This is a genomic window from Natrinema sp. SYSU A 869 (assembly GCF_019879105.1).
Classification (GTDB): Archaea; Halobacteriota; Halobacteria; order Halobacteriales; family Natrialbaceae; genus Natrinema.
The window spans coordinates 2,836,276-2,893,762 of the sequence record NZ_CP082249.1 but is presented as its reverse complement, the minus strand read 5'-3'; the positions used below and the strand labels follow the sequence as shown (position 1 = coordinate 2,893,762).

Here is a 57,487-nt window from a genome sequence, read left to right as displayed (position 1 = left end):
GACGACCGATACGCAGATCCAGCCTAATGGGGTGGACCTCACCGCCGACATCGTCTTCGAGCAGCTGGAACCGGGCCGCATCGGCCGGGACAGCAAACAGATCGGCGACCGAGTCGCCCGTCCGCTTGAGGAACTCGAGCAGAAAGAACCCGATACCTACTATCTACCGGAGGGTGCCTACGTCGTCCGCTATGGCGAACAGATCGAGATCCCGGAGGGCCACATTGGCTTCGTTTATCCGCGTTCGTCGCTCATGCGCAACTCCTGTATGCTCAATACGGCAGTGTGGGACGCGGGCTATGAGGGACGGGGCGAGGGACTGTTGCAGGTCCACCATGATATCGAACTCGAGCGCGGGGCCCGAATCGCCCAGTTGGTCTTCGCTGAAGCCAACCACGAGGACGTCTACGACGGGAGCTACCAGAGCGAAAACCTCGAGTGAGAGCCCGCTGCGTTCGTCACGCCGGGACCGAGTACCGGTTCGCATACCGTTTTGCCGTTCGCTCGTCTCCCCTCGAGTGAGACACCGATGATGGCAACCACCCACGTGTTCACCGGGCTGGCGGTCGTCGCACCGATCGTATACGTCCGTCCCGAGTTCGCGACCGCACTCGCGATGGGTGCGATTCTCGGCGGGCTCGTTCCCGATTTCGACCTCGTTCTCGCACACCGGCAGACCCTTCACTTTCCCGTCGCGGGGCTCGCAGTCGCCGTCCCCGCAATCGTCGCCGCGGCCGTCGCCCCCTCGGCACTCACGCTTGCGGTGGCCGCGTTCGCCGTCACGGCCTGGCTCCACGCCGCGAGCGATGCGATCGGCGGCGGCCCCGAGATGGACCCGTGGAACGAACGCACCGAGCGTGCGGTCTACGATCACGTTCGCGGGCGGTGGATTCGTCCCCGACGGTGGATCCGCTACGATGGCGCTCCCGAGGACGCCGTCCTCGGAATCGCGTTCGCGAGTTCGGCACTACTCGTCTTCGACGGCTGGCTCACCGTCGTGATTGTCGGCGGGGTCGCCGTCTCGCTAGTCTATACGCTCTACCGGCGTCGGCTGGTCGCGTGGACGCCCGACTGGCTCGAGTGACGAGGACGAGCAGGGCGCGCTCGAGTGACCGGCGGACGCGATCCCGATATCGCGCGTGATAGCGTATCGGCTATGGCAGCGTATCGCACGTGACAGCAATACGGACTGTCCCGTGGCCGAAAGTCGGAACGCTGATACGCCCCCTGACCGAGCGACCCCGTATGGTCGACGTGCTCGCCGCCAGAACGGCGCACCTGCTCTTTGCTGCTCTCTGGGCTGGCAGTGTCTGTTTCGTCGCCGCTGTCATCGTCCCGCTCGCACGCGATGGCGCGTTCAACACGACCCACCCGCTCGAGGTCATTTCGGGAAAACTGACGACAGTCTCGCGGGTGAGTTCGCTCGTTCTCTTTCTCTCGGGGAGCCATCTGGCGGGGACCGTTTACACGACCAAGACGCTCTTCGGATCGACCGACGGCCGGCTGGTGCTCTTGATGGTCGCGCTATGGCTGGTCCTGACCGCACTCGTCGAAATCGGTGCGAAGCGACTTGAGGCCGGACTCACCGGAAAGAAGATCCGCGAACCGGCCCGCAATGCACTGCCAGTATTCCGGGCGGCGGCCATCGCCGCGATCGCCTTACTGGTGGTCGCAGGTCTGCTCTCGGCCAACGTCGCTCGCTTGCTTTAGTGGACAGTAGTCACCAACGACGGCGATATCGGACGGCGGTATCCGCCCCTCGTTTTTGCCCCGACACCGCGAAAACGGAGATTCTTGCGAAAGATACTTAGTCAGTTACTGTAACGTACTCGCTAATGATCAGGGGGAAAGACATGGCCCTGTCGCTCCTCGCGGTGGGGACGGCTGCTGTGGCTGGCTACGTCCTGCGTTCAGAGCGGTCAGCGACCCGCACGTCACGATCGAAGGCAGACCTCGGCGCACGGGTCGTCGGTCCCGAAGACATCCCGGACGATGCGACCGTCGTCGACGCGTCCGCGCAACGACTCGGCGAGATTCCCGGTGCACGACGGGCACTCGACAGGGCAATCCGTAACGGTGCGCGAGAGGAATGGGAACACATTACTCTCGAGCGCGACGGCGCCTGGTCCGTCGTCGACCGGATCCGGCAAACGCTGCCCTATTACGATGCCGACGACAGCGAGTACAACGGCGTCTACGTCCAGTACAACGATCGAATCGTCGTACTCGATGCAATCGGCTGGGCTCGCCTCGAGGAACCGATCGCGTAGGTGTCCCTCCCGATGGCTGTCTGCTCCATTCTCTCACGCCATAACATTAATCACCATCGGCTACCTCCGTTGGCCCCACTGTGACCCGAGCCGGGCAGCGCGTCGTCTTCGTCGGGGACGACTCGACACCGCTCGACGCCCTTGAGGCCGCGTTCGACGTGGTCGTTCCGGAGGAGCGAGCAGCGGTCATCGACTGCCTCGAATCGACCGCTATCGGCTGCATCGTCGTCGACGGGACCGGCACCGATCGCGTCGCGACCGTCGCTGTGGCGGCTGACGCTGCCCCATCGGTGCCGGTCGTGTACACGACGGCGACGCCCGACGGTGCCGCCGCGGCCGCGGCGACGCGTGCGGGGGCAACGGAGTACGTCATCCGAACGACTGAGGAGACGCTCGTCGAGCGCGTCGCGGCCGTCTCGACTACTTCCAACTCCGCGAGCGCAGAGACGACGGAGAGCACGGCGTCCGCCAATCGACCCGACAGGGAGACGATCGAAGCGGGTACTCGGACCGAACGGAACGTCGGGGAGAGGCGCGACGGACTCGACCCCGACCGTGAGTCCCCGATCGGGATTGACCCAAGCGGAGACGGGCCGAACGGTCGGGTGAGCCGAACCGAGCGCGATGCGATCCTCGACCGGATCCACGCGATCGTTTCCGACGACGGTCCGTTCGATGCGCGCCTCGAGGCGCTCCTGTCGATCGGTCGCACCGCGCTCGGCGTCGAGTACGGAACGCTCTCGCGGATCGACGGCAACCGTTATACCTTCAAATACGTCTCGGGCGTCGACGACCACATCACGAGCGGGGAGACGTTCCCCCTGTCGGAGGCCTACTGCCAGCGAATCGTCGACTCCGGTGAGTCGCTCGGATTTACCGCCGTCACGGACCAGCGCCCGGAATTGACCGACCGCGGTGCCTTTCGAGAGTACGGCATCACCTGTTTTCTGGGCGTCCCGGTCACCGTCGACGGCGACCTGTGGGGGACGCTTTGCTTTTTCGCCCGCTCGGATCGCTCCGTGTCGTTCTCCGAGTGGGAACGGACGATCGTCGAACTGCTGGCGAACTGGATCGGCCACGAACTCGAGGATCAGTCGCGACAACGCGAACTCGAGCGCGTGCGGACCGCTCGCGAGCGGACCCTCGAGCGACTCGACGACGCCGTCCTCACCGTCGACGAGGACTGGCGGCTGACATCGGTACACGGCTGGGCCGAGGAACTGCTCGGCGACGACGGGGCCGTGGGAACCTCGCTCTGGACGGCACTCCCCGACGCGATCGGCTCGGCGCTCGAGACGGAGTATCGATGTGCGATGGCCGAGGAGACGCCGGCCACCCTCGAGGAATACGTCCCCTCGATAGAGCGATGGCTGCAACTCCAGCTCTCTCCCTCCGAGACCGAGCTTTCGGTGTCCGTCACCGACGTGACCGACCGCCACGAGCGAGAGATCGAACTGCAACGCTATGAGACAATCGTCGAGACGATCGACGATGGCGTCCTCGTGATCGATTCCGACCGGCGATTCGTCCACGTCAACGATGCCTTCGCCGACCTCGTCGGTGCCGACCGAGAGCGACTCGTCGGCATGCACCTGTCGAGCCTCGTCGCCGAAGCGGGCCGCGGCGATTGGATCAGCACCGCCATGTCCCTGGCGACGGACGGTTCGAGCCGTGAGACGTTCGAAGCCGACCTCCAGCGAGTCGATGGCGGGACCGTCCCGATCGAGGCGAACGTGACGCCGTTGGAGTCGACCGATCCGGACGACATCGCGTTCGTGTCTGTCGTTCGCGACGTCACCGACCAGCAACGTCGGGCGGACGTCGTCACCGAATTACTCGAGACGACGCGAGCCCTGTTTTCCTGTGAAACACAGGCGGATGTCGCCGAGATCGTTGTCGATGCCGCCGAGCGCGTCCTCGGCTTCGAAATCGGTACCGTCCGGCTCTACGATCCGGAGACGGAGGATCTTGTCTTGACGGCCGCCTCCGACGCCGTCGGCGAACTGTTCGACGAGCGAAAGCGGGTCGGGATCCACGAGAGCGAGATGGGCGAAGCGTTCCGCACCGCCGACCCGATCATCTTCGAGGACGTACAGCGCAGCTCACTGTTCGAGTACGAGCTGATTCACGGTGCGATGTGTATTCCGATCGGCGACCACGGCCTCCTCAACGTTGGCTCGCCGGTCAGCGGTGCCTTCGATGACCATCACATCCAACTCGCACAGCTACTGACCGCCAGCGCGGCCGCCGCACTCGAGCGGGCCGACCGCGGCGAAGAGCTGTTGCGCCACGAACAGGTCCTCGAGACCGTCGAGGGGATGGTGTACGCGGTCGACGACGACGCTCGCCTGACACTGGTGACCGACCCGCTGGCCGAGCGGCTGGGATACGACCGCGAGGCGCTCATCGGCGAGCCCGTCTCGCGCATCTTCACCGACGAATCGTACGATCGCGCAGTCGAACACGTCGAGAATCTCCTCGCGGATCCCCAGCGCGACAGCGATGCCTTCGAGGCCACCTACACCACCGCCGACGGCGAGCAGTTCCCGGTCGAGATCGAGTATTCGCTGTTACCCCGCAGCGAGGACGACATCGCGTCCGAGACGTTCCAGGGGACCGTCAGCGTCGTCAGGGATATCACCCAGCGCAAGGAGCGCGAACAGTACTTGCAGGTTCTCAACCGCGTCCTCCGGCACAACCTGCGGAACGATCTCACTGTCGTTATCGGCTACGCCGAACTCCTCCGCGAACGGCTCGACGATCCGGAGCTTGCGGCCGCCGCGGACACGCTTCGAGAGACCGCGACCGATCTCGCAGGCACCAGTGAGAAGACCCGCGCCATCCAGCACGCGCTCGACCGAGACAGCGACCTCCAGCCTGTCGACGTCGCTGCGACCGCCGAGGAGGCCGTCACCGAGACAGAGACCGAGGACGCGACCGTTTCCGTCTCAACGGACGGCGACTGTTGGGCCTGGGCCGACTCCGGACTACGGCTCGTCATCGAGAACCTCCTCGAGAACGCGATTCAATACGGGGGATCGACACCGATCGTCGACGTGTCGGTCTCGCGTGACGGCGAGCGAGTCGAACTCGCTGTCGCCGATGACGGCCCTGGCATCCCGCCAGCGGAAACCGCCGTCGTCACCGGCGAGACCGACATCACACAGCTCACTCACAGCAGCGGCCTCGGACTCTGGCTGGTCCGCTGGATGGTCGACAGCTACGGCGGCTCCATCTCGTTCGCGACGTCGGCCCTCGGCGGGAGCCGGATCGAGATCGGCCTCGAGGCCGCGCCGTCGCCGTCGACCGATGCGGAGTAACGCGGTTCCGCTCGAGCGCTCGTCGACGGACGCGCTCCCTGTCGACTACCCCAGTCGGATCCGCATTCCTGACTTCTTCTGTCGAACCCGCGTTCCCGACTTCTTCTGTCAAATTCGTGGTCGGTGGCGACGATCGCGGCCGCCGTGGAACCGCAATCACTACCACACCGGCCGGCCGACCCCTAGTCATGCAACTGGGCCTGATCGGACTCGGACGGATGGGACAGATCGTCGTCGATCGCACGCTCGCAGCCGGCCACGACGTGGTCGCCTTTGACCTGGACGAGGAAGCCGTCGCGACGGCAGCCGACGCCGGTGCCGAGCCCGCTGCGTCGATCGACGATCTCGTCGACCGACTGGGAGCGGACAAGCGCATCTGGCTGATGGTCCCTGCCGGCGAAGCGGTCGACGTCACCCTCGAGGAACTCGAGAGCCACCTCGATGATGACGATATCGTCGTCGACGGCGGTAACTCCGCCTTCGAGGATTCCGTCCGCCGCGCCGAGTCCTGTCCCGCGGCCTATCTCGACTGCGGCACGTCCGGCGGCCCCGCCGGTGCCGAGTTGGGCTTCTCGCTGATGGTCGGCGGCCCCCAGTGGGCCTACGACGAACTCGAACCGGTCTTCGACGCTGTCGCGACCGGCCCCGACGGCCATGAGCGGATGGGACCCGCCGGCTCGGGACACTACGTCAAGATGATCCACAACGGTGTCGAGTACGCCCTGATGCAGACCTACGGCGAGGGCTTCGAGTTGCTCCACGAGGGCCGGTACGACCTCGACCTCGAGAACGTGGCCTCCGTCTGGAACAACGGCGCGGTGATCCGCTCGTGGCTGCTTGAGTTGTGCGAAGAGGCCTTCCGCGAGGAGGGGAACGATCTGGGCGACGTCGCGGATCGCATTGAAGGCGGTTCGACGGGGACTTGGACCGTTCAGGAAGCCCTCGAGCAGGAGGTCCCGCTGCCGCTGATCTACACGGCGCTCTCCGAGCGGTTCGGATCACGGGCCGACGACGGCCGGTTCTCGCGGCGACTCGCGAACCGGCTCCGGTACGGCTTCGGGCGTCACGAGGTCCCACGCCGCGAGTAGTCGTTCGATCACGAGCGGTCGTCCGATCGCGAACGATACCGTAACACGTATATCTGACTTCGGAATACTCGCTGGCAGTCGCTTCCACTCGACCGACTAGTTCGGCGTACTAAATCGTTCTTTTCTCCGAGAACGGCTGGATGAAATATTGGGACATGTTCTTTACTCTTGGTCCCGCAGCAGGAGTATGAATTCGCTTGAGTCGATATCAGTGTCCGTCGCGGCCGACGACCAGCTCAGCATGGCCATCATCGATCTCGTCGCTCAGACCTCCGATACCGATCCGGTCGAGTTACAGCCGTTGTACGACGTGATTGATCCCGACCTTCTCGACTCGCTTCCGGGCGAGACCGGCTTTACCGGTCTCGAGTTTTCCTATCAGGGCTATACCGTAACAGTCGCGGACGCGAGCGAAGGCATTGAGGTCACGCTCGAAGAAACGGGACGTTCAGCCGACGGATCGACGAACGGACTCATCGATTCGTCGCTGTAAGGTGTTTCGGGACCCGGTCTAGTATATAGCGGGGGACGGGAAATCGATCCGTCGTCGAGGGCGCTTCGGTTTCTCGAGGGTGGATCAGTCAGTGGTCTCGTCTGGACCACGCTATCACGGCCTGACCATGCCAGCGACAGCCTCATTTGACAGACACACACCACCGTTGCAAGTGAAGCGCCGTCACGCAGGGTTGGGCTGAGTGGCCCGCCTCAAGGACCCGTGCCGTCGCGACTTGGGGCCACCCTATCGAGCTGAAATTCTATTGAGCTAAAACTACTAGAGTCGTCCTTGCGTCGTCACGAAACGTATCCTCGAGTCGTCCTCGAATCTGTGCAAAACGTGTCACCGCTTTAGATGAAATCGTGGACTGTTCTCTTTCGGTCCCCTACTAGACTAGCCTTCACATGAAACAGTGGTGTGTGTGGGTTCACTTGCATCAGATGAAAAAGTGGTTTTAAATACCGCTTGTCGCTTGATATGGACATGCCTCGGTTCGAGCGGAAGCAGAACATCTTCCACAACAAGGACGCACTGGGGGAGTCGTATCAGCCCGAACAGATCGAAGAGCGGGACGAAGAGATCGAGGCGTACATGGACGCGCTCCAGCCGATCATCGACGGCTGGGAGCCGAACAACATCTTTCTCTACGGCAACACGGGCGTCGGCAAGACCGCCGTCACCGACTATCTCCTCGACGTCCTGCAGGAAGACGCCACCGAGTACGACGATATCGACCTCTCGGTACTGGGGGTCAACTGTAAGACGCTCAACTCGTCATATCAGGTTGCGGTCGAACTCGTCAATACGCTCCGTCCCGCGGGCGCTGAGATCAGCACGACCGGCTACCCCCAACAGACCGTCTTCAAGAAGCTCTACAGCGAACTCGAGGCGCTGGACGGCACAGTCGTCATCGTTCTCGACGAAATCGATTCCATCGGCGACCGCGACGAGTTGCTGTACGAACTGCCCCGCGCCCGCTCGAACGGCTATCTCGAGGCGACGAAGGTCGGCCTCATCGGCATCAGCAACGACTTCAAGTTCCGCGAACAGCTCGATCCCCGCGTCCAGGACACGCTCTGCGAACGCGAACTGCAGTTTCCCCCCTACGAGGCGTCCGAACTGACCAACATCCTCGAGTCTCGAGCCGAGGTCGCGATCACCGAGGGCGGCTGCGACAGCGGCGTCCTGAACCTCTGTGCAGCACTGGCCGCGCGCGACAGCGGGAGCGCCCGGCAAGCACTGGATCTCCTCCGGTTGGCCGGCGAAGTGGCGGAGAACAACGACGACGACGCGATTCGGGAAAGCCACGTCGAACAGGCACGGTCGAAACTCGAGCAGGAGCGAGTCGAAGAGGGGATGCGAGAACTGACTACGCACGGTCGGCTCGCGTTGCTGGCGGTCGTCTCGAAAGCCGCCAAGGAGTCGACACCCTGCCGAACGCGGGAGCTGTATCAGGAATACGAAGCGCTCTGTGAGTCCTCGGGAACCGACTCGCTGGCTCAGCGATCGGTCCACAATCACCTCTCCGATCTGCGGATGCTCGGCATCCTTTCGGCGAAGGAAAACCGAAGCGGCTCTCGTGGGAACTACTACAGCTACGAACTCGACGTTCCCTTCTCGAGCGCCGTCGATGCGATGGCCGACGTGCTCTACCTCGACGAGGAGATCGAAACGATTCGCGACATCGCTCGAATGAACAGCGTCGTCTAAGACCGTCTGTCAGCAGCGTTGGCTCGGAAGACCGACAGCACTGGCATGGTCTCCGTCCGCACCACACCACCGTTGCAAGTAAATCTCGAGCGACACGACGCCGGATTTCCGTTTCACTTGTATCGGTGGTGTGTCATGGCGTCACATTTCCAGATGGATGGCTCCCATCGATCCTCATCTCGCAGCTAGCGACTAATTTCACGCGAAGCGGTGGTGTCTCGGGTAGCCGCCCGTACTCTCGCAATCGGGCTATTAGACTAGGATAATCTCGCCTGTTCACATGTAGTGGTGGTGTCTCTGGGTCACGGTCTCGAGCGAATCATCCGACGGAACCCCCTGTACAGATGCAACTGTGTGTGTCTCCGTCCCGAGTCATTCCCGTGTCTCCGTCCCGATTCGTCCCCGTTCCGGTTCACTTGAAGCAGTGGTGTGTCAGCGGTCGAACCGCCGTTGAAAAGACCGCACCGACTCCGATTGCCTTGGAGCGGACAAATGCCGCGCCGTCGGCGCTACGTGTCCTCGTCCGGCTCGTAGTCGTCGTAGATGCGGTCCATCCGGGCAGCCATCACGAAATCGGCCTTGTGGAGGCCATCGATCTTGTGCGTCCACATTTCGATCGTTACCTCGCCCCACTCAAGCTGGATATCCGGATGGTGCCACTCTTTCTCCGCTAACTCGCCTACCTCGTACGTGAACTCGAGGGCGTCACGGAAGTCCGCGAACGTGTAGGTGCCCTCGAGATGGTGGTCGTCGACGACCGTCCACACGTCGTCGCGAATCTCCTCGCGGTAGTCGGCGTACTCATCCGGCTCGAGCGGTTTGTCCTCGCTCGTACAGGCCTCACACTCCTGATCGGCGAGCGCTGTGTCGGACATGAATGACACTCCAACCGCGAACGAAGTGAAGATTTGGGTGAAAGATTGTGTGATCTCGAGCCAGCCGTGCTTCTGCCACTCGTTTATACCTGCGTCCGCACAACGTCAACAATAGCGACTATCATCGATGGGAGGGGACAAACGCAATATCGCGGTTCGGTTTTTCGGCGGTGCGGGGAACTACACGAACGTCCTCGAGCAACTCTGCACGTACGTTCTCACCGAAAATCCGACCGAAGCGGCGGTTTTCGAGTGGGTCAAATCAAACACGCGAGCGACGAGCGACGACGGCATTCGCAATCGGCTCGCCTTTCTCGAGTCAATCGGCCTGCTCGAGCTCGATCCGGATCGCGTTCGACTCACCCAGCAGGGGATGGCGTGGCTCTCAGAGACGGATCCGGCAGTACTCTACGAACTGCTCTCGAGTACCGTTCGTGGCTTTGAGACGACACTCGAGGCGCTGCTCGATGGACCGAAGACGGACGCTGAACTGGGCGATGCGATCGGAGCCGATCATCCCGAGTTCGACTGGAACGACGCGTCCGGACCCGCCCAACACAGGGGCTGGCTACAGAGTCTCGGCTACGTCAAGCGATCCGACGGCGTGAATTCGTTGACGGACAGCGGCCGGGACTTGGCACAGCGACGGTCGTCAGACTCTCCAACCCTCGAGCAGGACGAGTTCTACGCCCAGATCGACCTCGAGGACGCGTTTGACACCAATTTTGGCTCGTATATCAAGGGCATCAGTCCGCGAACGGACGACGATGGGGAGCTGGCGTACATCATCGTGAAGGCTCGCGAGGGCGGCCCCTACGGCGACGAAATCGACGGTGATCGCTTTACTTACATCGGGGAGGGGGTCCCCGAAAAGGGCGACCAGCAGTTGACCGGTGCCAACGGTGCGCTCCTCGAGCAGGCCGACCGATCGACTGCCCCGGTGTACTTCTTCTATCAGCCGGCGGACAGCGACGAACTTCGGTATGAAGGGCTGGTCGACATCGTCGACGCCGAGTACGTCTCGCGGGACGGGCGGATGGTCTATCAGTTCACGATGGACCGCCTCGAGATCGAGCCGGCCGAGTTCGAGGCGCTCTCGGCGTCGGTGTCTGAGGTGGTCGCGGACGACGAGGACGATGAACCGGCCCTTACCGACGATGCGGAGGAGTTCACCGAGGTCCAGCGACGGGTTCGCTCGAGCGCGTTCCCGAAGGAAGTCGCATCCGCCTACGACGGCCGGTGTGCGATCTGTGGGAATTCGCGCGAATCGCCGGACGGCACGATTGACATCGAGGCGGCCCACATCTACCCAAAGCGGGAAAACGGCCGCGACAACGTTCGAAACGGCCTCGCCCTCTGTCGGCTTCATCACTGGGCGTTCGACACCGGCTGGCTCGCGGTGTCCGACGACTATCGGATTCTGATCGCCGACCGGCCCGACCTCGAGGGCTACGAGGAGTTCGCGGCCCTCGAGAACGAACCGCTCACACTGCCAGAAGACGAGGATCGCCGACCACATGCGACGTTTCTCGCCGCGCATCGGGAACGGAACGGGTTCGAATCGCCGTAATCGGTCGTCACTCGCAGACGACTCGAGGCCGGTAATTTCGACCGAAGCACCGTGATAGGGCCCGCATCTCTCGGTGGGAAGCCGATTCAGAGGAGTTAAGTATTAACCGAAGGTAATTTCCGTATTAAGAGGTAGTAAAAGTTTGCTTCAAAACACAGAACCGAGGCGGAAACCCGGTGACTGGATGCAATTGCCGTCCGACGAGCGCATCCTCGAAGTGCTCTACACGTCGAATCTCATCCTCTCGCCTGCCGTTGTCGGGAAGAATATCGAAACCACTCGAGTACATATCAATCGGCGGCTCTCCGTGCTCGTCGACTACGGAGTAGTCCATCGCGTCGAACGCGGCTACTACAAGATTACCGAGTCAGGAGTCGAGTATCTCGAGGGCGAACTCGATGCGGGCGAACTCGAAGCGGACGGCGAGTAACGAACACTCCGGTCTTTTTCGTTTGGTCGCAGTCACACTCGGAACACGGTCGCTGATTTGCCATCCCCCTACTATCAGATGGGACTGAAGGGAAATCGTCAGCGCTGGCAGAGATCGAGGTGAATCAGACCGGCTCTCGAAGCGCCCAGACGTCCTCGAGGGGCTCGAGCCGACTCGGCTCCGCGCCACGTTCAGTAAGAATCCCGGTGTGGTACAGCATCGCCTTCAGCTGGAATACTGTCGGCGAATGATAGACGGAGCCGTCCTCGAGCGTCGAAGGCCGAAGCTCACCGTCCGTGGTAAGTACACGACTCCGGACGCCATCGGTCCCCCGAACGAACAACTCGACGGTGAACGACGGATGCAACTCGTGCAGGTACACCACAACGTCCACGAGCGACGGCTCCGCGATCCCGTCCTCGTACATGCACTGGAGTTCGCGGACGAGCAACTCGGTCGCCTCGTAGTCGAACAGCACGCGTCGAGCTAATTGCCCCCATGCCGGCGCGAGATCAACGAATCGTTTCACCGACCGGTACCAGTTCTCGAATTCCTCGAGAGCTGCCTCGACGGTCCCGTAGCGCGCCGTTGCAAACCGGACGACTTCCTCGCCGAGCGAGGTCAGGTCAACACCCTCGACACCGACGCCGTCGTCGATCAATCCCAGGAATTCAGCACCTTGTCGAGCGCTATCGACGGCGCTCACCACCTTATACTCCGACAGCAGCGCCTCGGTGTCGCCGGCTGCGTAGTGTGCCAGCGGATAGCCGAGGTAGTTCTTGGGATGGTTCAGACCGAACGACGCGTCCGCGACCCCCTGTGCACTGGCCTGAAACCGGAGCGCCGTTGCCTCGGTCGTCGTCCGATTGCCGACGACGCGAGGCACCTCGAGCGGGTCCACGCTCCCCGCGGAATCCACACCGAGTACGCCGACGTTCAGCTCCCGCGCGAGCGTCCGGTCGGTCTCGGAGATTGCGGCCACCGGCGCGGCGAGATAGGCCGCGTTCACCTCGTGGAGCCGATCGTAGGCTTGGAGGATCCCGCGTTGGGTATCGACACCGCCGCTGGTCTCTCCCTTCGCCTCGATGGCGATCAACGGCGGCTCGTCCCCGAGGCGCTCGACGGCGAGGAGGTCGGACTCGAGGGTGCGGACCCCGACGAGGTCGGGGTACCCGCCGCCGATCTGGACGTGGTTGAACGGTGCTAAACAGTCACGAACGGCCGCGTCGACGGGCTGGCCGGGGAGCCACTCCTCCATCGAGAACTGGGTATCGGCCACCGCGTACGCGGTCGACTCGTCATCCGCGGGAAAGAGTCGCCGCTTCGTGTGGGCCAGCACCTGCGGTTCCGAAAGCGTCCGGGCCGCGCTACTCATGGCTCAGCATTAGCCACTGGTCTCAATAATGTTCTGGCGACAGGTCGCCGAACCGAATCAATCTTCGCCGACAGTGAACGCGCCCGACTCGAGTTCGTTCGTAATGCCGGCGACGACGGCTCCCGCCCCGAGCAGGGCGAGAACGATTCCTCCGACCCACGGCGCTGATCCGTACTCGACGAACGCGACGAGCCAGCAAGCGGCGACGAGGACGATGCCGCCGGCAACGATCAGTTGCACGAACCGCTCCATAGGAATCGCTTCGCCGCCCTGACCAAAGTATTCCGCCACTCGAGGGAAGTCAACTGCCCCCAGCGCCTCGAGCCAAGCGTTTGTATCTCGAGCCCGTTCGCCTAGATATGACCGACGCGATACTTGTCTACGACGACGACTGCGGCTTCTGTACGTGGTGGGCAGAGTACTTCGACGAGCGGACGGACCTCCGCATCGTCGGCTTCAGCGACCTCACCGACGACATGCTCGAGCGACTCCCCGAGGAGTACGAGGACTGCTCGCATCTGGTGACCGACGACGGTGTCTACTCCTGTGGGGCCTCGATCGAGGAGGCGTTCGTCCGCACGGACATCGCCAAGCCGGCAGGGGAGGCGGTCGAGTTCCTCCGCCAATTCGAGGACTACGAGCGGTTCCGCGAGCGCTCCTATCGGTGGGTCGCCGACAACCGCGATCGCTGGGGGACGTATCTCTCGAAGACGCCGCCGGCACGCCAGAAATCCGACGACGGGTGACCGAACCAACGACCTCACGAACATCGCCACCGACCGGAACTGATCACCGAAATCGCGGCTGGCGGACCTGCAACTCCTCGAGCGAGACCGGCTTCACGTACGTCCCAACGCGCTCGCGAGCCCACCAGCGGCCGCTCTCGGCTCGCTCCTCCGGCGTCGTGTACCGATAGCGGTACCGAATTGCGCGGACGCGTGACGGCGGCTCGCCGTCGAACGGGTCGTCGGCGAGCAAGGCGAGCGTCTCGTCGTCGGCCTCGAGGAGCTTCGCCAGGAACCGGAGGAACCACGGGCTCCGGCGTGGGCTGGGCGACATCGCGGCGAACCATAGCTGCCAGTCGAGCCGGAGGTGGTAGGGCGCGACTTGTGGCGGCCGCCGCTCGAGGTCCGTCGGCTTCCCCTTGAATCGGTACGGCTGCCACTCGGTCGTCCCCGAAATCTCCTCGTCGGTCGTCCCCTCGATGACGACCTCGTACCGATCCCGCGTTATCGACCCGAACGCGCCGTAGGTGTTGACCAGATTGAGCGGATCGAACGACGTATTCATGAGCTGTCGTTCAGAGAGCATGTTTCGCACCGGCTGGACGCTCAGAACGATGACGAGCACGGCCAGAAGGACCACCAGGACCCCGAGGTACAGCGGCGTCGGCGCGGTGGTGGGCGCGGAAATCGGGAGTACGGCCGCCAGCGTCCCGTCGCTGAACGTCGGAATCGCGAGTACGATCGTGATCGCGTTCAGCCAGGCGAAGTTCCCGGTGACCAGCAGCCAGCCCTGAAAGCCGATCGTCGCGACACCTGCCAGCGCCGACAGCGGCTGGGGCGCGAAGTAGCAAAAGGGCACCAGCAACTCGACGACGTGATTCCCGAAGGTCTCGACGCGATGAAACCGAGCCGGCAGATGATGGGCGAACCAGCTTACGGGGTTCGGGATCGGTTGGGTCTCGTAGTGGTAGTCCATGCAGGTCAGATCGCGCCAGCAGTCGTCGCCGCGGAGCTTGATCAGCCCGGCACCGAACATGTTGCGAAAGAGCACCCACTGGAGGAGTAAGATGACCACGAACGGCGGTGCGACCGACCCAGCCCCGAGAAAGATCGCGAGGAACCCGGTCTCACAGAGCATCGACTCCCAGCCGTAGCCGTAGAACGTCTGCCCGGCGTTCACGAAGGAGAGGTACAGCGCCCACAGCATTGCCCACAGAACCATCGAAACGGGCGTCGCAGCTCCCGCTGGCAGCCAGTACGGCACCCCGATCAGCGCCAGCCCCGACAGCACGACGCCGCTCCAGGCCGCGACCCCGATCGCCCGATCCGTCGGGACGAAATAGAAGAGGCTCGGCCGATCACGGAACGAGACCCCCTCGACGTACCACTCGAGGGGCAACAACCCGTCTTCGCCGGCCAGCGGCCGGAACTGGGTGGCCGCGACGAGAAAGGCGAGCAAGTACAACAGTGCGAGCCCCCGCTGGAAGACGACGCGGACGAGCCAGTAGCCCTCCCCCTGCCACATGTCCGACCGTAACTCCGCGAACGGGCAAAGAACTGACGCGTGCAGGGATGCACATCCGCTCGAGCGCCGCTACTCCGTTCGCCACCCTCATCAGGAGTCGCCGTACCGATATCGCAACACGCCGCCGGCGACCGCGATGACGAGGCCCGCCGAGGCGAGGAGTCCCAGACCTGGCACGTACGAGCCGGTGAGATCGTAGAGCGTCCCGATCAGCACCGGGCCGAGGAATCCTCCAATCTCGCCGACGGCGAAGATGAACCCGACCGCGGTGCCAGTCAACCGCGCGCCGATCCCCTCGAGTTCCGGCGGAATTGCCCGGATGAGCGGCGAGAGCCCGCCGAACCCGAACCCGGTGACGACGACGCTCCCGAGCAGCAAGAGACCGAGCCCGCTCGAGAGGACGCCGGTGATGCCGAGTCCCGCTACGAGCCCACAGACCATCAGGGCGGTGCGCCGAACCCCCAGCCGATCGGCGACTGCGGGGACCGTCAACACGCCGACGACATTGGCCGCGACGAGCAGGCTCGTCGTCCGTCCGGCCCGGTCCGGCGAGTAGCCCCGGGACTCGAGCAGCGTCGGGAGCCACCCCTGCATGCCGTGGGCGATTAGCAGATACATCGTCCCGACGACGACCACGAGCTGCAGCTCGCGGTGGGTAAGGACGAGGGTGAGATCGCGTCGAATAGCCGCGAGCGAGAGCGACGAGTCCGCCGCGTTCGCGCCGTTGGCCGCGCGATTGCGGGCGTCGATCCCCAATCGGCGGGCGACGACGAACCAGCACAGGCCATACGCGATCGCGACGACGCCGCTCCAGAAGAACAGGGCGCGCCAGCCGCCGAGCAGTGGGCCCAGAACTGGCCGACCGACGGCAAAGGCGCTCGCCGTCCCCGCCGACGCCCCGACGAGGTAGATAGAGGACGGAAAGCCGGTCTCGTCGGGCGGGAACAACACCGAGACGAGTTTGGGAAGCCCAAACGTGATCGCCGTCGCGCCGACGCCGATCAACAGCGTCGCCGCGAGCAAGGAGGGAAAGCCGGCCGCGAAGCTGCGAGCGACCTGAGCGACGCCGTAGATCAACACGCCGGCCGCGAGGCTCCGTCCTGGACCGACGCGATCGACGACCATCCCAGTGAACAGTGCGATCGGGATGTAGGTCAACGGGACCGCCCCCGCGACCACGCCGGCCTGGGTGCCCGAGAGCCCGAGTTCGTCGATGATCGTCGAGAGATACGCGGGCAGCGAGAACCAGATGAACATCAAGCAGGTGTAGCCCAGCGTCCCGGCAACGACGGCAGCGTACGCGCGACGGCGACGCATCCGATCACTCATCTGCCCGTGAATGGGTGACGCCGGCCCGAGTAGTTTGCTGTAGCGGGACGACTCCTCGGAGCCGGCGTCGCCCCCGGCCTCACCACTTTCCGTCCGCGCAGCGTCTGTCACCCCATGACGCCCGCCGAGCGTGCCTTCCTCGAGCGAGCCCGTGTCGCCGCGTTAGCGACAGTCGACACCGAGGGACGACCTCACGCGGTACCGATCTGTTTCGCGCTGCTCGAGCCCGTGGATCAGTCGGAGCGGCCGGAGTCGACGGACGACGCCGTCGATGCGACCGAAGTCCAAAGCGGCGGTCCCGACGACGAAAGCGACGGGATCAGACTCGTCTCGGCGATCGACGAAAAGCCGAAATCGACCGCTGACCTCCAGCGCGTGCGGAATATTCGGGCGAACCCGCGGGTGACGCTGCTCGTCGACCGCTACCGCGAGGACTGGTCGCGTCTCGCGTGGGTTCAGGTCCGCGGACGGGCACGGATCCTCGAGCCCGACGCATCGATTCACACCGACGCCGTGAGCGCACTGGAGTCAAAGTACGAACAGTACACGAACCACGACCTCGACGAGCGCCTGATCGTTTCAATCGAGATCGGTCGGACCGTTTCCTGGGGCGCGCTCGAGGACGGATGAGAGAGTGCGGACGCGATTTGCCGATCACTCCGCGACGAGCGATCGCTCAGCGTTCCCGACGATGAGGAGGGTCCCCGCTACGACGGCGACGGTCGTCACCAGCGGGTTCACGATACCGAGCACGGCAGCGGGGATGGCGATCGCGTTGTAGACGAACGCGAGTCCGAGATTCTGCCGTATTCGACTGCGTGCAGCCCTCGACAGGGCGAACGCCCGTTCGACCGCGGCGAGATCGTCGTCGACGATCGCGACGTCGGCCGCGTCGGCGGCGAGCGCCGTCCCGCTACCCAGCGAGATTCCCAGATCGGCCGCGGCGAGCGCGGGCGCGTCGTTCGTCCCGTCGCCGACCATCGCCACGCGGTCGTCGGTCTTCATCCGCTCGACCGTCGCCGTCTTTCCGTCCGGCGAGACGCCGGCGAAGACGTGGTCAACGCCCGGATGGCGATCGAAGACATCGGCCGCCGTCCCGTCGTCGCCGGTCAGGACCACGACGTCGACCCCGTCCTCGTCCAGGGCCGCGATCGTCTCGTCCCACGCCTCGCGGGGCTCATCGCCGACGATCACGACCCCTTCGGCGGTCCCATCTCGGCCGACGACGATCGGGAGCCGACCGGCCTCTCGTGCGTGATCGATCCGTGCCTCGAGGTCGGACTCGAGCGTCCACCCCCGATCCCGGAAGAGGTCGGGGTGGCCGACCAGTACCGTCCGGTCGTCCACGGTTCCCTCGACGCCGGTCGCATGGGTGTGGAACTCCCGGACGGTCAGTTCGCCGGATGCGGTCGAGCCGCCGTCAGCGCGAGCCGTCCCGTCGTCATCTTCGAACGCGCCTCCATTGCTCCCGAACGCGTCGGCGATCGCTGCCGCTGCCGGGTGGGCCGCTCGCTGCTCGAGGGCGGCGGCGGCCGCGAGCAGGTCGTCGGGGGCGTCGGCCTCGCGGACGGTCATTTCGCCGGTCGTGAGTGTGCCGGTCTTGTCGAAGACGACGACGTCGACCGCGCGGAGGCGTTCGAAGACCGTCTCATCGAAGACCACGATGCCGCGCTCGAGGGCTTCCTGAAGGCTCGCGGCGACGGAGTACGGCGTCGCGAAGCCGAGCGCCCACGGGCTGGCGACCATGAGCGTCATGAGGGCGGCCAGCGAGGCGGTCAGCCCGCTCGCGCCGGCGAGGAGGGAACCCACGCCGACGACGACTGCGGCGGCGAGGACGATCGGGACGAGGGTCGCGGCGAACTCGTCGGCTCGCCGCGTGACGCCGTGGTCAGCGCTCTGGACGTTCCAGACGACCCGCGTGAGCCGCTCGATGCTGCTGGTCGTCCGCTCGCCGACGTCGACCACCGCCGCGTCAGTGGTGACGACCGAGCCGCCGACCACGTCGTCTCCCGCCGCTTTCGTGACCGGGAGCGACTCCCCCGTCACGACGGCTTCGTCGACAGTACACTCGCCCTCGGACAGCGTCCCGTCCACGGGGATGCGCTCGCCCTCCCGGACGAGCACGCGGTCGCCCGACTCGAGGTCGGCAACGGGGAGTTCCGTCGTCGAGCCGTCTCCGGCGTAGAGCCGGGCGGTGTCGACCTGCGAGACGGTGAGGTCGGTCAGTCGGTCCGTCGCGCGGCGCTTGACCGTCGCCTCGTAGTAGGTCGCGCCCATCACGACCGAGGCCACGACGATCGTCAGATCGAAGTAGAGATCGTTGCGCCCGAGCCCGGAGACGAGGATGCTGAAGACGTACGCGCTGAGTATTGTGAAGACTGCAAGCAGGTCTGTCGTGGGCCGCCGGAGTTTCAGGCTGACGTACGCGCCCCGCAAGAGCGGACCGCCGGTCAGGTAGATGATCGCGCCCGTCAGAATGAGAAACAGGGGCAGATACAGCGGCCCGCTGAAGCCGGTAAAGGCGCCCTCGAAGTGCTCGATCGCGCCCCAGTCGGTAAACGAGGTCAGAAACATCGGGTAGAGGACGGCCACGAACGGCAACAGGAGGAACGAACCGAAGACGACGCCGACGACGTATCGCATCTCGAGCATATCGTCCGACCGGCGCTTTCGGAGTCCGGACATCTCGCGCGAGCGCTGGGTTCCGCCCGTCTCGTCGTCAGCGGTCGCGTCGTCCCGGAGATAGGCCGTGTAGCCGAGCGTACTCAGCGCGTTCTCGAGCGCGTCGGTCGAGATTCGATCGGGATCGTGATCGACCCGGATCGTCTCCGTGACGTAACTCGCCTCAGCGTCGTCCACGCCGTCGCGGCCCTCGGCGACGGCCTCGAGGAAGGCCTCGCAGGTCGCGGAGTGCATGCCGTCGACCCGGAAGAACGTGCGGACGGTCCCGTCCGGTCGTTCGTCGTCTGCGGTCGCGGTCGGTCGCGGATCAGCCGGCCGGTCAACGGACCGTAAGGGGGGGTCGCTATCCTCGGCGGAGCCGTCGCTGTCGTCGCTCGTCACACCGTCGTTTGTCCCGAACTCGGCTGCGACGTCTCGACAGCCGGTCGAACAGAACTCGTCCGACGGCGACTCGCCGTCGGGCTCCGGGAGCAGCGTCCCGCACAGCCGACAGCGGCCGTCCCGATCGCCCTCCGCGCGTCGATCGCTCACAGTGGTAGCTGTGGGTTCGACGGCCATAACAGTGACCGATCGCACCGCTCGCCGAGCCGTCCGCGCTGCCGGCGATTCGCATCGTCCGACAGCGTCATGTCGTGTCTAGATCGAGTCGCGAGAACGTCCAGGAGTCGATCGAACTCGACTCGAGTGCGAGTCCGTCCTCGAGATCGCGAGCGAGGAGGGTTCGGGACGTTGGTCGAATCAGCGCCGACAGCGGCAGCCGCGTGTCCGGATAGAACCGGAACCGCAACGGTGACGGCACCGTCTCCCCGAACGCCTCGACGTAGCTTCGGTCCGCGGACGCCTCGAGGGCCGTCGCGAGCAGGCGCTCGAGCGCCGCCGATTCCGCGTCAATCGCCCGCGGGAGCGCGTCGACGATCCGCGCGTGATCGCCAACGTTCGAGACGACGAGCGCGGCGACCGGGTCGCCGTCCCGTCGGGCGACGGAGGCCCGATACGTGTGGATGGGATTGTCGAACCGCCAGCGGTAGAACGCCGCGCTCCGGTCGGTGTGAATCGCAGCGGGAATCGACCGCTGGTAGACCGCTTCGAGCGTGTCCGCCGGCGGCGTTTCGTAGCGCTCGAGCTCGAGATCCGAGTCCGAATCGACGAACAGTCTGTCACCGGCCCGCTGTGAGGTCGCGATGGCGTCCTCGAGCGTGTTCGCGACTGCGGCGGTCGGACCGCCATCGCTCGCCCGCCGGTCGCCGGTGCCAGCCATCGACTTACTATCGCCTCGGTCCTCGAGCGCGGTGACGGGGTTCTGGGGCCGGTAATAGGCTGGTACCGTCCCGACCTCGCGCCAGCCGTGTGCGAGATTGCCGGGCTTCGAGTTCTCGTTCGGGAAGTTGAAGAAAAACGACGGTGCGCCGTCGGTGTAGCGCTCGACGGCGCGTTCGTTCATCCGGTTGAAGAGTCCTCGCTCGCGGTGGTCCCGATGGACCATCGTATCGCAGGGCTGAAACGCGGTTCGGACAGTCTCGCCGATTCGCATCTGCTGGGCAAAAAACGACCGGAAGCCGACGGGGTCGCCGTCGGCCGTCGCCACGAGGATCGGGATGTGGTCGACAAACGGATTCTCGCGGAACTTCCAGCGGAACCACGCCGGGCTTCTGTCGTGGCCGAACACCGTTTCGTACAGCGACAGGAACGCCTCTCGATCGTCGGGCTCGAACGCGCGGACGGAGTATCGCGTCGCCGTTCGTGTTGGTGTACTCATGATCGAGGTCGTTCACGCCCGTCTGCGGGGTAAACGTGAGATGCCCCGCTGTGCGGTCGTGACGGATGGATATCCGCCCCGGAACGGAAAGGCGATTGGCCTTGAATACGCCGATCCGATAGGTCCGCGAAGTAGTCCGTGTCACCGACTGTCCGCTGGCTGGATCAGGCGTACTGACTCCAAGACCACGGTCTCGAGGATCATCGACGCGATCGATGTTCCGGACCTGCTCGAGACTCGAGATCTAGGTACAGTGACGACATACCGTCACCACCCTCTCAGCGTCGTTCGACGACGGTCCCGTCCTCGCCGACCGCAACCACTCGCTCTCCGTCGATATCCATCGAAACGGCGATGAGCGATTCCGGTGCCTGCGTGTCGACCTGTTCCCAGTCAGCCGCGAGCGTTCGCTCGTAGATCACGCCGTCCGCGTCGCAGGCGATCGTCTCGCCCTCGCGACGGGTGATCCCACAGACCGCCTCGTCGCCGACCCGCTCCGGTGTCCACGTCGAGCCGCCGTAGCGGTGGACGATGCCGTCGTCCGCGCTCACCAGGCAGTCGCCCTGTCCCAGCGTCGCGAGGTTCTCGAGTGTACCGCCGGCTCCCTCGAGGCCGACACGATCGAACGATTCCCCGCCGTCGGTCGTCTCGAAGACGCTGTCGTTCGTATCACAGCAGTAGCCGACCGACGGCTCCGCGAGCGCGATCGCGCTTAGACTCGAGCCGCTACCGGGTTTGATTGGTCCGTCCCACGAGATTGCGCCGTCGCGATAGCGGCCGCGGAGAACGGCCCCGGAGCCGTTGATCAAGAGGACCGTCTCGTCACCACTCTCACCGCCGACGGCGACCCCCATCCAGTTGTCAGTGATATCCGCAGGGGCCGTGTAATCCGTGTGGAGCCCCGTCTCGGCCTCGAGTCGTCCCACCGAACCACTATCGCCCGCGACCCAGATCGCGTCGCCGCCGTCGGTCGCGTCGACGCCAGTGAGTTCGTCTCCCTCGGCGGCCGGCCCGTCTTCGAGGGCGATCGACCACGCGTCGGTTCCGGCACCGTCGGCGGCCGCTCCGGTGAGAACCAGTCCGTTCTCGCCGACTGCGTAGACCGCGCCGGCTGCGGTCACGCAGACATCTCGGAGTGTCGCGTCGGTGGGGACATCGACGAGCCGCCAGTCGAGCGCGCGGTCGGCGTCGCTCTCCCGACCGCGTTCGACCGCTCGATCGGCCCCGATCGCGTCGTTGCCGCCGGGTTCGACGTCGTGGTCCTCACTGTACACTGCAGCATCACCGCTGTCCGGTGTCCTCTTGGTCTCGGAATCGGCTCCACTGTCGGCGTGCTCGAGCGATGTGGTCGTCGCCGCTTCCGATTTCGTCTCTCGGTCGTCTGCTGGATCGTCCGCCTCGCGGTCGACAGCGGCCGTCTGATCGGACTGGTCTCCTGCTCCCCCGCGGAAATACAGCACGAGCGGCGGCACGACGTAGGAGGCGAGCGCGAGGACGATGAACCCGCGGTGGAAGATCGTCAGCGTCCCGAACGCCGTCAGGCCGGCCGTTGCGACCGCGTGAATCCACGTCTTCGTATAGCTGCGAAAGAACGAGACGAATCCGTTACCGGAGCGTGCGTCGGGGGTGGCCATTGGTCAATTCCCGCGGCTCGCGTTCACCTATCGGCGTGGTCAGCAAAAACGTGCTGCAGGCACGCTGGCGACGATGTGCGATGACCGATACTGCGCTCTGTGCGTCCCTTAGAACCCGTGTCGCTCGTCGATCAACACGAGTTGGGTGCGGTCGTCGACCCGTTCGTGCTCGAGGGAGACGAGCTTGCCGACGACGCTTCCCTGCCCGTACGCCTCTTCGGCGCGGGCGTCCTCGAGCGGGTAGGCATACTCACGGATCCGCTCGACGGCGCTCGACCAGTTGCCGACGATCTTGTTCGTGCTGCCAACCAGTACGAGCGACTCTGCACCGAATGCCCATGCGCCGACGGCGTTGCCGAGCGCGTTGGCCCCGAGCAACTCGCCACTCTCGGCGATCGCGTTGACGCTGTCGACGAAGACGTCGGCGGTAACCGCCTCGCGTCGCGCCCGGAACCGCTCCTCGTCGTCGTCGATCTCCCCGATCCGGTTGCCGAGGTAGTCGAACCCGTCCGCTGCCTCGAGGTCGTCGGTGAAGCCGATCTCCTCGAGCGTCGTCGAGTGACCGTCCATCACTTCGGCTCCGTCGGGAATCTGATCACGGAGATACTCGCGTGCGGCCTCACCGTCGTCGACGACGTGGACCTCGATATTCCGTTCTTCGATGTTCGAGACGGCTTCGTCGATCGTTTCCTCGTCCGGATCCTGATCGAAGCGAGAGTCGTCGATCTCGAGGTCGCCCGCGAAGTCGTCCTTCGTATAGTAATCGTTACTCATCGCTGTACCCGTGATTCGATGCCGTCGGGAATCAACGTGGAGCAAGCGAATACCGGTGACACCGTTCCGTGGGTCGCTCCGGCCGGGTACACGCCGGCGGTCGGCGTTCGATTACTCCGGCTGCCGGGGCTGGCGAGGCGGCGTTATCACTCTCGTGAGCGGGTACTCAGCGAGACGGTGAGGACGCCGTTGTTATAGACGGCCTCGTGATCGTCACCGAAGACGAGGTCGTCTGGAAGCGGCCGAACGGCTCGTTCGGCGACGTGGTCACCCAGATCGACGATGACTCGAAGGTGACGCGGGCCGGCTTCAACCGTCACATCATCGATACCCGTAGGAGCGATGTCGACAGCGGCCCGAAACCGGTTGAGCGGTCCCTCGTAGACAAACTGCGTCGGAAAGGGAAACGACGCCGCGTCGGACGACGGAGTGGCGGACATGCGACGACGTTCCGACGACGGACAGAAGCCTCCCGGGGTGGACAGTTGGACGCTTGATATGCCTGCACATCGTCTCTCGAACAACGGTTGATACAGAGCGATAGCGCATACCTCCGTCTTTAGGCGCGGGAGGAGGTCAATGGATATCTGCAGGTCTGAGATGACGAGACAGACCGAACTGACTACCGCGCTACCGGAAGCTGCCGAGACCGATCGACAGATTCGTCCGACAGTCCGACACCGATTTCAAATTTCATGTATTAAATCAATGGTGGTATACATAACCGATAGAAATTAACAGCTATGAGTTATAAACTTAGCATCGAGCGAGCACTCAGTTACGGGTTCGATCGAATCACGACACGCGGCGGAGCGATTCTCCTCGCCGTATACGTCCTGTTCCAACTCGTGACGCAGGTAAGCGTCCAATCGTTCTTCTCGGGTCTGTTCACTGAATTGTTCCCCGACGAGGAGTTCTCACAGACCTATCCTCTCGCCGTCGATCTTCCGATCTCCATCGGTGGCGGACTGACCGCCCTTCTCATGCTCGTCGGTAGCGTGCTCGGCGTCGTGACGATACGGGCGCTGTATTCGGATATCAACGACGTTCCGACGGCCGACCATACCCGCCGACTCGTCCGAACCGCCGGCGTGCTGGTCGTCGTCACTGTCATCACCTTCTTCGCGGTGCTGATCGGGTCTGTCTTCCTCCTCTTCCCCGGAATCTTCCTCGCAGTCTGCCTCGTGTTCGCCCCCATCGCCGTCGTCATCGAGGACGCCGGCGTCATCGAGTCACTCGAGCGAAGTTGGGAACTCACGTCTGAGAATCGAATTCGCCTCTTCATTCTCGGGGCCGTTATCGGCGTCGGCAGCGGTCTGGTTAGTCTCGTATTCACTGTCGTCGGCGTGGCTCCCATCGTCGGCAATCTGGTGACCGCGATCACGTCCGGCGTTTTCACCCTATTCGGCGCCGCCGTTCTCGTCGGTGCGTATCGACAACTCGCCGGTGAGCGGGAGACAGTCAGTACGTCCGAATGGTAGCGGGACTCTGATCAACGCGATCACCGCCGGCGACTGTGCTGGGGCCTCCGCCGCACTCTCGGGACCGTCTCAGAGGTAGCCGAGATCCGCCAATCGCTCTTTCGTCCCGTCGCGCATCTCGACTTCGCCCGACGCGCTCGCCTCGGTGAACGGTTCGAAGCGCTCCTCGAGTCGCCGTCGTAACGCCCGGACCCGCTCGGGCTTCTCGTCACTGATATCGGTGTGCTCGAGCGGATCGGTTCGGACGCGGTGGAGCCGCTCGAAGCCGTCGTCGCCGCGGACGTACTTGTACTCGGTTGTACGGACTGCCCGCAGCCGGCGATCGAACTCCCGAACACGATCCGGAATCTCGCCGAACCTAGTCTCGAGGCGCTCGATCGAGGGCTGGGGGGCGACGTACTCGGCGAAGACGGCATCGCGGTCTTGGGCATCCGACTCGGGGTGAAGTGATCTGCTCGACCACTGCTCACGTAGCTCGGGATCGTCGATTCCGGCCGTCTCGAGCAGCGTGGCGGGGATATCGAGGAGTTGCACAAGGTCGTGGCGTCGCCCGCCGCCAGTGAAGGAGCCGCCGTGACAGACCAGCGGGACGTTGAGCAGCGTGTCGTAGAGGTTGTACTGGTGCCCGAAGAAGCCGTGTTCGCCGATGTGCTCGCCGTGGTCGCCACAAACGACAAACAGGGTGTCTTCCCACTCGCCTGCGTCCTCGAGGGCGGTTCGGAGCTTGCCGACCTGGTGGTCGACGTAGGCGAGTTCGGCCCGATAGAGCCCCCGGAGCAGGGCGAACTCGTGATCGGAGATGTCGTAGTCGTTACAGTCGTAGGCGCGAGGATCCTGCCTGATCGCGGTCGCCTCTTCGTAACTGGCCCCCTCGGGGAGGAATCGTTCGGCGTACTCCGCGGGCGGATCGTACTGGACGTGGGGTTCGATGAAGTTACAGAACAGGAAAAAGGGCCGGTCGTCGTCCCGGTCCGCGAGCCAGTCGGCGATCCAGTCCGTCGACCGGTCGGAGCCGTCGTCGCCGGCCGGCTGTAGCAGTTCGCTGTAGAGGATGTTGGCGGCGTTGACGAACGGGTTCCCGTCAAGGATTCGGTCCCGGGTCGCGCCGAGTTTCTCCCGGAGATCCTCGCCGCGGACAACCGCGCCCATGTCGGCGTCGGACTGGATGTACTGCCAGCCCTTGCGGAGGTCCTCGAAGCCGCGGTCGAACCCGAACTCCTCGGTGATCCAGGTGTTGTTCGAGACGCCGATCGTCTCGAATCCTGCGTCGGCGAAGGCCTCGGGCATGGTTCGCAGATCGTCGTCGAGATAGGTATGACCGCCGTGCGTGCCGTGTTCAGAGGGATAGGTCCCGGTGAAAAACGACGCGTGAGAGGGGAGCGTCCAGGGCGCGGTCGCGAACGCGTTCTCGAAAGCGGTCCCCTCTTCGGCGAGGCGCGTCAGCGTCGGTGTCGGGCGTGCGCCAACGGAATCACCGCTCGAGCCTGGTCGATCCCCCGGAGCCGATTGGATTCCGATGGGATCGGCCGTTGGTGCGTTTCGATCGGCCGGAAACGACTGCATCCCGACGCTTTTCGCCCGCGCCGTATCGAGAACTATGAAAACGACATTCCGCACAGCACAATGTGACTCGTCGTCACGTCCGTTCGAGTCCGACATGGATACGCTACTTCCACGGTAAGCAGGGAAGGTCGTCCGCCCGGAGTATGCAGGGCTACAATATCGGCTACCGGCTGATTTCCGGTCGGATACGCCCGAGTACGGCAATATCCGATATCGATCCGGGAGCCACAGCAGCCTGACACCGATGGAGTCGGGTATTCATCTGCCAGTCTCACTTTCATCCGACCGGACCACGTACGGTCCACGAGCGGACGCTGGTGGCCCGACAGGTGACGCGAGAACGGCCCAGATCGGCCGTCGGCAGACGGCCACTAGCACCGTTGCTCGGAGGCCTTCCGATGACTGCACACCATGATGACGATGCGACGACGGATGTCTCGATGGACGACTTCACCAACCTCGAGGAGATCGAGGATCTCGAGGAGCTAGATGCACCGGCCGGCCGACTTGCGTCGGCAGTGTCCGATGCGACCGCGAGCGGGATGCTACCGCTGATCGGCGGCGGACTCTTGCTCGCGGCCGCGATCCGCTCGATGGCCGCGGACCGGCCGCAGGCGATTCCGCTCGGCATCGCCGGCAGCGGGCTGGTCGGGTTCGGGCTCCACAAGCGGCGCTCGAACGGCGAGTCCGGGACGGAGAACGGCGTCCCGGAGGTCGAGGATGGCACCGAGAGGAAGGACACGTCCGATCAGGCCAGCGCCGCCGCCACGCGCGTCGATTCCGGCCGGGAATCCGAGATCGGCTCCGACGGTGAGATCTCGGATGAACGGGGAATCGACGACGTAGATGCGTCTGGCTCGCAGATCGAGTTCACTGACGAGCCGGACGGCGACGAATCCCAGTCTAGACCGGATCTCGGAGACGAAGAAGCGGACCCCCGGCGCGAGACTGACACCGACGACGTGGCGGTCGACGTCTCCGACTCGGCGATGGCCGACGAGACCGGCGAGGCCACGGGGCCGGACCCGACACAGGCCCAGCCGACCCAGACCGCGGACACGGAACCCGAGGCGGGCCCCGCGGAGGACGCCTCCGAGATGAAGGTCGAGCCGTCGGACGAGGACGAGTCCGAATCGGAGGCGGACGAGGAAGACGCCCCGGAGGACGACGATTCGGCGGCGAACGATCAGTGAAGGCCCCCTTCCGTTGCCGCGACCGTCTTTCCAGCGCGGCTCCCCGGCCCACTCTCGAGTGATACCCCTCGAGTCGGCGATGACTCGGAACGGCGACGAGCGGCCACGCTCGCTCAGATACCGCTCCCGCGCTCGGAGTGATAGAACACGGGGACAGTGACGAACGCGGCGACGACGAACCCGAGGACGCCGCTTCCGGCAAGCAACAAGACGGGCCAGTAGTAGCCCGAAAGGGCGACGAGCGACGCGATCCCGGTTGCGACGGCGACGGCTCTCGCGGTGAGCGCGCGACTCGTTCGAATCGGGCCGTGTCCCTCGTCCAGCCCTTGAGCGAGGGCGACGAACTGCCAGCCGGCGAACCCGCCAATCGACGCGCCGAACAGGAGGACGGCGTCGGAGTCGACGGCACTCGTCACGAGCGCGACGGCCGCGAGGGCGACGGCCAGTCCGAATCCGAGCGTGCCCCGACGGGAGGGATACCGATTCAGGAGCCCCCATGTGAGGAGGAGAAAGACCAGTCCGACGCCGACGCCGACGACGACATCGACGAGGTAGTGCACGCCGAGACCGACCCGAGAGAAACAGACGGCTGTCACCATCCCGGCGGCTCCGAGATATCGACGCCGGCGCGTGCTGACGGAGCCGTACTCGGCCAGGCTCAGGTAGACGATCGTCGTCAGCAGGGCGTGACCGCTCGGAAACCCGTAGCCGGTCGCCGTCGCAGTGGCCTCGTACAGCGGGTGGACCGCCTTCGGGAGCACCCCAGCCTCCACGAGCACGCGTTCCGGCCGCGGCAGCGCGAAGACATGTTTCAGCGCCGTGATGAGCGAGAGGCCGGCCAGTAACAGCCCGAAGACGGCGGCGATCTGCTCCCGGTTGTCGGTCTCCAGCCAGTAGAGCGTCCCGACGAGTGCTCCGAGAAACCATACGTCGCCGAGTTGAGTTACCAGTCCGAGCACGACGACGATCCACTCGGGGGCGACCTCGCGGAACGTGTCGAACCAGCCGATCCCTCGAGACATACTCACGCTACGTGCGACGATCCATATAAGCGATTCCGCTCGGCCGGACGGCCGGCTCTGAGGCCGACCCCGGATGCGGCTCCCGATCGATATTGTTCACTCTCCGCGGAGAGTCACGCGAACGCGGGAAAACCCTCATTTTCGCGTCACCTGTAGGCTATCGAGACGCGCCATCGGTCGGCGTGCGAGGGGACCCAAATGAGTGAGACATCGGAGCCCGAGCGCGAGCGCATCGACCCGGAGTACGACCACCAGCGCAAGGAGGGCGTCGACGAGGCCGCACTTGAGACCCTGCTCTCAGAGTACGCGATCGGTCGGGACGACCACAAGAACGCGCCCGCCTTCGTGATCCGGCCGGACGACGTGCAGGCGGTGGTTCGCCTACTGCGTGATGAGGCAGGGTTCGACCACCTCTCGTGTATCACCCCCCAGCAGTACGAGGACCGCTACGAGTCGATCATCCACATGACGAAGTACGATCGGCGGACCCATGAGGTGACGCTGATCGTCCCACTGCCGACGGGGGCACCCGTCTGTGAGTCTGCCGAACCCGTCTTCCGGACGGCCGACTGGCACGAGCGGGAGGCCTTCGATCTCGTCGGGATCGAGTACGCGGATCATCCCCACCTCACGCGAATTCTCCTCCCCGAGTCGTGGCAGGGACACCCGCTCGCACTCGACTACGATCAGGACAAACCGCAGGTCATCAGCTACACCGAACACGCGAACCCGCTTGCGGCGGACCACCGCGTCACCGAGTCGGACACGATGATGCTCAATATCGGGCCACACCACCCGGCGACCCACGGCGTCCTCCACCTCGAGACGGTGCTCGACGGCGAGTCGGTCGTGGACGTCGAACCCGACATCGGCTACTTGCACCGCTGCGAGGAGCAGATGTGCCAGAACGGCACCTACCGCCACCAGATCATCCCGTATTCGAATCGCTGGGACTACACGGCGAACCTCCCCAACGAGTGGGCGGTCGCCCGCGTGATTGAGGATATCGCCGACATCGAGGTCCCCGAGTACGCCCAGATCCTGCGGACGATGTCGACCGAGTTCGGCCGGATGCTCGGCCACTTCCTCGCGGTCTCGACGTTCGCCTTAGACGTCTACGGCGACTTCACGGCTATCTTCCAGTACGGCATGCGCGACCGCGAGGTCGTCCAGGACATCTTGGAGGACCTCACGGGCCAGCGGATGATGTTCTACTACTTCCGGCTCGGCGGCGTCTGCTGGGATCTGCCCGAACCTCGCACGGAGTTCATCGAGAAGTGCCGGGACTTCCTCGACGAGCTCCCCGCCAAGGTCGACGAGTATCACGACCTGCTGACCGGTAACGAAATCTTCCAGGTTCGAACGATCGACACCGGCGTTCTCGAGCCCGAAGTCGCCAAGGACTACGGCTGTACCGGCCCTGTCGCCCGCGCCTCCGGCATCGACTACGACCTCCGGCGGGACGACCCCTACGGCTACTACGACAACCTCGAGTGGGACGTTGTCACCGAGGACAGTTGCGACAATCACGCACGCGTGCTCGTCCGCCTCCGTGAGGTCGAGGAGTCCGCGAAGATCATCGAGCAGTGTCTCGACTTGCTCGAGGACTGGCCCGAAGACGAGCGAACCGTCCAGAGCAACGTCCCGCGGACGCTCAAGCCGGACGCGGGGACCGAAACCTACCGCGCCGTCGAGAGCGCGAAGGGCGAACTCGGAATCTACATCCGCGCGGACGGTTCGAACTCGCCAGCCCGATTCAAGATCCGCAGCCCGTGTTTCCACAACCTCTCCGCGCTGCCGGAGATGTCCGAGGGCGAGTACGTCGCGGACCTGATCGCGTCGCTTGGCAGTCTCGACATCGTGCTCGGGAGCGTCGACCGCTGAACGGAGATAGTCGACCTATTCGGCGCTGCTACTTTCCTCGAGGTACTCGAGACAGTGGGTACGAGCGGCGAGGATGTGTTCGGCCGTCTCGCCCGATACCTCGTCCGCGAGCCCCTCGAGTTTCTCGGCGACCTCGGCTATCCGGTCGGCCTTCGGCCCGGGTTCGGTCTGGGTCAGGTGTCCCTCCTGCTCTTCGAACACTCCCGCGGTGATCGAGTTCAGTTGCGATTTGACCGTCCGGTCCGCGCCGTCGGTCGCCTGCTGGAGGCGCTCGCGGACTCGCTTTAAGTGTTCGTCGGGCTCGTGGTGGTCGTCGCCGGCCATGATCGGTTGGAATCGTCGAAGACGGAAGTGAAGGCTCCCTGAATATCCCGTCGGCTGCAACTGGTCGTCCGATTCGCCGCGAGTAGTCGATAAAGTTGCCACATTACCAAACAAACGACGGTATGTGGGCTGCTCGAGCGTCTCCAGAAGGGAACCTCGAACTAAGCTCTCTCGCTGACGACTCTGCCGTCTGGGTCGGAAACATGTGCCCGAATCACCGATCGACAACTGTTAACTGTGGCGGCGTCGGGAGACCGGACACATGGCGATCGATGGATGGCGGTCGAACGTCGACACCGGGACGGCCCGCTGGTCGGCGCTGGAACGTGACTGGAAGACCGTCGTCGGGGCAGCGATCGTCGCACTGGTCGCCGCACTTGAACCGCAGGCACCCCGGTGACGAGATGGTCGTTCGTCGTCTCCTGCCGGGGTTCGTCGCCCTCTGTCTCGGTGCGTTGCTGGCGCGGACGCTAGCACAGCCGCTCGGATTCAACCGGCTGCTGCTCGCCATTGCACTTGGGTTCGTCGCGACGAACGCCGTCGGCGTTCCGGAACGCCTCGAGCCCGGTCTCGCGACGCATACCCTGTGGCTGGGCGCTGGGATCGTCCTCATGGGCGCGTCGATATCTGTCGACACCGTCCTCGCGGTCGGCGGGCCAGTCTTCCTCCTCGTGGTCGTCGCTGCCGCGCTCTCGCTCCTCTTCGTCGAACTGCTCGCGCGAAACGTCTTCGGATTGACCGAGCAACTCGGCTCGCTGCTCGCGGCCGGTGCCAGCATCTGCGGCGTCTCCGCGGTCGTCGCGGTCGCCGGTGCCATCAGCGCGCGCGAGGACCAGATCGCCTACGCGGCGGCGACGGTCCTGCTGTTCGATGCGATCACGATCGTCCTCTACCCGATCGTCGGCGATCTGCTGGACCTGTCTGGGACGGTCTTCGGGATCTGGGCCGGTGTCAGCATGTTCTCGACGGGGCCCGTCGTCGCGGTCGGCTTCACTCACTCCGAAGTAGCCGGACAGTGGGCGACGATGACGAAGCTCTCGAGAAACGCGCTGATCGGCGTCGTCGTGCTCGCGTACGCAGGGTACTACAGTCGATCCGGGGGCGGCAGTCGCCCGTCCCTTCGGACGCTCTGGGACGAGTTTCCGACGTTTGTTCTCGGATTCTTCGCAGTCGCCCTCATCGCGAGTGCCGGCCTCTTCTCCGCGGCACAGCAGGCGTCGATCGAGCACGCCTACGACTGGCTGTTCGCGCTCGCGTTCGTCGGCCTCGGGACCGAAATCCGACTCGGTAACCTCAGAGCAACCGGACTGCTGCCCGCTCTCGTCGTTCTGTTGGCGCTGCTCGCCAGTAGTGCGCTCTCGCTGACGGCGCTGCTGGTGTTGTTCTGACGGCCGGCCCCGAATCCGACTGTGTCCCACCGACGATGTGCCGTCGAATCGAGTGAGACCGGCCGGTAGAAGTGCGGGCCTGTCGACAGTCGCAGTGATATTTCCACCGCCGGCCGCGGAGACCGGGCGTTGCCGCGGAACATACTTGTTGATGAGCGCGAAATCCATCAGCATGGAAAACGGAGCCTTCGAGGGATACGGGGGGCGACACGTGCCGGAACCGCTTCGAGAGCCGCTCGAGCAACTCGCGACGGCCTACGACGACATCGCGAACACCGAGGAGTTCCAGTCCGAGTTGCGGGACCTGCTCGAGGAGTTCGCCGGTCGACCGACGCCGCTGTACTACGCGCGCAACCTGAGCGAGCGCTACGGGGCCAACATCTACCTCAAGCGGGAAGACCTGCTCCACGGTGGGGCCCACAAGATCAACAACTGTCTCGGACAGGCCCTGCTCGCGAAGCAGGCCGGTCGCGACCGGCTGATCGCCGAGACTGGTGCCGGTCAGCACGGTACCGCGACCGCGATGGTCGGAGCTCTACTCGGCCTCGAGACGGAGATCTACATGGGGAAAAAGGACATCAAGCGCCAGGAGATGAACGTCTTCCGGATGCGCCTGATGGGTGCGGAGGTCAACGAAGTCACCCGCGGTGACGAGGGGCTTGCTGACGCCGTCGACGCGGCCCTTGAGGACTTTGCGGAGAACGTCGAGGACACCCACTACCTGGTGGGGAGCGTTGTCGGCCCCGACCCGTTCCCGCGGATGGTTCGGGACTTCCAGAGCGTCATCGGTCGAGAGGCTCGCGAACAGATTCAGGAGCGGACCGGCGGTCTTCCCGACGCGGCAGTTGCCTGCGTCGGCGGCGGATCGAACGCGATCGGCCTCTTCCACGCGTTCCGCGACGACCCCGTCGACTTCTATGGTGCCGAGGGCGGCGGCGAAGGATCGGACTCGAGCAGGCACGCGGCCCCGCTCGCGAAGGGACAGGACGACGTCATTCATGGCATGAAGACGCGCGTCATCGACGACGACGTCGATGTCCACTCCGTTTCGGCGGGATTGGATTATCCCGGCGTCGGCCCCGAACACGCCATGTTCCGGGCCGTCGGTCGCTGTGAATACACGGGCGTCACGGACGACGAAGCGCTCGCGGCCTTCAGGGAACTGAGCGAAACCGAGGGGATCATCCCCGCACTCGAGTCTAGCCACGGAATTGCTCGCGCGATCGAACTCGCGGAAGCCGGCGAGCACGACACGATTCTCGTGAACCTCTCGGGGCGCGGCGACAAGGACATGGAGACGGCGGCCGCGAAGTTTGATCTCTAAGCAGCGATCACCGACGGGCTGAACGTCAACTCGACGTTCGCCCTGACTGCTTCGTCATAGGTGCGCTCGAACGCGATTCTGCAGTCGTGTCGCCTCGTCGGCCTCGAGTCGGTCCCGCGGCAACGACAGCGTCACGTCGTCGTCCGCAAAGCGAGGCACGAGGTGGACGTGGGCGTGGTCGACGGTCCCGACCAGCGGCCCGGTGGTGTGAAAGACACTGAACCCGCTGGGATCGAGTGCCCCCTCCAGCGCGCTCGAAACGGTGCGGACCGTCTCGAAGACGGCCGTCGAGGTCGATTCGTCGATTGTCAGGACGTCATCCTCGTGAGCCCGCGGAATCACGAGGCTGTGCCCCGTCACAGCCGGGTTCTCGTCGAGAAACGCTACCGTTCGATCGTTCTCGTAGAGGACGTGTGCCGCTCGCTCATCGGCGACGATCCGGCAGAACTCACAATCGTCGTTCATATCCGAACGTTCTCACGAACCAACATATAGGTATCTCCGATCGATGGCGGATCATCCCGAACGGGATCGACCACACTGACGACTGCCTACAGCATGCCGTACTCGTCCCGGAGCGTTCGGTACTGCTCGAGATAGCGGTCGGCCACTGCCGACCGGTCGTAGTCGGCGAAGGCCTCGTCGTACGTGCGGTGCTCGAGGTCGCCCGCGTCGAGGATGGCCGCCGCGAGTTCGTCCTCGCTGGTCGTTCGGAACCCCCGGTCCCACCCTTCGACGAGTTCGTGGGCGCTCGAGTTCGCGTGGTACTCCACGATGCCGACACAGCCCGCGGCCAGCGCCCACAGCATCTCCGTGGGGAAGACGCAGTGGTCCGCCGTCTGTGCGAAGACGTGAGCCCCGCGGTAGGCCGCGATCCGCTCCTCGAGGTCGAGGTCGCCGACGAAGGTCACCCGATCTTCGATCCGGAGGTCGCTCGCGAGCCCCTCGTAGGCGTCCCGTTCGGGCCCGTCGCCGACGACCGTCGCCCGCCAATCGCGGTCGCGGAGTTCGGCCAGTCCCAGCAACAGGCTCTCGAGGTTGGCACCCTTGTCGAGTCGTCGGGCGTAGATCACGTCGACGTCCTCATCTGGCTCGACGCTCCGGATCCGGTCGCAGTCGACCGGGTTCGTGATCGTCTCGACGATGTCGCCGTCGGCCCCGAGTTCCCGGACCCACGTCCCAACGAGTTCCGACGGCGTGATGATCCGGTCCGGGCGGCCCGTCGCGAACCGCGTCCACCGCGTGTCGTCGATGCCGCCGTCGCCGTACCACTCGAGGACGAGCGGCACACGCGCCATCGTCGCACCCCACTTGGCCGCGATGACCTGACTCGGTGGCTGTGCGCCGACGTGAATCACGTCCGGGCTCGCAGCTGCGAGGACGAACGGCAATCGCAGGAGAAACGAGGTTCGAGCTTCCGTCCCGGTCGCGACCGCATGGTATGTAACGTCCTCGTGCTCGAACGTGGACTCTTCACCGACCCAGAACCCGGCACAGTACCAGTGAACGTCGTGCCCGCGCTCCGTGAGGAAGTCACAGACGGTCCGAAACCGCTGGTTCGTCTCAGTATCGCGGTGGTGAACCGTTTCGAACGAGACGAACGCGATTCGCATCTGCTCACAGCATGCCAGCGAAAGGATAAAAATCCACCCTGTTTCCAATGAATGCGGCTCGACAGTCACCGATTCGTCGGTCGATCACTCCCCTTTCGTCGCCGGGACGAAATCGTGGCCGAACGAGTCACCCTGAGAAGAAGCCGCCGTCGGTATCGTCCTCGTCGTCTTCGTCCGCGCTCTCGTCGTCCGTCTCATCGCCTTCGGTATCGGATTCGCTCTCGTCGCCAGCATCGTCATCGCTCCTGTCCTCGTCATCGCTACTTCCCCGGTCACTATCGCCTCCACGTTCGTCCGCATCGGTCTCGCTATCCGCGTCGCCAGCATCCCCATCAGTGGCGTTTCCGTCCTCGAGTTCGCCGTCCCCGGACTCCTCGCCCCCGATTGCGCCCGCGTCAGTCCCGTTTCCGCCGTCGGTTTCGTTGCTGCCGTCGCTCTCAGTTCCCTCGGTTTCGGTAGCGCCGACGGTCACGTTCTCACGGCTCTCGGTTCCGCCGCTCCCGATCGAATCAGTGTCGGACTCATCGGCCTCGAGATCGGTCCCCTCGTCGCTGTTATCGCTCTCGTTCTCGGAGCCTCCAGTTGTCGCGGCATCGTCGCCATCCTGTGTCCCCAGGGGCTCCGTTTCGTCGTCGGCCGCGGGCTCGTCGGCCGACTCGGCGACGAACAGTTCCGGACCGACGGCCGCGACGGTCAGCCCAAACGCCGCGAGGATAATCACGGTCGTTATGAGGACGGTCCCGACCGACGACGCGTGCGTCTCTCCTGCCATCGAGCGTCTTCGCCACGCTTGAGGGCTTTGTTAAGCACAGCAATCCCGGACCGTCCCGACGCGACGCCGGGGATCACTCCCGGATCGATCGAGTCACGTGACTATCGCCATCTGGGGGATAACTGGTCCATACTCGGCCACTCGCGACTCCGTCTCCCCGACCGAAACGACTACCCCCTCGAGTCCGTACGGCTCTGACATGAGCAGCTACGACATCGAGCGCTACCTCAATATCCGTAGCGCCTACGGTGCCTCGTTCGGTCCCGACGGCGAACGGCTCTCCTTCTTGATGGACACGACCGGCACGCCACAGATCTGGACCCTCGAGGAACCCCACGGGTGGCCCGAGCAGCGGACCTTCTACGACGAGCGGGTGACCTTCGCCTCGTGGTCGCCCGAGCGACCGGAGCTGATCTTCGGGATGGACGAGGGCGGTAACGAGCGCGCCCAGCTATTCCGGCTCGACGCCGAGACGGGCCAGATCGAGAACCTCACCGCGATGCCGGACGCCAAACACCGCTGGGGCGGCTGGAGCCACGACGGTGAGCGATTCGCCTTCACGTCGAACCGTCGCGATGAGTCCGTTTTCGACGTCTACGTGCAAGGTCGCGACGAGACTGGCGATGCGGCGCAACTCGTCTACGAGGGCGACGGCTGGCTCTCGTTGTCCGGCTGGAGTCCCGACGACTCCCGACTGCTGGTCTCGCAGGCCTACTCCAATTTCGATCAGGACCTGTACGTCCTCGACCTCGAAAGCGACGAGCGCGAACTCGAGCACCTCACGCCCCACGAGGGCGACGTCCGCTACCAGAGTGCAAGCTGGGCTCCTGACGGGGAGGGTATCTATCTCGTGACCGACGAGGGCAAGGCAGACACCCTCTATCTGGCGTATCTCGACCTCGAGAGCAGCGACCTCGAGACGGTCATCGACGGAGATGGATGGAACGTCGACGGCATCGCGCTCGACGACGAGACGGGCCGATTCGTCTGCTCTCGAAACGTCGAGGGCTACACCGATCTGACTGTCGGGGAGTTCAACGCCGACAAGCCGACTGCCTTCGAAACATTCCCCGAACCCGACCTTCCGGGCGGAATCTCCGGCGGCGTCAGCTTTGATCCCGACGCGGAGCAGTTCGCCCTGTCGACAGCCGGGGACACGGTCAACACGAACGTCTTCGTGGTCGACCTCGAGACCGGCGCGGCCGAGCAATGGACCAGCGCGCCGACCGCCGGCATCCCTCACGAGTCGTTCGACGACTCAGATCTCGTCGCCATCGAGAGCTTCGATGGACTCGAGATTCCGGGTTTCCTCACCCTTCCCGATACATACGAGGCGGGCAACGGAACCGACGCCGCTGAGGGCGATGACGTCCCCGTCATCGTCGACATTCACGGCGGTCCCGAGGGTCAGCGCCGGCCCTCGTTCTCGAGCGTCAAGCAGTACTTCCTCGACCGGGGCTACGCATACTTCGAGCCGAACGTCAGGGGGTCGTCGGGCTACGGGTCGGAGTACGCCAGCCTCGACGATGTCGAGAATCGAATGGACTCCGTCGCCGACATCAAAGCGTGTGTCGAGTGGCTCCAGGACCACCCCGCGATCGACCCCGACCGAATCACCGCCAAGGGCGGCTCCTACGGCGGCTTCATGGTGTTGGCCGCACTGACCGAGTACCCCGACCTCTGGGCCGCAGGGGTCGACGTCGTCGGCATCGCCAACTTCGTCACGTTCCTCGAGAATACGGGTGATTGGCGGCGCGAACTCCGAGAAGCCGAGTACGGCTCGCTCGCCGAGGATCGCGAGTTCCTCGCGGAAATTTCACCGATCAACAACGTCGAGCAGATCGAGGCTCCACTGTTCGTCCTTCACGGGGAGAACGACCCCCGTGTCCCGGTCGGTGAGGCCAAACAGATCGCCGAGCAGGCGGCCGAACAAGGCGTCCCGGTCCGAAAACTCATCTTCGAAGACGAGGGCCACGGCTTCTCGAAACTCGAGAACCGCATCGAGGCCTATGCCGAAATCGCAGATTTCCTGGACGAACACGTCTGAACCATCTCCTCCCCACCAGATCGATACGCGCCGTTAACTACAAAAAGTATACATGATGGGGCGACGGAACATCCGTCATGGTCGCCATTGAAACGTCCTCGCTCACCAAGCGGTACGGCGACTCGGTCCTCGCCGTCGACGACCTCGATCTGGTCATCGAAGAAGGAGAGATATTCGGCTTTCTGGGGCCTAACGGTGCCGGTAAGTCGACCACAATCAACTTGCTGTTGGACTTCGTCCGCCCCTCCGACGGGTCCGCGACGGTGTTAGGCTATGACGCCCAACACGAAACCGGAGCGATCCGTGAACGGATCGGCGTCCTCCCGGAGGGCGCGAGCGTCTACGATCGACTCACCGCGCGCGAACACCTCCAGTGGGTCATCGACACGAAAGGTACCGACGACGACCCCGACGCAGTCCTCGAACGGGTCGGCCTCGCCGGCGACGGCGACCGCCCCGCCGGTGGCTACTCGAAGGGGATGGCCCAGCGACTCGGCTTCGGGATGGCGCTGGTCGGCGATCCCGACCTCCTGATTCTCGACGAGCCCTCCTCGGGACTGGATCCGACAGGGATGCAGGAGATGCGCGAGATCATCGCCGACGAGGCGGATCGCGGTACCTCCGTCTTCTTCTCGAGTCACATCCTCGGCGAGGTCGAAGCGGTCTGTGACCGCATCGGCATCATGAACGAGGGTCACCTGGCCGCGACCGGGACGCCCGACGAACTGCAGGGCGAACTCGACCTCGGCGCGCCCATCACGCTCGAGGTCGAAACCGTCCCCGAGCACCTCGAATTGGGCCAGCTCGCGGGTGTGCGCTCGGTCAGCATCGACGGCACGACGATCACGGCGACCTGTGCCGATTCATCGGTTAAGGTCGACGTCGTCCGACACATCGCCGACGTGACGGCCGTTCGTGACATTATCTCCGAAGACGTCTCCCTCGAGCAGCTATTCAACACGTACACGAACAGCGAGCGGGCGGACGAGGAGGCGCAGGCCCCGGAGGTACCGGCATGAGTACGTTAGATGTCGCGAAGAAGGACTTCCTTGACGTCCGCCGATCCAAAGTGATCTGGTTCGTCGGCGGGTTCTATGCCGTCATCATGGCGTTGTTCCTGTACTTCGGGCAGACCAACGTTTCGGAACCGAACGTGCAAAACGCCTTGAACGGGCTGACCGGTATCGGCGCGATGTTCATTCCGCTGATCGCCCTCGTCGCGGCGTACCTCGCGATCGCGGGCGAACGCGAGTCCGGCGGGATCAAGTATCTACTCTCGATCCCGAACAGCCGTCGAGACGTTGTTCTCGGCAAGTTCCTCACGCGGACGGTGATCGTCACCGCGTCGATCCTCGCCGCATTCCTGCTGAGCGCCGGTCTCGCGCTGGCGTGGTACCCCTCGATCGAGGCCGAACTCTTCGTCAGGGCCGCAGCACTGACGGTACTCTACGCGCTCACCTACGTCGCAGTCGCGATCGGCATCTCCGCGGCGACATCGTCTCGATCGCGTGCGATGGGTGGCGCGATCGGCTTCTTCTTCGTCACGAACGTGTTGAACCTCTTCGGACCACTCCGCCTCGCCATCGAGTACGTGTTCAACGACCTCATGGGACTCGATATCGCTGGCAATCAGATCATGTTCGTCCAGTCGCTGATCAGTCCGACGGCGGCGTACCTCCGCTCAACAACGCTCGTATTCCCGAATCAGACTGTTCCCAACGGCTTCCCGTGGTATCTCCAGTCCGAAATTATGGTCGCCATCATGATCGCCTGGCTCGTGGTGCCGATCGCACTGGGAATCTGGCGGTTCGAGCGCGCCGATCTGGGGTAAGATTGATTGCCGCTCGACTCAGTGATCGTCTCAGTCGATGACGCCCGTTTTCGTTGCCACGTCTCGAGCGGCTCGCTCGTTCATCCCGTTGCCCAGAATCGTGTAGCGATCGCGGATCTCGTGGCAGGTAGTCAGCGACTCGATGACGGTCTCGTCGTCGATTCCCAGTTCCGCGGCAGTCGTCGGCGCGTCGATGCTCGAGAGCGCGTCGCGAATGTCGCGCCAGATACCGTCTTCTCCCTGGTGGAGGTAAGCGGTCATGATCGAGCCGACGCCGACCTGGTGGCCGTGGAGGGCTGCCTCGGGGGCCAATCGATCGAGCTGATGCGAGAAGAGGTGTTCGGCCCCGCTGGCTGGCCGCGAGGAGCCGGCGATGCTCATCGCGACACCGGAGGACATGAGCGCCTTGGTGACGACCCAGGCCGACTCCTCGAGGCCCGGCCGGATGAGGTCGGCGTTGTCCACGAGGATCTCGGCGGTCATCTCCGAGAGCGCGGCGGCGTACTCGGAGTACTCGACGTCCTTGAGCCGGTTAGCGAGCCGCCAGTCCATCACCGCGGTGTAGTTGGAGATGATGTCGGCGCAGCCGGCGGTCGTCAGTTCCCACGGCGCGTCGGCGAGGATGCCGGTGTCGGCGACGACCGCCAGCGGCGGTTCGGCGGCGACGCTGTGGCGGGAATCGCCGTCCGGGACGGAGCCGCGATTGCTGACGATCCCGTCGTGGCTCGCTGCGGTCGGGACGGAGAGAAAGCCCATATCGAGGTGGTGACTGGCCAGTTTCGCGATGTCGATGGCCTTCCCACCGCCGATCCCGACGAGATAGGAGACCTCCTCGGCCTCGGCGACCTCGATCACCCGTTCGACGGCATCGAAGGTCGCTTTTTCGATCGTGACGATCGCGGGGTCGATCCCAGCGGCCTCGAAGTCGGCCGCGATTGGGTTCGCGGCGACCTCACGGGGCGTCGGACTCGTGACGAACAGCGGCCGTCCCTGTAAGTGGAGATCGTCGACTACGTCGACGACCTCGCTACGAACGTCGTGGCCGACGACGACGTTTCGCGGGAGTCGGATCCACGTCGACTTCTCGAACATACCTGACCTGACTCACCCCTGGGACATGTGCCTTTCCTCGTTGCCTCGCCGATCGGCCCGGAATCACCAGCCGTTCGAGAGTCGATCGACTCGGAACCCGCTCTCCCGATGTCCGACACGATCCATCACGTCGAAGACGCCATATAGTATACTTTCCAACTAGAACCAGAAGACATGATTTCGGTACTCGCCCGCTGGTTTGGACTGCTCGTTGTCGGTTACGCCACAGGCCGGCTGTACGGACGGTACGCGGTTCGACGCCGAGGCGACGGCGAGGACGACCGGCAGTCGCGCGGGACGCACCGGCTCCTCGCCGTCGTGGGGCTCGCTACCTTCCTCACCCTCGTGTTCTCCGGGCTGGTCGCCGGCACTGAGACGGCGCTCTCGTCCGTTCATCCGGCGCTGTCCGGCGGACTCGCCGCGCCGCTCGCCTGGGTGCCGACGGCAGCTGGCACGATCGTCACCGTCCTCGTCACGTACCTCGGCGTCTTTCCCTACGCCCGCGAACACAATGATCTCGAGATCAGCGCCGTGACGGCCGTCGCCCGCCTCGCAAAATATCTCGCGGCGATCGCGATATTCTGTCTGGGTGCGATCGCCCCCGTCACGGTACTCCTCGAGACGTCGGATCCGAACCTGCGGCTGATCCTGCTCCTGTTCGCCGTCCTCGCCATCGGGACGTACGGCTGGTTACAACACAACATTCGGCTCTCGCAGGCGGTCAGCAACCCGACGGCCGAACAACGACGGCGGCTCGAGGCCGCAGCTAACCGTACCGACCTGACTGCGACGATTGCCGGCGTGTTCCCTGGCAAGGAGACCGAAACTGCCATCCTCTCCCTCGAGGGACCGTTCTGGAACCGGCGGCTGTACGCCACCGACTACGCGTTCGATGTCCTCGACGACGCCGAGCTGACGGCACTGTGTGCGCGCGCCGACGCCGCTGACGAACTCTGGCTCCTCGAGCGGCGATCGCTCGTCATGGCGGGTCTCTTCAGCCTGTTCCTAAGCCTAACCGTCTGGACGTCTGTGATCCTCGCGCTCGCCGTCCTCGTCGTCGTCTGGTCGCTCTGCTGTCGGCACTGCCAGCGCTGTGAGGTCGCCGCCGATCACCGAGCGGCCGATGAAGTGGGAGCCGACGTCCTCGCGAGTGCGTACAAGGCCGCCCCGAACCTAACCGACGACAGAAGTTGGCTCCACGAGCGCCTCGCCGCCACGCCGTCAACGGCGCGTCGGCTCGAGCGACTCCGGAACTATAGTAGCCACTGAAAGTCACAGCACACCTGATCGCATGACAGCTGTGCGATCAGTGTGTAAATCGTTTCAGTGGCTACTATAGCCTTACTCAGAGGGTATCCAGGATACTCAGCACGCGCTCCTCGGCCTCCCGGTCCGGTCCGTTCTCGTCTCCGTCCCGGTCACTCTCGAGATGGTCGTCGACCGACCGGGCCATTGCGTCCTCGAGCGGCGTCGACTCCCAGCCGAGGGCAGCGAGTTTCGCCGTCGAGAGGACGTGGGGATACGTCCGGTAGAGCGGGTAGTCGTCGAGTTCGATGTCGCCGGCAGCGAGCTCTCGGGTCCCAGCGTGGACGATATCGACGCCGGTGTCGAGACAATCGGCGATCAACTCGACCATCTCCTCGAGGGTGACGAGCCGTCGGTCGCCGACGTTGTAGGCCTCGCCGGCCGCGCCGCGTTCGGCGACGATTCGGAGCGCGCTGGCGACGTCTTCGACGTAGACACGATGGCGGAGGTTCGTCCCGTCGCCGGGGACGACGGTCCGGTCGAAGCGATTGATGCGGTCAATCCACCAGTCCAAGCGTTCGGTGTAGTCGTGGGGACCATAGACGATCGGCGGTCGGACGGTCATGGCGCGAACGCCGTTGTCGGCTGCCGCGAAGACGGCGCGGTCGCCCTCTGCCTTCCGATTTCCGTAGCTCTCGAACGAGTCGTCGGTCGCCTGGTCAGCCGTACAGGAGTGTAGGGGCGTCTCGCCCTCCCGTTTCGGAATCTCCTCGCGAGCGTAGGCCGCGCCGCTCGAGATGTAGACATAGGCCTCGCAGTCGTCGAAGAGACGAGTCGCGGCGCGGACGTCCTTGGGGTGGTAGGCCACGCAGTCGAAGACAGCGTCGGGATCGACCGTCGTCGCCGCGGCCTCGAGCGCCGTGTCGTTCGTCCGATCGCCCTCAACGCGGTCGACTCGATTGTCGTCTTCGAACGGGTTCGCATGATTTCCTCGGTTGAAAACCGTCACATCGTACTCGTGGGCCAGCAGGTCGTCCACGAGGTGGCGACCGATGAAGCGAGTACCACCGATAACGAGTGCGTTGTCCATACGGAACCGACAGGACTGTCGGAGAAAACCCTGGCGACAGATGGCGATGAGGGGAGAGACCCGGAACCGGACGGTCGGGGAACTCATCCGACGACGATCGAACCCGGCGTTACCTTCATCGTTCAGGGGAGGGTTCTTTGATGCTGTTCGTGGTAGAGCGTTCCGGTATGTCAGAACAGCTCTGGACGGATCGCACTCGCGAGTATCCACTCGAGTGCGATCACTGTCACTACCCGATCCCGGGCGATCCCGAGGAGAGCGACGACGGGCGATACTGTTCGACCGCCTGCCGCGAGGCCGCCGACGACGACTCGACGATGCCCGATCCCGACGCGTACAAGCGGTTCGTTACCGGCGTCGAACCGCTCGACTCGCTCGTTCCGAACGGCATCCCTGCCGACTCGTTCCTCCTTCTCTCGGGCGACGAAGGGACCCGCCGCGCCGAACTGGGGACCGAACTCGTCTGGCGCGCACTCGAGCGGGGTGAACCCGCCGTCATCGTCTCCGTCGCTAACCCGCCGACGGCGACGCTCGAACGGTTCTACGGGAACGGCTGGAACGTCCTCCCGGCGCTGGAAAACGACCGATTGCGGATCATCGACTGCTTCACTCATCGGCTTGACGACCGGGACGACTTCCTCGACAGACGAACCGACTGGTCAACGTTGTCGGCGAGGCCGCGGAAGATTCAATCGTCGAGGTCCGCGATCCGAGCGACCGTCGCGAGGTGGCGAACAGTCTCCACCGCGCGCTCGACGACCTCGAGATGACCGAGACGGGACTGGTCACGATCGACTCGCTGGACGAACTCGAGTCGTTGCTCCAGGAGCAGTTGGTGCACGACTTCATCAAAGACGTTCGAGCGACCGTCTGCAAGGCCCGATTTGTGCCGATCGTCGCCGCCGCGACGACGGCGGGTCAGGACGGCTATCCCGAGGAGGAGTACGTCTTCGACGGAATCATCGATCTGCGGCTGACGGATCACCTTGCGCCGGACGCCCGGCTCAAACAGCTGGCTGTTCGCAAATTGATTGGGGCCCAGATTCTGCCACAGTGGGTAACCTACGAACACGAACCCGCTCGCGGGCTGTTCGCGTTCGGTCCGAACACGGACCCGCGGCAGGTCTATGGCCTCGGAAACGGCTTGTCACAGCCGAACCACTCCCGGTAGTTGGAGCCGTTCACTTGAGCGGAGACGGACTCAAACCGAATCGGATCCAGAGCGGATCCGGTCGACCGTCCCCGGTAGCCGTCTATCGCCAGTTCAGTCCCTGCTCTGCCCCGGTATGGGCATTCACGCGAACTCACGCTCGAGTTTTATCCACTCGTTCGGTCTAAACCTACCGCAGCACTACGATCATCAGCGACTAGCGCGTCGATCGGGCCGAATCGGGAATCGACGACCGACCGAACCCACCGATCTACACAGCTACACCCATGAACGACCGACCGGCGAGGGTCGAGCCCATGACGAGGATTGGTCGGGCTAACGGCTTCGAATCGCCGGCCGATATCCGTCACCACGATCCGAAATCACCTCGTTTTTGCCACCGCTGTCCCGACGATCCGGTATGAGCGGTACGTACGTCCTCGCAATTGGCGTAACCGAGTCGACGAGCATTTCGGTCGGGGCGCTCGGAAACCTCGAGTTCGCCGCCGATGCGTACGCCTACGTCGGCAGCGCGTTCGGCCCCGGCGGCTTCAGCCGCGTTGATCGCCACCGCGAACTCGCCGTCGGCAACCGTGAGACTCGACACTGGCACATCGATTATCTACTCGGTCATCCAGCGGCGCATCTCGAGAGTGCGATCACGTTCCCGGATGCCGATCGGGAGTGTGAACTGGCGCGGTCGCTGCCCGGCGAATCCGTCTCTGGATTCGGCGCATCGGACTGTAACTGCGAGGCGCATCTCCTCGCGGCTCCCGACGCGGCGGCGATTCGAGAGACGGCGGTCGACGCGGGCGGCGTCCTCGACGGATAGCGCTCATTCGCCCCTGCATTATTACAGTCGCTTGTGGAACGGTAGCTATGGCCAATCCCGATTCCGAATCTGAACCGACGCCCGAACCGACCCCGGAACTCAGCGACGACGCGATGGCCCGATTCCCCGTTCCGGCGTTCGATGACCTACCTGAAGATCTGCAGGACCGAATCGCGGAGGAGACCGACCGCGCCGGCTTCACGCCGAACGTATTCGCCGCGTTCGCGTACAAACCCTCGCACTTTCGGGCCTTTTCCAGTATCACGACGCACTCGTCGAGGACACCGCCCTCGAGCGCGAGGAGATCGAAATGATCATCGTCGCCGTCTCCGGCGTCAACCACTGCTACTACTGCAACGTCGCCCACGGCGCGCTCGTCCGGATCTACGCCGAGGATCCGACGCTGGCCGACCAGCTGATCGCGAACTACCGGACCGCGGATATCAGCGACGCCCATCGGACGATGCTTGACATCGCCGTGACACTCACCGAACGACCGACCGAGGTCGAACCGGCGGATCTCGAGGCGTTACGGGACGCCGGGTTCAGCGAGGAAGCGATCTGGGACATCGGAGCCGTCACTGCCTATTACAACATGAGCAATCGAATGGCGATGTTCGCCGAGATGCGGCCGAACGAGGAGTTTCAGACGCTCGGCAGAGAATAGTCGTCCCTGACGGACAGGCGAGTCGCATTCCCACAGCGACCGAAGACATTTGTCGCTCACACGAGACGGACGGCTATGTCCGACCGGGACGACGTCCGCCGCGCCTACGACGAAATCACGACAACGTACGCGAACGAACGGAACGCGACGCGGGACGATGAGGAGACGGCAGCTCTCGAGGCGCTGTTCGACGGACTTCCAGCCGGATTTCGTCTCCTCGACGCCGGCTGTGGACAGGGAACCCCGGCGCTCGAGTACACCCTCGACCCGTCGAACGGGTGCGACTCAGAGCTGGCCGTCGGGCTCGACCTCTCGCGGGACCAACTCGAGACGGCGACCCGGCTCGTTCCCGACGTGGCGCTGTGCCAGGGTGAGATGACTCGGATACCGTTCGCTGCGGACACGTTCGACGCCATCACTGCACTGTACTCGCTGATTCACGTCCCGATCGACGACCACCGGACGGCGATCGAGTCGTTCGCGCGCGTCCTCAAACCGGGTGGACGGCTCCTCCTCACGGAAGGCTGGACCGAGTGGACCGGTTCGAATCCGGACTGGCTCGAGACGGGCACCGAGATGCGCTGGAGCATGGCCGGCGCGGCGGCCACCCGAGACCAACTCGAGTCAGCCGGGTTCGAACTGGTCGAAAGGGGAGAGTTCAGGGACGCGCTGGCCGACGAGGAGGACGCTCGGTTCCCGTATTTTCACGTGCGGTTGATGGAGTAATCAAGCGCCGGCGAACAGAACGTATCGATCGACCGAACGATCCAGTGCGATCCGAGAGAAAAGCGTTGTTCGAGTTAGTCGTCGCTCGCCGCGAAGTTGGCTGATTCGGCTTCGGCCGCCGCCTCAGGCGCACCGGGCAGTTCATTGCGGACGTCGTCCGACCCTTGCTCGGTGATCGCCTCGTAGTAGGCCTCGGGCATGACCTTCACGAAGGCCTCGAGCGCGCGCTCCCAGTTCTCGAGCAGGCGTTCGCCACGCTCGGAGCCGGTGTAGGCGACGTGATTCTCGACGAGTCGGCGGAGCATCTGCTCGTCTTTTTCCTCTAAGTCGTCGTGCAGCGAGACCATGCCGGTGTTTGCCTTGGTCTCGAACTCGTCATCGGGGTCGTAGACGTAGGCGACGCCGCCGGACATGCCGGCCGCGAAGTTCTTCCCGGTCTCGCCGAGGACGGCGACGACGCCGCCGGTCATGTACTCGCAGCCGTGGTCGCCGAGGCCCTCGACGACGGCCTTGGCACCGGAGTTACGGACGGCGAAGCGTTCGCCGGCGACGCCGTTGACGTACAGCTGGCCGTCGGTCGCGCCGTAGAGGGCGACGTTGCCGATCGAGATGTTCTCGGTCGGGTCGTAGGCCGCGGTCTCAGGCGTCCGGATTGTGAGTTTACCGCCCGAAAGTCCCTTGCCGACGTAGTCGTTCGCGCTGCCGTCGAGATGCATCGAGACGCCGCTTGCCAGGAACGCACCGAAGCTCTGGCCGGCGGTCCCCTCGAGGTCGACGGTGATGGTGTCCTCCGGAAGGCCGGGCTCGCCGTAGCGGCTGGTGATGCGATTCGAGAGCATCGCGCCGACGGTCCGGTCAACGTTCGTGACCTCGGTCTCGAGCGAGACGGGCTCCTGATCTTCGATCGCGTCGGCCGCAGCCTCAATGAGGTCGCGGTCGAGTTGGTCCTCGAGTTCGTGATCCTGCTCGCGGATCTTCCGGCGGACGTCGCTACCGGGGTCCGCGAGGACTTCCGAGAGGTCGACGTTGCGGGCCTTCGGGTGGTCGACATCGGTTCGCTGCTCGAGTGCGTCGACTTGGCCGATCATCTCGTCGATGGTCTCGAAGCCGAGTTCGGCCATGATCTCGCGCAGTTCCTGCGCGATAAAGGTCATGTAGTTGATGACGTGTTCGGGCTCGCCAGGGAACCGCTTGCGCAGGTCCTCACGCTGGGTGGCGACGCCGACCGGGCAGGTGTTCTTGTGACACTGCCGGGCCATTACGCAGCCGCCGGTGACGAGCGAGGCGGTCCCGAAGATGTACTCCTCGGCACCCAGCAGGGCGGCGACGGCGACATCGCGGCCGGTCTTCATCCCGCCGTCGGCCGAGACGCGGATGCGGTCGCGGAGGCCGGTCGCACAGAGCATCTGGTTGGCCTCGGCGAGACCGAGTTCCCAGGGGAGGCCGGCGCTCTTGATCGAGGTTTGGGCGATGCACCGGTACCGCCGTCGTGGCCCGAGATGTGGACCACGTCGGCGTTCGCCTTCGCGACGCCGGCAGCGACCGTGCCGATGCCGGCCTCGGAGACGAGCTTGACGTTGATGTCCGCCTCCTCGTTCGCGGCCTTGAGATCGAAGATCAGCTGCTTGAGGTCCTCGATCGAGTAGATGTCGTGCAGCGGCGGCGGCGAGATGAGGCCGACGCCCGGCGTGGATTTGCGGACATGGGCGATCATCTCGTTGACCTTCGAGCCGGGGAGGTGGCCGCCCTCGCCGGGCTTTGAACCCTGAGCCATCTTGATCTGGAGCTCGTCGGCGTTCGAGAGATACGTCGACGTGACGCCGAAGCGGCCCGACGCGACCTGCTTGACGTTACACTCGCGTTCGGTGTTGAACCGCTCCGGTGGTTCGCCGCCCTCGCCGGAGTTGGACTTACCGCCCAGCCGGTTCATCGCGATCGAGTTGTTCTCGTGGGCCTCCGGTGAGAGGCTGCCCAGCGACATCGCCGCGGTGGAGAACCGCTGGACGATGTCCTTGATCGGTTCGACCTCCTCAACCGGAACCGAATCGCGATCCGAATCGAACTCGAGCAGGCCCCGCAGGGTCTGGAGGTTCTGCTGTTGGTCGTTGATCTTTTCGGCGAACTCGCCGTAGCGCTCGTAATCGTTCGAGCGGACGGCCTGCTGGAGCGCGCCGACGGTGTCGGGGTTCCACTGATGGTGGATTCCGTCCGAGCGGTGTTCGAACTCGCCGTGACGATTGAGGTCCGATTCCTCGCCGTCGCTGCCGAAGGCTGTCGCGTGGCGCTCGCGGAGGTCCTCCTCGATCTCGGCGAGGCCGATCCCCTCGGTGCGATTTTCGGTGCCTTCGAAGTATTCAGCGACGAGACCGGAGTCGAGGCCGACGGCCTCGAAGATCTGGGCACCCTGGTAGCTCTCGACGGTCGAGATCCCCATCTTGGCCATGATCTTCAGGAGGCCGTCCTCGACCGCGCCGACGTAGGCGTCGATCGCGACCTCGGTGTCGGCTCCATCGGGGCCGGCAGTGATGTCCTCGATGGTCTGGTAGGCGAGGTAGGGATTGACCGCGCCGGCACCGTAGCCGACCAATGTCGCGAAGTGATGGACGGTGCGCGGATCGGCGGACTCGACGACGAGGCCGACGTGGTTGCGCAGTCCGTTGCGGACGAGGTGGTGGTGGACGCCGCCGGTCGCCAGCAGGCTCGGGATCGCAACCCGGTCCTCGTCGACGGTCCGATCGGAGAGGATGATGACATCGTTGCCCGCTTCGATCGCCTCGACGGCGTCCTCGCGGACGCGTTCGACGGCCGCCTCAAGGTCAGCGCCGAGTTCGTCGCTCTCGGGTTCGTAGGTGATGTCGATCGTCGCAGCCGTCATGCCGTTGGCCGAACAGTCACGGATCGAGCCGAGTTCGGCGTCGGTCAGGATCGGCGAGTCGAGTACGAGCTGGCGGGCGTGTTCGGGCGACTCGTCGAGCAGGTTCCGCTGGAAGCCGAGTCGCGACTCCATCGACGTCACGAGTTCCTCACGGATGTAGTCCAGCGGCGGGTTCGTGACCTGTGCGAACAGCTGTTTGAAGTAGGAGAACAGCGGCCGGTTGAAATCCGTCAGCACCGACAGCGGCGTGTCGTCGCCCATCGAGCCGACGGGGTCTTTCCCCTTCTGGGTCATCGGCTCGATCAGGTTCTCGAGTTCGTCGTGGGTGTAGCCGAAGGTCGCCTGGTAGTCACGTAGGCCGTCGACTTCCCCCTGTGGCGTCCGGTCGTTCGTGGTCCGGATGTCGTCCAAGTGAACCTGCTCCTGGTTAACCCACTCGCCGTAGCGGTCATCGGTGAGGTCGTCGAAGACTTCCTCGTCGGGAATGACACGACCCTCGTTGGGGTCGGCAAGGAAGAGCTGACCGGGCTTGAGACGGCCGCGTTCTTCGATGTTTTCGGGTTCGGTCTCGAGCGCGCCGGCCTCACTGGCCATAATCAGCCGATTGTCCGTCGTCACGTCGTACCGGCAAGGACGAAGCCCGTTGCGGTCCAGCACTGCACCGACGCGTTCGCCGTCGGTCGCCGCGACGAGTGCCGGGCCGTCCCATGGCTCGACGAGCGAGGCGTGGAAGTCGTACCAGTCTTTCCGGTCGTCGTCCATCGCGTCATCGCCGCGCCAGGCCTCGGGGACGAGCATCCGCAGGGCGTGTTCGAGGTCCCGGCCGTCCTGCATCAGCAGTTCGAGGGCGTTGTCGACGCTTGCGGTGTCGGACTGCTCGGGGTCATCGATGATCGGCTTGACCGCCTCGAGATCCGCTAAGACGTCGCTCTCGATATCGGTCTCGCGGGCTCGCATCCAGTTGATGTTGCCCTGAATGGTGTTGAACTCGCCGTTGTGGATGATGTTCCGGTAGGGATGGGCGAGATGCCAGGCACCGAGCGTGTTGGTCGAGAACCGTTCGTGGACCATCACGAACGTCGATTCCATCCGCTCGTCGGTCAGATCGGAATAATACGCGGGCACCTGAACGCCCTTCAGCAGCCCCTTGTAGACTACCGTCGACGAGTCCAGAGAGACGACGTAGAACCGTTCCTTGTTCTCGATAGCGGCGTCCTCGACCGCGTTCTCGAGTGCGCGTCGGGCGACGTAGAGACGGCGGTCGAAGTCGTCGCCGGAGATGTCGTCGTCGGGCGTGACGACGACCTGCCAGACGTCCGGTTCGGAGTCGACGGCCGTCTGACCGAGGTCCTCGTTGTTCGTCGGAACGTCCCGCCACTCGAGGACGTCGAGGCCGTAGGTATCGAACGTCTCTTCGATGAGGTCGAGGAGTTCCGCACGTGCCGCGCCGTCCTGTGGGAGAAAGAGCGAGCCGACGGCATAGGTCTCGGGGAGGGAGGCGTCGAGAACGGTCTCGAAGAACGAGTCGGGCGTCTGGAGCATGATACCGGCCCCGTCGCCGGTGTTCTTCTCTGCGCCAGTCGTCCCGCGGTGTTCGAGATTTTCGAGTAGTTCGAGCCCGTCGGCGACGACGTCGTGTCCCCCATCCCCATCGAGGTCCATGACGACGCCGACCCCGCAGTTCGACCGCGCGTCCGCAGGGTCGGCGAGCCCCGCTGAACGCTCGGTGGATGGCGCTATATGTGGCTGTGTCATACACACCCGTAGCGGAAACAACTATAAGAGGCTAATCCATTATGACTAAGCGTATTATTAACACATATAACCCAATATAAGGTATAGTGGAACACCTTAACCACTAGTGGCCACTCCTGTACTCGGCTCGTTTCAATTACGTCCCGAAGAAGCGTCGATCAGTCCGCGCTACCGGTCGGTTGAAACCCCGTCCGGAAAGGACGGTCTCCCGGTAGCGGGGAAATGTCAGAGGCACGTAGTGTTCACCCACCAGAGTGAACACCACATCCTTCTACTTATTCTCCCCCGGTAAGGTACCTGGGGTTAAACAGTTAGGTCAGCGTGGAACAGTCACCCACGATCTGCCGGCTAGTCCTCGAGGACGGCTCGAGTCTGATTCGAACGAAACGACAAAAGAATCGCCCTGCCGAACGAATCAGTACGACTTCGCGAAGTACGCGATCTCGTCCGCCGGATCGCCACAGACGCCACACTCGTCGTGGTCGGGTTCGGGAACCTCTCCCGCAGTTTCGCCGCCTTCGTCGGCCAGGGGCTGCATGACGATCTCGGCGGCGATCTTCTCCTTGATGACCTCTTCACAGGCCTCGTCGCCACACCACGGCGTCTTCACGTAGCCGCCGTGTTTGCCGATCGTCCCGAGGATCTCCTCCGGACTGTGGGCTTCGCGGACGTTCTCCTCGAGGTTCTCCTCGGCCGTCTCATAGAGCTTGGCAAAGATTTCGTCGAGATGCTCGTCAACGCTCTCGACGATCTCGTCGCGGTCCTCGACGGATTCGGCGTTGTCGGGCCGGTGGACCAGCGTGACCTCCCCGTCGTCGACCTCGTGGGGACCGATCTCGAGTCGCAGCGGGATCCCGTTGAGTTCGTGTTCGTTGAACTTGAAGCCGGGGTTGCGTCCGTCGCGGTCGTCCAGTTCGACACGGAAGCCGGCGTCCTCGAGGTCGTCGGCGATTTCCTCAGAGTACTCGAGCACGTCGTCTTTCGTGTCCGCCTGCCAGATGGGGACGATGACGACCTGCGTGGGCGCGACCGTCGGCGGGAGCACGAGCCCTTGGTCGTCGGAGTGGGTCATGATGAGTGCACCCAGTGCACGCCAGGAGAGGCCCCACGAGGTGGTGTAGGCCGTCTGTTCTTCCTCGTCCTCGTCGGCGAAGGTGATGTCGAAGGCCTCGGCGAAACTCTGGCCGAGGTTGTGGCTGGTTGCTCCCTGCACGGACTTGCCGTCGGGCATCAGCGCCTCGACGGTCGTCGTCGTGTCCGCACCGGGGAACTTGTCGTGTTCGGGCTTCTTCCCGCGGAGCACCGGAATCGCCAGCACGTCCTCGTAGACGCGTTCGTACTGGCCGAGACGTGTCCAGACCTCCTCCCACGCGCCCTCGTTGCTCGCGTGGGCGGTGTGGCCCTCCTGCCACATGAACTCCTTCGTCCGGAAGAACGGCTTCGTCTCCGTCGCCTCCCACCGCACGACCGAACACCACTGATTGAGCCGCATCGGCAGGTCACGGTGGCTGCGCGTCCAGTCGGCCATGAACGGCGCGATGATCGACTCACTGGTCGGCCGGACGGCCAGTCGCTCCTCGAGTTCCTCGTGGCCGCCCTGGGTCACCCACGCGACCTCCGGATCGAACCCTTCGACGATGTCCTTCTCCCGCTCGAGGAAGCTCTCGGGGATGAACATTGGGAAGTAGACGTTATCGACGCCGGTCTCCTTGAACCAGCCGTCCAGCGAATCCTGAATGGCCTCCCAGAGGGCGTAGCCGCGGGGCTTCGTGACGATGAATCCGCCCATCGGCGCGTAGTCAGCGATGTTGGCCTTTTGGACGACCTCGGCGTACCACTCGCCGGGCTTATGCGATTTCGACTCGGTGATGCCGAGTTCTTGACTCTCGTCGCTCATTAGTACGACATGCAGTCAGCGCGGGCTTAAACCATGCGAAGGGCGAACGCTCGGTGGCGCGGTTGTCTCGAGGTCACGCTACCGGAGTCGACAGGGATCGGAGAGTGCTACGGCGTTTCCGTCGTCGCACCCCGACGGACGGCGTTTACCGCCGCGCCCAGCAGTATCACGACGCTGCCGAAGTACAGCCACGTGACGAACAACAGGACAGCACCGATCACGCCGTACGCCGCGTAGCGGCCGGCGTTGGCCGCGTAGATCCGGAACCCGACCTGAAGAAGGACCCAGCCGATCGCGGCGACGATCGTTCCCGGGGCCCTGTCTAGATAAGAGAAACCGCAATACAGGGAGGTAATGAAGTGACGATACCGACTGTAAAACTACCATATTGGATCTGATATAGGCGGACTCTGTTCTATGAGCAGCGATAATTCGGCTGCTTCAGCAAACTTCACATAACCAGTGACAATCACGGATCCCACCGGTGACGCTGTAACAGGCTCTGAAATCCCCCTATACGTTGGAATAGAGTAACTAGACAGTGCCGTTCCCGGAATCACTTCACCGAGCGACACGTTCACCGGTGGAAGCACGTAGTATATGGGTAGGAACGCGATCGTCAGGACGACGATCAGCACAAGCGACCCGAGCACGTTGGCGAACGGGATTTGCAGGTTCAGTATCGAGAGCACGGCGCCGACGGCGACGACGAGCGCGACGGCGAGTGCGGTGCCGACGATGACGACGATCGCGTCCCGGACCTGGCCCAGTAGCGACACGTCGACGTCGTCCGAGTATACCTCGTCGAACGCCTGATCGAGGCCACGGAAGAGCTTCAGGGCGCTCCACGCCAGCGCGAGGAATCCGACTACGGACGCGGCCGCCCGACCGGACGGATCAGTGAGCGCCTGGGATACCATCTGCTGTCCCGAAGACGAGAGTTGCTGGCTGAGCATGCTACTCACGCGGTCCGCCAGCGCCTGGCCCCCGACGAACGAGGCGATCGTCACGGCGAGCAATAGCAGCGGTATCGTCGAGACGAACGCGTAGTAGGCGATCCCCGCCGCCAGAAACGTGAGATTCCGATCCCGCGCGAGAGCGACGACGGACCCAACGGTCGACATAGCCGTCGTACGACGATGGCCCTGTTGAACCCACCCGTGGCAGTCGCAACCGTTCCAGTTTGGTCTCCTGCCGACAACAATGAACGCTCTCTTGGTTTTGTCCGGTTCTGACAGCGTTATGTGTGCGACACCGGTACACGCATTCGATATGAAAGCGATCGAAGTGACCGAGTACGGTGACAGCGACGCGCTCGAGGTCGGCGACGTACCGACGCCGGAACCGGACGCTGGCGAGGTTCGAATCGACATCGAAGCCGCAGGGATCAACTTCGCGGATATCATGCAACGCCGGGGTCACTACCCGGACGGTCCCGAAGCGCCGTACGTCCCCGGCATGGAAGCCGCGGGAACGGTCGACGCGGTCGGCGAGGGCGTCGAGGACCTGTCGGAAGGCGACCGCGTCGTCGGCATGCTCGACACCGGCGGCTACGCCGAGTACGTCACCGCTGCCGCGGACCTGCTCTTTCCCATCCCCGAGGCGATGAGCTTCGATGAGGCAGCCGGCTTCCCCGTCCAGTTTCTCACCGCCCACGCCTGTCTCTTCGAGTGGGGCGGCCTCGAGGAAGACGAATCCGTCCTCATTCAGGCTGCAGCCGGCGGGGTCGGCACCGCAGCTGTCCAGCTAGCGTCCAATGCCGGGGCTAAGGTCTTCGGCACTGCGAGCACACAGGAAAAACTCAACCTCGCAGCCGAGCTGGGCTGCGACCATCCGATTAACTACACCGAGACGGACTTCCGTGAGGTCGTCGAGGACGAAACCAACGGTGAGGGCGTCGACCTCGTCTTAGAGAGCGTCGGCGACGACGTCTTCGAGCGCAGCCTCGACGCGATGACCCACTTCGGCCGGATGGTCACCTACGGCGTCGCCAGCGGCGTCCCTGCGGAGGTCAGCAATCAGCGCCTGCTCTTCGAGAACAAGACCGTCAAAGGGTTCCATCTCGGGCAGGCCTCCATGCACGATCCGTCGCGGGTCATGAAAGCCGTCCCCGAGTTGACCGAGGGATTCGCCAGCGGCGACCTCGAGGTAATCCTAGGCGAGTCGTTCGCGCTCGAGGACGCGGCCGAGGCCCACCAGTACATCGAGGACCGGAAGAGTTCCGGGAAGGTCGTGTTGAAGCCGTAACTCGGTGATCTAATCGCGGGACCGGTTCGACGGCGACCGAACGATCAAAATGGGACGTCCCACTCGAGGTCGTGATCGACGAACTCGGCCTCGTCTAACGGCTCGCCGCCCTCGAACTGGAACTCGCCGGCGACCGTCTGCCCCTCGAGCACGCCGGGCAGCCACAGGTGATCGTCGTCCCACATCCGGTCGTAGGGGACGCCATCGATGGGAACCCACTCCGGATAGGCCTCCTCGGAGGGTGTCGGCTCGCCGGTGAACGAGCGCGTACGGTAGACGTGACAGACGGTGTGTTCCTCGCCGTCGAGGAGAAAGGTGAGTTCGCCCGCCTTCTCGAGGTCCCGGACCTCGAGGCCGACTTCTTCGTGGGTTTCGCGGATGGCGCACTCTCGCGGCGTTTCACCGGGTTCGCACTTGCCGCCGGGGCCGTTGTACCAGCCCTCGCCGAGGCCGCGGCGTTTCTCGATGAGGAGTACCTCGCGATCAGCGTCGTCATCACCGTCCCGAAGCGGGAAACACAGCGTCGTCTCGGTCATACTCGGGGATTTGCTCGAGACGTGAAAAGGGTGTACTCTCGCTCGAATCACTCTCAAGTTCGTGAGGACACGGTAGTTCGGAAAGGCTGTTCTGCTATCGTGGAACAGTGAGAGCCACGCCCTCCCCAGCCGATTTCTACTCACGGGCGCGCAGCGCCCTCTGCTCACGGGCCGACGGCCCGTTCGCACGGTATGCGGGACCGCCGGTCCCGCACTATTCGTATGGTTCGCGGAACCTCCGGTTCCGCGTTAACACTCATTCACTCATCCCTCGCGCGGAGTCAAGCGACGGTTCGCCGTTAGCTCACCGTCGCCCAGCACGCGCCACCGCACTGACTTGACGAGGAGCGACGGATCCGGATTACCCGTCAGCGTTCGAGAAGACGAACTCCCGGACCAGTTTCGCGGCTAAGGCGGCCGCCTGACCGTCGTCGCGGTCGTTGACCTCGACCACGTCGAACCCGCTGGCGTGGGGTGCGACTTCGCGGACGACGTCGCGGAGTTCGCGGGGCTCGAGCCCGAACGGCTCCATCGTCCCGGTTCCCGGCGCATAGCCGGGATCTGCGGCGTCGATATCGACGCTCAGGTAGACGTCGCGGTTCTCGAGCCGATCGGCGGGCGTCCACTCCCCTACGTTTTCGGGTGGAACGACGGTCACGTCGTCGTCGGCCGCTCGTTCCCACTCGGCTTCGCTGCCGGTGCGAGCGCCGAGGATGATCGCCTCCTCGACTGACTCGACGTCCTCGAGGATTCGTCGGGTGACGGCGGCGTGCGAGAGCGGGTTGCCGTCGTATTCGTCGTACAGATCGAGATGGGCGTCGAGACAGACGAATACCTCGGGTTCTACGGCGCGTGCGCCTGCGAGGGAGACGGTGTGTTCGCCGCCCAACGTCAGTGGCACGGCGTCGTTCCAGACCGCCTCACGAAGCGTGCTCGTCAGATACTCAAGGTACGCTTCGACATCGTTCCACGCCCGAACGTCGCCGTGGTCGACGACGCCGAGGTCCGAAAAACGCTGGTCCGTCCGGTGGTCGTAATCGTCGAACGGTGTCGCAAAAGATCGGATCCGCTGGGGCCCAAATCGGGCCCCCGGCTGAAAGGTCGTCGTTGCGTCCAGGGGCGCACCGACGACCACGAAGTTCGCGCCGTCACGGTCGGGCTCGCGCCCTTGCGTGTCGGTGTCGCCTCCACGATCGGACTGTGCCGCCGTGTTGGTCTCCTCGCGTTCGTCGGTCGCCCCGGGAAACATCAGACGATCTTTCGCTGGTCTTCCATCTCGAGGTATTCGATGTTCTCGTCGGGGGAGACATCGACGTCGTCGGGGATGCGCATCGTGATGGTCTCGTAGGTCTCCAAGTCCATGATCTGCATGTC

48 protein-coding genes and 4 pseudogenes (2 of these 52 running past the window's edge) are annotated in these 57,487 nt (G+C 64.3%); 27 read left to right on the top strand and 25 right to left on the bottom strand.

Annotated features, from left to right (window positions below):
* The 8 genes from K6I40_RS22430 to K6I40_RS22395 form a co-directional block, all read left to right on the top strand.
* Positions 1–442, top strand: the 3' portion of a protein-coding gene (locus tag K6I40_RS22430; RefSeq protein WP_222916783.1) for a deoxyuridine 5'-triphosphate nucleotidohydrolase. 41 nt of this gene lie to the left of the window's left edge; only the last 442 of its 483 coding nucleotides appear in the window; its start codon lies off the left edge, out of view; it ends in the stop codon at positions 440–442.
* An 87-nt stretch (positions 443–529) separates the two neighbouring features.
* Entirely contained in the window at positions 530–1,084 is a 555-nt protein-coding gene (locus tag K6I40_RS22425; protein WP_222916781.1) for a metal-dependent hydrolase, read from the top strand.
* Between the two features lie 161 nt (positions 1,085–1,245).
* Positions 1,246–1,710, top strand: a complete 465-nt coding sequence (locus tag K6I40_RS22420; RefSeq protein ID WP_222916779.1) for a copper resistance protein CopD — start codon at positions 1,246–1,248, stop codon at positions 1,708–1,710.
* Positions 1,711–1,835: 125 nt separating this feature from the next.
* Positions 1,836–2,270 (top strand): hypothetical protein, encoded by a 435-nt coding sequence (locus tag K6I40_RS22415; RefSeq protein ID WP_222916775.1) that lies wholly within the window; start codon positions 1,836–1,838, stop codon positions 2,268–2,270.
* A gap of 80 nt (positions 2,271–2,350) precedes the next feature.
* The gene (locus K6I40_RS22410; RefSeq protein ID WP_222916773.1) at positions 2,351–5,590 is read left to right on the top strand and encodes a PAS domain S-box protein; all 3,240 of its coding nucleotides are present in this window, start codon (positions 2,351–2,353) and stop codon (positions 5,588–5,590) included.
* Between the two features lie 188 nt (positions 5,591–5,778).
* A complete protein-coding gene (gnd, locus tag K6I40_RS22405; RefSeq protein WP_222916771.1) occupies positions 5,779–6,678 on the top strand; it encodes a phosphogluconate dehydrogenase (NAD(+)-dependent, decarboxylating) in 900 nt (299 codons plus the stop codon).
* Positions 6,679–6,865: 187 nt separating this feature from the next.
* Positions 6,866–7,171 carry a HalOD1 output domain-containing protein gene (locus K6I40_RS22400; RefSeq protein ID WP_222916768.1) on the top strand — a complete coding sequence of 102 codons (306 nt, stop codon included), beginning with the start codon at positions 6,866–6,868 and terminating at the stop codon, positions 7,169–7,171.
* Between the two features lie 486 nt (positions 7,172–7,657).
* Positions 7,658–8,884 (top strand): orc1/cdc6 family replication initiation protein, encoded by a 1,227-nt coding sequence (locus K6I40_RS22395; RefSeq protein WP_222916766.1) that lies wholly within the window; start codon positions 7,658–7,660, stop codon positions 8,882–8,884.
* A 509-nt stretch (positions 8,885–9,393) separates the two neighbouring features.
* On the opposite strand, the gene K6I40_RS22390 is transcribed toward K6I40_RS22395, so the two are convergent.
* Complete coding sequence (locus K6I40_RS22390; protein ID WP_222916763.1) at positions 9,394–9,759, bottom strand: 4a-hydroxytetrahydrobiopterin dehydratase; 366 nt, start codon at positions 9,757–9,759, stop codon at positions 9,394–9,396.
* A 127-nt stretch (positions 9,760–9,886) separates the two neighbouring features.
* Between K6I40_RS22390 and K6I40_RS22385 the strand changes: the two genes are divergently transcribed.
* Both K6I40_RS22385 and K6I40_RS22380 read left to right on the top strand, forming a co-directional pair.
* Entirely contained in the window at positions 9,887–11,329 is a 1,443-nt protein-coding gene (locus tag K6I40_RS22385; RefSeq protein WP_222916761.1) for an HNH endonuclease, read from the top strand.
* A gap of 184 nt (positions 11,330–11,513) precedes the next feature.
* Positions 11,514–11,759: a transcriptional regulator gene (locus K6I40_RS22380; protein ID WP_222916758.1), complete on the top strand. Its 246-nt coding sequence runs from the start codon at positions 11,514–11,516 to the stop codon at positions 11,757–11,759.
* Positions 11,760–11,883: 124 nt separating this feature from the next.
* Here the strand turns inward: K6I40_RS22380 and K6I40_RS22375 are convergent, their stop codons facing one another.
* Together K6I40_RS22375 and K6I40_RS22370 are read right to left on the bottom strand one after the other, a co-directional pair.
* Positions 11,884–13,134, bottom strand: a complete 1,251-nt coding sequence (locus K6I40_RS22375) for a hypothetical protein (RefSeq protein WP_222916756.1) — start codon at positions 13,132–13,134, stop codon at positions 11,884–11,886.
* A gap of 57 nt (positions 13,135–13,191) precedes the next feature.
* Positions 13,192–13,386, bottom strand: a complete 195-nt coding sequence (locus tag K6I40_RS22370; protein ID WP_222916754.1) for a hypothetical protein — start codon at positions 13,384–13,386, stop codon at positions 13,192–13,194.
* A 107-nt stretch (positions 13,387–13,493) separates the two neighbouring features.
* Between K6I40_RS22370 and K6I40_RS22365 the strand changes: the two genes are divergently transcribed.
* Positions 13,494–13,880, top strand: coding sequence for a DUF393 domain-containing protein (locus K6I40_RS22365; protein WP_222916751.1), 387 nt, complete (start codon positions 13,494–13,496; stop codon positions 13,878–13,880).
* 43 nt (positions 13,881–13,923) lie between these two features.
* Here the strand turns inward: K6I40_RS22365 and K6I40_RS22360 are convergent, their stop codons facing one another.
* Positions 13,924–15,384 carry a lipase maturation factor family protein gene (locus tag K6I40_RS22360; RefSeq protein ID WP_222916749.1) on the bottom strand — a complete coding sequence of 487 codons (1,461 nt, stop codon included), beginning with the start codon at positions 15,382–15,384 and terminating at the stop codon, positions 13,924–13,926.
* 90 nt (positions 15,385–15,474) lie between these two features.
* On the bottom strand, positions 15,475–16,713 hold the full coding sequence (locus tag K6I40_RS22355; protein WP_222920434.1) for an MFS transporter: 1,239 nt from the start codon (positions 16,711–16,713) through the stop codon (positions 15,475–15,477).
* A 114-nt stretch (positions 16,714–16,827) separates the two neighbouring features.
* Between K6I40_RS22355 and K6I40_RS22350 the strand changes: the two genes are divergently transcribed.
* On the top strand, positions 16,828–17,343 hold the full coding sequence (locus tag K6I40_RS22350; RefSeq protein ID WP_222916747.1) for a pyridoxamine 5'-phosphate oxidase family protein: 516 nt from the start codon (positions 16,828–16,830) through the stop codon (positions 17,341–17,343).
* Between the two features lie 24 nt (positions 17,344–17,367).
* Here the strand turns inward: K6I40_RS22350 and K6I40_RS22345 are convergent, their stop codons facing one another.
* The 5 genes from K6I40_RS22345 to K6I40_RS22325 form a co-directional block, all read right to left on the bottom strand.
* On the bottom strand, positions 17,368–19,926 hold the full coding sequence (locus tag K6I40_RS22345) for a cation-translocating P-type ATPase (RefSeq protein WP_222916745.1): 2,559 nt from the start codon (positions 19,924–19,926) through the stop codon (positions 17,368–17,370).
* A 94-nt stretch (positions 19,927–20,020) separates the two neighbouring features.
* Positions 20,021–21,151 (bottom strand): GNAT family N-acetyltransferase, encoded by a 1,131-nt coding sequence (locus K6I40_RS22340; RefSeq protein WP_222916743.1) that lies wholly within the window; start codon positions 21,149–21,151, stop codon positions 20,021–20,023.
* A gap of 278 nt (positions 21,152–21,429) precedes the next feature.
* Entirely contained in the window at positions 21,430–22,785 is a 1,356-nt protein-coding gene (locus tag K6I40_RS22335; protein WP_222916741.1) for a hypothetical protein, read from the bottom strand.
* Between the two features lie 108 nt (positions 22,786–22,893).
* Complete coding sequence (locus K6I40_RS22330) at positions 22,894–23,559, bottom strand: lactate utilization protein (RefSeq protein WP_222916739.1); 666 nt, start codon at positions 23,557–23,559, stop codon at positions 22,894–22,896.
* Positions 23,560–23,705: 146 nt separating this feature from the next.
* Entirely contained in the window at positions 23,706–23,999 is a 294-nt protein-coding gene (locus tag K6I40_RS22325; RefSeq protein WP_222916737.1) for an Hsp20/alpha crystallin family protein, read from the bottom strand.
* A 303-nt stretch (positions 24,000–24,302) separates the two neighbouring features.
* Here K6I40_RS22325 and K6I40_RS22320 point away from each other — a divergent pair, with 303 nt between their 5' ends.
* On the top strand, positions 24,303–25,040 hold the full coding sequence (locus K6I40_RS22320; RefSeq protein WP_222916735.1) for a hypothetical protein: 738 nt from the start codon (positions 24,303–24,305) through the stop codon (positions 25,038–25,040).
* 69 nt (positions 25,041–25,109) lie between these two features.
* Here K6I40_RS22320 and K6I40_RS22315 read toward each other — a convergent pair whose 3' ends face one another.
* Positions 25,110–26,699 (bottom strand): sulfatase, encoded by a 1,590-nt coding sequence (locus K6I40_RS22315; RefSeq protein ID WP_222916732.1) that lies wholly within the window; start codon positions 26,697–26,699, stop codon positions 25,110–25,112.
* Positions 26,700–27,001: 302 nt separating this feature from the next.
* Between K6I40_RS22315 and K6I40_RS22310 the strand changes: the two genes are divergently transcribed.
* Complete coding sequence (locus tag K6I40_RS22310) at positions 27,002–27,796, top strand: hypothetical protein (RefSeq protein WP_222916730.1); 795 nt, start codon at positions 27,002–27,004, stop codon at positions 27,794–27,796.
* A gap of 113 nt (positions 27,797–27,909) precedes the next feature.
* Here the strand turns inward: K6I40_RS22310 and K6I40_RS22305 are convergent, their stop codons facing one another.
* Positions 27,910–28,818 carry a phosphatase PAP2 family protein gene (locus tag K6I40_RS22305; RefSeq protein ID WP_222916728.1) on the bottom strand — a complete coding sequence of 303 codons (909 nt, stop codon included), beginning with the start codon at positions 28,816–28,818 and terminating at the stop codon, positions 27,910–27,912.
* A 198-nt stretch (positions 28,819–29,016) separates the two neighbouring features.
* Between K6I40_RS22305 and K6I40_RS22300 the strand changes: the two genes are divergently transcribed.
* Positions 29,017–30,702 carry an NADH-quinone oxidoreductase subunit D gene (locus tag K6I40_RS22300; protein WP_222916726.1) on the top strand — a complete coding sequence of 562 codons (1,686 nt, stop codon included), beginning with the start codon at positions 29,017–29,019 and terminating at the stop codon, positions 30,700–30,702.
* A gap of 15 nt (positions 30,703–30,717) precedes the next feature.
* Here the strand turns inward: K6I40_RS22300 and K6I40_RS22295 are convergent, their stop codons facing one another.
* Positions 30,718–31,026, bottom strand: coding sequence for a hypothetical protein (locus K6I40_RS22295; RefSeq protein WP_255681833.1), 309 nt, complete (start codon positions 31,024–31,026; stop codon positions 30,718–30,720).
* A 262-nt stretch (positions 31,027–31,288) separates the two neighbouring features.
* On the opposite strand from K6I40_RS22295, the gene K6I40_RS22290 reads away from it, so the two are divergent.
* The 3 genes from K6I40_RS22290 to trpB all read left to right on the top strand — a co-directional run bounded on the left by K6I40_RS22290 (position 31,289) and on the right by trpB (position 33,738).
* Positions 31,289–31,426, top strand: a complete 138-nt coding sequence (locus K6I40_RS22290) for a hypothetical protein (RefSeq protein ID WP_222916724.1) — start codon at positions 31,289–31,291, stop codon at positions 31,424–31,426.
* Positions 31,427–31,430: 4 nt separating this feature from the next.
* On the top strand, positions 31,431–32,414 hold the full coding sequence (locus tag K6I40_RS22285) for a putative sulfate exporter family transporter (RefSeq protein ID WP_222916722.1): 984 nt from the start codon (positions 31,431–31,433) through the stop codon (positions 32,412–32,414).
* A 172-nt stretch (positions 32,415–32,586) separates the two neighbouring features.
* Entirely contained in the window at positions 32,587–33,738 is a 1,152-nt protein-coding gene (trpB, locus tag K6I40_RS22280; RefSeq protein WP_222920432.1) for a tryptophan synthase subunit beta, read from the top strand.
* Between the two features lie 54 nt (positions 33,739–33,792).
* On the opposite strand, the gene K6I40_RS22275 is transcribed toward trpB, so the two are convergent.
* The 3 genes from K6I40_RS22275 to K6I40_RS22265 form a co-directional block, all read right to left on the bottom strand.
* Entirely contained in the window at positions 33,793–34,203 is a 411-nt protein-coding gene (locus tag K6I40_RS22275) for an HIT domain-containing protein (RefSeq protein ID WP_222916720.1), read from the bottom strand.
* An 86-nt stretch (positions 34,204–34,289) separates the two neighbouring features.
* Complete coding sequence (locus tag K6I40_RS22270; RefSeq protein ID WP_222916718.1) at positions 34,290–35,351, bottom strand: glycosyltransferase family 4 protein; 1,062 nt, start codon at positions 35,349–35,351, stop codon at positions 34,290–34,292.
* Positions 35,352–35,478: 127 nt separating this feature from the next.
* Positions 35,479–36,123: a hypothetical protein gene (locus tag K6I40_RS22265; RefSeq protein WP_222916716.1), complete on the bottom strand. Its 645-nt coding sequence runs from the start codon at positions 36,121–36,123 to the stop codon at positions 35,479–35,481.
* Between the two features lie 199 nt (positions 36,124–36,322).
* On the opposite strand from K6I40_RS22265, the gene K6I40_RS22260 reads away from it, so the two are divergent.
* The 3 genes from K6I40_RS22260 (at position 36,323) to K6I40_RS22250 (ending at position 40,001) form a co-directional block, all read left to right on the top strand.
* Positions 36,323–38,170, top strand: a complete 1,848-nt coding sequence (locus tag K6I40_RS22260; protein ID WP_222916714.1) for a S9 family peptidase — start codon at positions 36,323–36,325, stop codon at positions 38,168–38,170.
* Between the two features lie 77 nt (positions 38,171–38,247).
* Entirely contained in the window at positions 38,248–39,189 is a 942-nt protein-coding gene (locus tag K6I40_RS22255) for an ABC transporter ATP-binding protein (RefSeq protein ID WP_222916712.1), read from the top strand.
* On the top strand, positions 39,186–40,001 hold the full coding sequence (locus K6I40_RS22250) for an ABC transporter permease (RefSeq protein ID WP_222916710.1): 816 nt from the start codon (positions 39,186–39,188) through the stop codon (positions 39,999–40,001). The genes K6I40_RS22255 and K6I40_RS22250 overlap by 4 nt, the downstream gene beginning before the upstream one ends.
* Positions 40,002–40,031: 30 nt before the next feature.
* On the opposite strand, the gene K6I40_RS22245 is transcribed toward K6I40_RS22250, so the two are convergent.
* Positions 40,032–41,093, bottom strand: coding sequence for an NAD(P)-dependent glycerol-1-phosphate dehydrogenase (locus tag K6I40_RS22245; protein ID WP_222916708.1), 1,062 nt, complete (start codon positions 41,091–41,093; stop codon positions 40,032–40,034).
* Positions 41,094–41,267: 174 nt separating this feature from the next.
* Between K6I40_RS22245 and K6I40_RS22240 the strand changes: the two genes are divergently transcribed.
* Positions 41,268–42,362: a peptidase gene (locus tag K6I40_RS22240; protein WP_222916706.1), complete on the top strand. Its 1,095-nt coding sequence runs from the start codon at positions 41,268–41,270 to the stop codon at positions 42,360–42,362.
* Between the two features lie 76 nt (positions 42,363–42,438).
* On the opposite strand, the gene K6I40_RS22235 is transcribed toward K6I40_RS22240, so the two are convergent.
* On the bottom strand, positions 42,439–43,428 hold the full coding sequence (locus K6I40_RS22235; protein WP_222916704.1) for an NAD-dependent epimerase/dehydratase family protein: 990 nt from the start codon (positions 43,426–43,428) through the stop codon (positions 42,439–42,441).
* Positions 43,429–43,595: 167 nt separating this feature from the next.
* On the opposite strand from K6I40_RS22235, the pseudogene K6I40_RS22230 reads away from it, so the two are divergent.
* From K6I40_RS22230 to K6I40_RS22215, 4 genes and pseudogenes are all read left to right on the top strand, one after another.
* Positions 43,596–44,599: pseudogene (locus K6I40_RS22230) on the top strand (ATPase domain-containing protein).
* A 400-nt stretch (positions 44,600–44,999) separates the two neighbouring features.
* Positions 45,000–45,410 carry a GIY-YIG nuclease family protein gene (locus tag K6I40_RS22225; protein ID WP_222916702.1) on the top strand — a complete coding sequence of 137 codons (411 nt, stop codon included), beginning with the start codon at positions 45,000–45,002 and terminating at the stop codon, positions 45,408–45,410.
* Between the two features lie 47 nt (positions 45,411–45,457).
* Positions 45,458–46,077, top strand: a pseudogene (locus K6I40_RS22220) (peroxidase-related enzyme).
* Between the two features lie 75 nt (positions 46,078–46,152).
* Complete coding sequence (locus K6I40_RS22215; protein WP_222916700.1) at positions 46,153–46,803, top strand: class I SAM-dependent methyltransferase; 651 nt, start codon at positions 46,153–46,155, stop codon at positions 46,801–46,803.
* Between the two features lie 74 nt (positions 46,804–46,877).
* Here K6I40_RS22215 and gltB read toward each other — a convergent pair.
* The 4 genes and pseudogenes from gltB to K6I40_RS22195 form a co-directional block, all read right to left on the bottom strand.
* Positions 46,878–51,433 (bottom strand): annotated as a pseudogene (gene gltB / locus K6I40_RS22210) (glutamate synthase large subunit).
* Positions 51,434–51,848: 415 nt separating this feature from the next.
* On the bottom strand, positions 51,849–53,330 hold the full coding sequence (gene proS, locus K6I40_RS22205) for a proline--tRNA ligase (RefSeq protein WP_222916698.1): 1,482 nt from the start codon (positions 53,328–53,330) through the stop codon (positions 51,849–51,851).
* A 107-nt stretch (positions 53,331–53,437) separates the two neighbouring features.
* A pseudogene (locus K6I40_RS22200) lies at positions 53,438–53,644 on the bottom strand (YhjD/YihY/BrkB family envelope integrity protein); the annotation flags it as partial.
* Between the two features lie 66 nt (positions 53,645–53,710).
* Positions 53,711–54,454 (bottom strand): YihY/virulence factor BrkB family protein, encoded by a 744-nt coding sequence (locus K6I40_RS22195; RefSeq protein ID WP_222916695.1) that lies wholly within the window; start codon positions 54,452–54,454, stop codon positions 53,711–53,713.
* A 148-nt stretch (positions 54,455–54,602) separates the two neighbouring features.
* On the opposite strand from K6I40_RS22195, the gene K6I40_RS22190 reads away from it, so the two are divergent.
* On the top strand, positions 54,603–55,577 hold the full coding sequence (locus K6I40_RS22190; RefSeq protein ID WP_222916685.1) for an NADPH:quinone oxidoreductase family protein: 975 nt from the start codon (positions 54,603–54,605) through the stop codon (positions 55,575–55,577).
* 44 nt (positions 55,578–55,621) lie between these two features.
* Here the strand turns inward: K6I40_RS22190 and K6I40_RS22185 are convergent, their stop codons facing one another.
* The 3 genes from K6I40_RS22185 to K6I40_RS22175 all read right to left on the bottom strand — a co-directional run.
* On the bottom strand, positions 55,622–56,113 hold the full coding sequence (locus tag K6I40_RS22185) for an 8-oxo-dGTP diphosphatase (RefSeq protein ID WP_222916683.1): 492 nt from the start codon (positions 56,111–56,113) through the stop codon (positions 55,622–55,624).
* A 361-nt stretch (positions 56,114–56,474) separates the two neighbouring features.
* Positions 56,475–57,362, bottom strand: coding sequence for an agmatinase (speB, locus tag K6I40_RS22180; RefSeq protein ID WP_222916681.1), 888 nt, complete (start codon positions 57,360–57,362; stop codon positions 56,475–56,477).
* A protein-coding gene (locus K6I40_RS22175; protein WP_222916679.1) for a translation initiation factor IF-5A crosses the window boundary here: on the bottom strand, positions 57,362–57,487 show its 3' end. It continues 249 nt past the right edge of the window; 126 of the gene's 375 nt are visible here — the last part of the coding sequence; its start codon lies off the right edge, out of view; the stop codon is at positions 57,362–57,364. Before K6I40_RS22175 ends, speB begins: the two co-directional genes overlap by 1 nt.

Bases quoted from the DNA above. Each gene is read 5' to 3' on its own strand.
- K6I40_RS22300 (WP_222916726.1), top strand. From the start codon at position 29,017: ATGAGTGAGACATCGGAGCCCGAGCGCGAGCGCATCGACCCGGAGTAC.
- K6I40_RS22310 (WP_222916730.1), top strand. From the start codon at position 27,002: ATGACTGCACACCATGATGACGATGCGACGACGGATGTCTCGATGGAC.
- K6I40_RS22215 (WP_222916700.1), top strand. From the start codon at position 46,153: ATGTCCGACCGGGACGACGTCCGCCGCGCCTACGACGAAATCACGACA.
- K6I40_RS22240 (WP_222916706.1), top strand. From the start codon at position 41,268: ATGATTTCGGTACTCGCCCGCTGGTTTGGACTGCTCGTTGTCGGTTAC.
- K6I40_RS22400 (WP_222916768.1), top strand. From the start codon at position 6,866: ATGAATTCGCTTGAGTCGATATCAGTGTCCGTCGCGGCCGACGACCAG.
- K6I40_RS22355 (WP_222920434.1), bottom strand. From the start codon at position 16,713: ATGAGTGATCGGATGCGTCGCCGTCGCGCGTACGCTGCCGTCGTTGCC.
- K6I40_RS22235 (WP_222916704.1), bottom strand. From the start codon at position 43,428: ATGGACAACGCACTCGTTATCGGTGGTACTCGCTTCATCGGTCGCCAC.
- speB (WP_222916681.1), bottom strand. From the start codon at position 57,362: ATGTTTCCCGGGGCGACCGACGAACGCGAGGAGACCAACACGGCGGCA.
- K6I40_RS22245 (WP_222916708.1), bottom strand. From the start codon at position 41,093: ATGTTCGAGAAGTCGACGTGGATCCGACTCCCGCGAAACGTCGTCGTC.
- K6I40_RS22365 (WP_222916751.1), top strand. From the start codon at position 13,494: ATGACCGACGCGATACTTGTCTACGACGACGACTGCGGCTTCTGTACG.
- K6I40_RS22195 (WP_222916695.1), bottom strand. From the start codon at position 54,454: ATGTCGACCGTTGGGTCCGTCGTCGCTCTCGCGCGGGATCGGAATCTC.
- K6I40_RS22335 (WP_222916741.1), bottom strand. From the start codon at position 22,785: ATGGCCACCCCCGACGCACGCTCCGGTAACGGATTCGTCTCGTTCTTT.
- K6I40_RS22295 (WP_255681833.1), bottom strand. From the start codon at position 31,026: ATGGCCGGCGACGACCACCACGAGCCCGACGAACACTTAAAGCGAGTC.
- K6I40_RS22315 (WP_222916732.1), bottom strand. From the start codon at position 26,699: ATGTCGGACTCGAACGGACGTGACGACGAGTCACATTGTGCTGTGCGG.
- K6I40_RS22250 (WP_222916710.1), top strand. From the start codon at position 39,186: ATGAGTACGTTAGATGTCGCGAAGAAGGACTTCCTTGACGTCCGCCGA.
- K6I40_RS22285 (WP_222916722.1), top strand. From the start codon at position 31,431: ATGGTCGTTCGTCGTCTCCTGCCGGGGTTCGTCGCCCTCTGTCTCGGT.
- K6I40_RS22330 (WP_222916739.1), bottom strand. From the start codon at position 23,559: ATGAGTAACGATTACTATACGAAGGACGACTTCGCGGGCGACCTCGAG.
- K6I40_RS22320 (WP_222916735.1), top strand. From the start codon at position 24,303: ATGAGTTATAAACTTAGCATCGAGCGAGCACTCAGTTACGGGTTCGAT.
- K6I40_RS22190 (WP_222916685.1), top strand. From the start codon at position 54,603: ATGAAAGCGATCGAAGTGACCGAGTACGGTGACAGCGACGCGCTCGAG.
- K6I40_RS22425 (WP_222916781.1), top strand. From the start codon at position 530: ATGATGGCAACCACCCACGTGTTCACCGGGCTGGCGGTCGTCGCACCG.
- K6I40_RS22290 (WP_222916724.1), top strand. From the start codon at position 31,289: ATGGCGATCGATGGATGGCGGTCGAACGTCGACACCGGGACGGCCCGC.
- proS (WP_222916698.1), bottom strand. From the start codon at position 53,330: ATGAGCGACGAGAGTCAAGAACTCGGCATCACCGAGTCGAAATCGCAT.
- K6I40_RS22415 (WP_222916775.1), top strand. From the start codon at position 1,836: ATGATCAGGGGGAAAGACATGGCCCTGTCGCTCCTCGCGGTGGGGACG.
- K6I40_RS22225 (WP_222916702.1), top strand. From the start codon at position 45,000: ATGAGCGGTACGTACGTCCTCGCAATTGGCGTAACCGAGTCGACGAGC.
- K6I40_RS22265 (WP_222916716.1), bottom strand. From the start codon at position 36,123: ATGGCAGGAGAGACGCACGCGTCGTCGGTCGGGACCGTCCTCATAACG.
- K6I40_RS22385 (WP_222916761.1), top strand. From the start codon at position 9,887: ATGGGAGGGGACAAACGCAATATCGCGGTTCGGTTTTTCGGCGGTGCG.
- K6I40_RS22325 (WP_222916737.1), bottom strand. From the start codon at position 23,999: ATGTCCGCCACTCCGTCGTCCGACGCGGCGTCGTTTCCCTTTCCGACG.
- K6I40_RS22360 (WP_222916749.1), bottom strand. From the start codon at position 15,384: ATGTGGCAGGGGGAGGGCTACTGGCTCGTCCGCGTCGTCTTCCAGCGG.
- K6I40_RS22375 (WP_222916756.1), bottom strand. From the start codon at position 13,134: ATGAGTAGCGCGGCCCGGACGCTTTCGGAACCGCAGGTGCTGGCCCAC.
- K6I40_RS22270 (WP_222916718.1), bottom strand. From the start codon at position 35,351: ATGCGAATCGCGTTCGTCTCGTTCGAAACGGTTCACCACCGCGATACT.
- gnd (WP_222916771.1), top strand. From the start codon at position 5,779: ATGCAACTGGGCCTGATCGGACTCGGACGGATGGGACAGATCGTCGTC.
- K6I40_RS22380 (WP_222916758.1), top strand. From the start codon at position 11,514: ATGCAATTGCCGTCCGACGAGCGCATCCTCGAAGTGCTCTACACGTCG.
- K6I40_RS22340 (WP_222916743.1), bottom strand. From the start codon at position 21,151: ATGAGTACACCAACACGAACGGCGACGCGATACTCCGTCCGCGCGTTC.
- K6I40_RS22275 (WP_222916720.1), bottom strand. From the start codon at position 34,203: ATGAACGACGATTGTGAGTTCTGCCGGATCGTCGCCGATGAGCGAGCG.
- K6I40_RS22420 (WP_222916779.1), top strand. From the start codon at position 1,246: ATGGTCGACGTGCTCGCCGCCAGAACGGCGCACCTGCTCTTTGCTGCT.
- K6I40_RS22185 (WP_222916683.1), bottom strand. From the start codon at position 56,113: ATGACCGAGACGACGCTGTGTTTCCCGCTTCGGGACGGTGATGACGAC.
- K6I40_RS22390 (WP_222916763.1), bottom strand. From the start codon at position 9,759: ATGTCCGACACAGCGCTCGCCGATCAGGAGTGTGAGGCCTGTACGAGC.
- K6I40_RS22305 (WP_222916728.1), bottom strand. From the start codon at position 28,818: ATGTCTCGAGGGATCGGCTGGTTCGACACGTTCCGCGAGGTCGCCCCC.
- K6I40_RS22350 (WP_222916747.1), top strand. From the start codon at position 16,828: ATGACGCCCGCCGAGCGTGCCTTCCTCGAGCGAGCCCGTGTCGCCGCG.
- K6I40_RS22370 (WP_222916754.1), bottom strand. From the start codon at position 13,386: ATGGAGCGGTTCGTGCAACTGATCGTTGCCGGCGGCATCGTCCTCGTC.
- K6I40_RS22395 (WP_222916766.1), top strand. From the start codon at position 7,658: ATGCCTCGGTTCGAGCGGAAGCAGAACATCTTCCACAACAAGGACGCA.
- trpB (WP_222920432.1), top strand. From the start codon at position 32,587: ATGGAAAACGGAGCCTTCGAGGGATACGGGGGGCGACACGTGCCGGAA.
- K6I40_RS22255 (WP_222916712.1), top strand. From the start codon at position 38,248: ATGGTCGCCATTGAAACGTCCTCGCTCACCAAGCGGTACGGCGACTCG.
- K6I40_RS22260 (WP_222916714.1), top strand. From the start codon at position 36,323: ATGAGCAGCTACGACATCGAGCGCTACCTCAATATCCGTAGCGCCTAC.